We start from the raw sequence: 56,649 nt of genomic DNA, 5'->3' as shown, positions 1-56,649 counted from the left end.
GGCAATGACAATAATGGACCCCACCGCATCAAAGGCCGCAACCGCCGCAACGGCTGCGGTGATCACCAGGCCCAGGCCCAGCAGATTGGTGCGAATGCCCATGGTACGGGCAAAGCCCTCATCAAAGGTGGAAATCTTCAGCGCCCGCCAGAACAGTGCGATGAACAGGCAGACACCCGCCAGCGTCAGGGCCATGCGGGGCAGCTCTACCGGCAGATAGCGCAGCGCCTGCGGATCCAGCAGCGACCTCCAGCCCGTGGCATCCAGCCAAATCAGGCTTTCCAGATTGCCATAAAGCGCATGTTCCACATCCAGATGCACCGCCGAGGTATCGCTCTGTTCCAGCAACAAGACCCCAAAGGCAAACATGGTGGTAAAGACAACCCCCATGGCAGCGCCCGGTTCAATCCGGCCCAGACGGCGAATGGCTTCGATCAGCACCACCGCAACCAACGCCGCACCCGCCGCGCCCAGCATCATCGGCCAGGCAGCGATCATGCCCGTCAGCAGAAAGGCCACCACGATGCCAGGCAGCACCACATGGCTGATGGCATCGCCGATCAGGGCCTGACGGCGCAGCAACAGGAAATTCCCCGGCAACGCGCAGGCCACAGCGGCAAACACGCCAATCAGCATCGGTGTCAGGGACAGGGGGACAAATTCTTCGCCGCTCATGACAGCACCTCACGCGGACCGTCAATTCTACGGTCGATTTCTTGGATTTGATCCACGGTCAGCACCGTTTCAATATCGCGCAGCCCATCATAGAGCGCCGCTGCGGCCTCTTGCGTGACGTCACCGCGCACCACTTCCCAACGCCTTTCGTCGCGCAGCGCCTTGGCGGCGCGGGCCCGGCCCTTGGCGGTGGCAACCCCATCCGCCCGCAGCAGGCCAGCCCGGCGCAGCAACCGCAGGGTCAGGCTCTCATAAATGGCCTGTCCCTGGGCCAGCGCCAGCAGGCCCTGACGCAGGTGCACGCGCCGCTGGAACCGCATATGGCGCAGCATCGCCGCCAGTACGCCGCGGTTAGGCGCCAACAACAGCGAGAGCGCAAAGAGTGCAAAGCTTACCAAAACGATGATCGGGCCAGTTGGCAAATTCGGGGCCGAGGCAGAAAGCGCCGCGCCGATATAGGCCGCAATACCGCCAAACAGCCCAGCCAGCAGCACCACGCGATCGGATCGCTCGGACCAGAACCGCGCGGTGACGGCAGGGATGATCAACAGCGCCACGATCAGGATCAGCCCGACAATCTTTAGCCCGACAACGGTCACCGCCATGACCAGCCCCATCATCAGCAGGTCGATCCGGTCTACCGGCAGGCCACGTGCCGCGGCATATTCCGGGTCAAAAGCCACCAATGTCATAGGCCGACGGGTCAGCAGCACCAAGAGCAGCGTCACCGCCCCACCCGCAGCGATCACCAGCGCGTCGCTGTAAAGCATCCCGGCGGTAGAGCCGAGCAGGAACCCTTCAAGCCCGGCCTGTCGGCCCACCCCCAGCGTCTGGATCACGGTCAGCAGAACAATGCCAAAACCAAAAAACACCGACAGCACGGCGCCAATGGCCGCATCTTCCGCCAGGCGGGTATTGCGGGTCAGCCAGTTCATGCACCAAAGGCCGATACCGGCAGAAACGGCGGACCCCAACAACAGCCCCGCCAGATTGCGTCCATCGCCGCCTGCCAGGGCCATCAGCAAAAAGGCTATGCAGACCCCAGGCAGGGTGGCATGGCTCACCGCGTCGGAAACCAGCGCCCTTTTGCGCAGAAACAAGAAGGTGCCGGTGATCCCGGCTGCCGTCCCCAAGAGGGCCGCCCCGATGGCCACCAACGTGGCATTATAGCCAAGCTGCAGGGTAAGTGCGTCCAGTAGCATGATCTGTTCCTCTAGCCCCGCGCCAGCTGGTCAATCTGCGTCGCTGCCAGACGGCCGCCATAGGCCACCTGCAAGCTTTCTTCGCTGAAGGCCTCAGCAACCGGGCCTTCGGCGACGCGGCGGGTATTGATCAAGAAGACATTGTCAAAATATTCCGCCACCGTGGCCAGGTCGTGATGTACCACAACCACGGTCTTGCCAGCCGCCCGCAGGGATTTCAGCACAGAAATAATGGCCTTTTCCGTTGCTGCATCGACCCCAGCAAAGGGTTCATCCAACAGGTAAAGATCAGCGCCCTGCGCCAGGGCACGGGCCAGAAACACCCGCTGTTGCTGGCCGCCGGACAGCTGGCCAATCTGGCGGGTCGCAAAATCCGCCATGCCAACACGGGACAGACAGTCCAGCGCCCTGGCCCGGTGATTGCCCTTGATCCGGCCCAACAGGCCCAGCTCACGATAGAGCCCCATCAGAACCACATCAATCACCCGTGTCGGGAAATCCCAGTCCACGCTGGCGCGCTGCGGTACATAGGCGATACGGGCACGCTGTTCGGCCAACGGTCGGCCAAAGATCGTCACTCGGCCCGAAATCGGCGCAACAATGCCAAGTGCGGCTTTCAGCAGGGTGGATTTCCCCGCCCCATTGGGGCCAATGATGGCGGTCATCTGCCCTGGCTCTACCGTCATATCAACGGAAAACACCGCTGGCTTTTCACCATAGCTGACGGTGAGACCACGCACGGCCAGTGGGCTTTGGGCGATTTTGGCATCCTGGTCCAGCCCGGCAACCACGCGGTTTTCAATTAGGCTATTTGCTGCATCCAATGACATATTACAGCCCCGCCGACAGTTTGCTATCCATACCGCGCGCCGGGATTTCGGCCCCCAAGGCAGTGGCGATGGTGGTGATATTGTGATCGAGCATTCCCAGATAGGTGCCTTCATAGCTGCCATCTGCCCCCATCGCATCCGAGAACAGCTCGCCTCCGATGCTCACCGTATGACCCTGGGCCGCCGCGCCTTCGATCAGCGCACGCATAGAGCGGTCCGAAACCGAGCTTTCGACAAAGACCGCCTTGATATCGCGGGCAACCAGCAGATCGACCAGTTCGCCAATACGGTTCAGCCCGGCCTCTGACTGGGTCGAAATGCCCTGAATGCCCAGAACCTCATACCCGTAGTCACGGCCAAAATAGCCAAAGGCGTCATGGGCCGTCAGCAAGACACGATTGTTTTCCGGCACCTTGGCCAGTGCTTCGGTGCCATAGGCGATCAGGCGATCCAGTTCAGCCAGATGCGCCTGGGCATTGGCGGCAAACAGCTCGGCCGATTGTGGACGGGCTGTTGTCAAGACCGCGCGCACCTCTTCCACCACCAGCTTCCACAGGGCCGGAGACATCCAGACATGCGGGTCATATTTGTCAGCATAGTCGTCGTGGCTGCGCAGCAGATCCTTGGGCAGCCCCTCGGCCACTGCCACCACCGGGCGCTTGCGGGTCAGATCGTGAAAGAATTCCTGCATCTGGGCCTCCAGATACAGCCCATGCCAAAGCACCAGATCGGCGCGGGTCATGGCCACGATATCGCTACGGGTCTGGCGATAGGCATGGGGATCAACCCCCGGCCCCATCAGCGCTTTGACCTCCACCTCGGCACCGCCAATCTGGCGCGCTGCATCGGCAATCATACCGGTCGTCGCCACAACTTTCAGTGGCGCGTCCGCCTGGGCCCGGCCCGCCACCAATGGCAGAGCAAGAAGCATCATCAGGCCCAACAGGGCAACATTTCTCAAACGCACAGGCTCACGCCTCCTCTAGATAGATTTGAAGTGAATATGCGAATGATTCTCAACTTAGTCAACGCAATTGCGACTTATTCGCAAAAAAACATGTCGATCTTGTCCAATGGAGTAAAATACCAACAGCCCAGCCCCGGCTTGCTTGCCAAGATGCCGCACCCGTGCGACTTTTGCGCGGAACTCTGTTGAGGATCCCCGGAATGGAAAGCCAAACCTTGGAACACACGACCCCGCTGGCCCTGGCCCAGGAACCGCGCAACCCCGGTATGGCGCTTGACCTTGATTGGGTCGCCAGCGTGCAGGCCAATACATCTGCAATTGAACGCCGCTGCGCCACGTTGCCCGCACGGCGCAGCGTGAAAAAGGACTATCAGGCTGCCTGGTTGCTGAAAGCGATCACCTGCATCGACCTGACCACCCTGTCCGGGGATGACACCGACGACCGGGTGCGCCGTCTTTGTGCCAAGGCCCGTCAACCGCTGCGTCCCGATCTGTTGCAGGCCCTGAACATGGGGCCGATCACCACCGGCGCGATCTGTGTCTACCATGACATGATCCCGGCCGCAGTGACCGCGCTGGAGGGCACCAACATTCCCGTCGCCGCAGTGTCCACCGGGTTTCCCGCCGGGCTGTCGCCCTTTCACCTGCGCCTTGCCGAGATCACCGAAAGCGTCAAGGCAGGTGCCCGTGAAATCGACATCGTGATTTCGCGCCGTCACGTGCTGTCGGGTAACTGGCAGGCGCTTTATGATGAAATGCAGGCCTTTCGCATGGCCTGCGGTGAGGCCCATGTAAAGGCGATCCTGGCCACCGGAGAGCTGGGATCGCTGCGCAACGTGGCGCGGGCCTCATTGATCTGCATGATGGCGGGGGCCGATTTCATCAAGACCTCAACCGGCAAGGAAAGCGTCAACGCCACCCTACCCGTCAGCCTGGTGATGATCCGCGCCATCCGCGACTATTACCACCGCACCGGTTTCCGGGTTGGCTACAAGCCGGCCGGCGGTATCTCCAAGGCAAAAGACGCGCTGGTCTATCTGTCCCTGATCAAGGAAGAACTTGGAAATCACTGGCTTCAGCCGGATCTGTTCCGCTTTGGCGCGTCATCGCTGTTGAATGACATCGAGCGCCAATTGGAACATCATGTCACCGGGGCCTATTCGGCCAGCTACCGCCATGCGCTGGCCTGATCAGATGCTGCAGTTGAGACCAAATTGTGAATGTTGCGATCGCGATCTGCCACCGCGCAGCCCAGAGGCCCGGATCTGCACCTTTGAATGCACCTTCTGCGCCGATTGCGCCGACAACATCCTCAAAGGGACCTGCCCCAACTGCGGCGGCAATCTGGTGCCGCGCCCCCTTCGTCCCGCAGCTGCACTGCTGCGCCATCCTGCCTCCACCCAACGGGTGCTGAACCCCCAGGGCTGCACGGCAAAGGAACCGATACAATGAGCATCAAAGAGATTTTTGAGACCATGGATTATGGCCCTGCCCCCGAAAGCGCCGCCGAGGCTCTGGCCTGGCTGGTTGACCAAGGCGACCGCTTTGGCCATTTCATCAATGGCAGCTTTACCGCGCCCGGCGATGGCTTCAACAGCCGCAACCCCGCAACGGGCGAGGTTCTGGCGACCCTCAGCCAGGCGAGCCAGGCGGATGTCGATGCCGCCACCGCTGCGGCGCGCAATGCCCAGCCCGGTTGGGAAAAACTTGGCGGGCCGGGACGGGCGCGGTTTCTCTATGCCATTGCCCGGCTTTTGCAGAAACACGCGCGCCTGTTTGCGGTGCTGGAAACCATGGACAACGGCAAGCCGATCCGCGAAAGCCGCGATATCGACATTCCCCTGGCGCAGCGCCATTTCTACTATCACGCGGGCATGGCCCAACTGATGGAGGCTGAGCTGCCGGGAGCCCAGGCACTTGGGGTCTGTGGCCAGATCATCCCCTGGAATTTCCCGCTGTTGATGCTGGCCTGGAAGGTCGCGCCGGCGCTGGCCATGGGGAATACCGTGGTGCTGAAACCGGCGGAATATACCTCGCTTACCGCGCTGCTGTTTGCCGATATCTGCCAGCAAGCCGGGCTGCCCAAAGGCGTGGTCAACATTGTCACCGGCGATGGCGCCGTGGGCGAAATGATCGTGGCTGCTGATGTGGACAAGATCGCCTTTACCGGGTCGACTTCGGTTGGGCGGCGCATCCGCGAAGCCACTGCCGGCTCTGGCAAGGCACTGACGCTCGAACTGGGCGGCAAATCCCCCTATATCGTGTTTGACGATGCTGATCTGGACTCTGCGGTCGAAGGGTTGGTGGATGCCATCTGGTTCAATCAGGGCCAGGTCTGCTGTGCCGGATCGCGCCTCTTGGTGCAGGAAGGCATTGCCGATCAGTTCTACACCCGGCTCAAGGCGCGCATGGACAAGCTGCGCCTGGGCAGCCCGCTGGATAAATCCATCGACATCGGCGCCGTGGTTGACCCGGTGCAACTGCAAACCATCAGCGCACTGGTCACGGCCAATCAGGCCGGCGAAACCTATCAACCCGCCCTGCCCCTGCCAAGCGAGGGCTGCTTTTTCCCACCAACGCTGATCCAGGGACTCGCGCCATCGGATCCGCTGATGCAGGAAGAAATCTTTGGCCCGGTCCTGGTTTCTTGCACCTTTCGCACCCCAGCCGAGGCCGTAGAACTGGCCAATAACAGCCGCTATGGGCTTGCCGCCACCGTCTGGAGCGAAAACATAAACCTGGCGCTGGATCTTGCCCCCAAGCTGGTCGCCGGGGTGGTCTGGATCAATGGCACCAATATGTTTGACGCCGCTGCCGGCTTTGGCGGGGTCCGCGAAAGCGGCTTTGGCCGGGAAGGCGGCTGGGAAGGCCTGAGCGCCTATACCCGCCCCAGGGACAAACCCAAGGCGCGCAAATCCCTTGCCGCCTTTGCAGGCAAACAGCCAGGCGGCAGCACCGATCCGGTGGACCGCACCGCCAAGATGTATATCGGCGGCAAACAGGCCCGTCCCGACAGCGGTTATTCCAAAGCCATCTACGCCCCCAATGGCAAGCTGATCGGCCATGTGGGACAGGCCGGGCGCAAAGACATCCGCAACGCCGTGGAGGCCGCAGCCTCTGCCAAGGCCTGGTCCAGGACCACTGGCCATCTTCGGGCGCAGATCCTGTACTATGTCGGCGAAAACCTGTCCGCCCGCGCCGCCGAATTTGCCCATCGCATTGATGCAATGACAGGCAAGAAAACCGGCGCGAAAGAGGTCGAAACCGCGGTTGATCGCCTGTTCACCGCCGCCGCCTGGGCTGACAAGTATGATGGTCAGGTGCATGGCGTGCCAATGCGCGCCGTGGCCCTGGCGATGAAAGAACCGGTTGGCGTGATCGGCGCGCTCTGCCCGGATGAGGCACCGCTGCTGGGGCTGGTGTCGCTGATGGCGCCGGCGCTGGCCATGGGCAACCGGGTGGTGCTGGCCGCTTCAACCCCGTTCCCGCTGGCTGCAACCGATTTCTTTCAGGTGCTGGAAACATCCGATGTCCCGGCAGGGGTGGTCAATATCCTGACCGGCGATGCCGAAGCGCTGGCCGAACCACTGGCTGCGCATATGAATGTCGATGCGGTCTGGAGCTTTGCCTCGGCAGATCTGGACAGCACGATTGAGCAGGCCTCGGCGCTGAACCTGAAACGAACCTGGGTCCCCCAGGGGGCCATTGACTGGAGTCAGGACCACAGCCGCACCGTGCTGCAGCAATCCACCGAGGTGAAAAACATCTGGGTGCCCTACGGCGAGTAAGGCCAGACCAGGCAGAACACAGAAAAGGCCGGGGAATTTCCCCGGCCTTTCTTGTTGCATGCGTCCGCTAAAGATCTGCGCCAGATGGGATCAGTTGATTGTCTCGGCCAAACCAACGGGGCGGCCCACAACGATAAATTGCAGCTCCTGCGGGCGCAGAACCTCTGCGGCAACGCGGTTGAGCTCCTCTAGTGTCACCGCGTTGATCTTGTCATTGCGGGTCCGCACATAGTCGATCGGCAGGTCATCCATCTGCATCCCCACCAGGATCGATGCAATCTGGCCATTGCCATCAAAGCGCAGCGGATAGGCCCCGGTCAGATAGGTCTTGGCATCTTGCAGCTCTTTCTCGGTGACGCCATCGCTGGCAAGGCGCTGCCATTCAGCCTGAATCACCTCGACCGCTTCGGCCATCTTGCTGTTGGCCGATCCCAGCTGCCCCATGTAGGTCGCCGCAAGATCCTGCGGCACCAGATAGGAATAGACACCATAGGTCAGCCCGCGTTTTGCCCGTACCTCTTTCATCAGGCGGCTGTCAAACGACCCGCCGCCCAGAATTTGGTTCATGATATAGGCGGCAAAGAACCTGGGATCATCGCGTTCAATCCCCTGATGGCCAAACAGCGCCACCGATTGCGGTGTGTCATAGTCAACGATGCTGACCCCCCCGGGAATGGTCACCTCGGCTGGCCCCGGCAGCGCCGCCCCGGCGGCGGGCAGATCGCCCAACAGCCGATCCAGCAGCAGCCCCAGATCTTCGGGGGTGATGTCCCCCACCGCACTGACATAGAGCCGGTCTTTGGCAAAGATGGCATCATGCGCAGCAAAGATATCCTGCCGCGTCAGCTCCGAAACGCTCTCGATGCTGCCCTTTCCGGAACTGCCATAGGGGTGGTCGCCATAGGCCATGGCGGCAAAGGCCTGGCTGGCGATCTTGTTGGGGTCCTTCAGATCAGACCGCAGCCCGGCAAGCACCTGTGCTCGAACCCGGTCCAATGCATCCTGATCAAAGCGTGGCTGCTGCAGGGTTTGCTGCAGCAGGGCAATTGCCGCATCGCGATTTTCGCTCAGAAAGCGGGCCGAGATCGACAGGCTGTCACGGTCGGCATCATAGCCAAAACTGGCTGCCAGATTTTCAACCGCGCGGGTATAGTCCTGCGCCCGCATGTCACCGGATCCTTCCTCCAGAAGGCCAGCCATCAGATAGGTCGCCCCCCGTTTGCCCGGCGCATCCAGCGAGGTGCCGCCGCGAAAGCGCAGCTCTAGCGCGGTAAAGGGGATCGAATGGTCCTCGACCAGCCAGGCAGTGATGCCACCGGGTGAAGTGACTTCTTCTATCTTGATTTCCGCCTGCGCCGGCAGCGCCAGCGCTGCGATCCCGGCCCAGAAAAACAGAGCCGTCTTTATCACTGTAAGGCGCATCACTTGCCCTCCTCCTGCCGCATCATCCACCCCGTCACCGAGGCCTCAGGACGAAGCAAATCCTGCGCCGCAGCGATGATTTCATCCGCGGTAATCGATTGCAAAACCTTTGGCCAATCCTGCACATCCGCAATCGTCAGCCCCGAGGTCAGCGCCCGGCCATAACGATTGGCGATGCCATCGACATTATCGCGCGCATAGATTTCCGAAGCCCGCAATTGCAGTTTGATCCGCTCTAGCTGCTCCATATCCACGCCTTTGGCCATGAATTCGGCCAGGGTGGCATCCAATGCATCCTCGGCCTCTTGCAGGGTGACCCCTTCGGCTGGAACCACCAGAAAATCAAAGCTGGTCGCATCCAGCGAAACGCCTGAATAAAACGCACCCGTGTAGACCGCGACCTGCTGATCAAACTGCAGCGCGTTGGCCAGATATGATGTCGTCCCCCCGCCCAGCAGTTCGGCCAGAAGATACAGCGCCGCGGCCTTTTCCTGTGCGCCCGCATCGCGTTCCGGCGCCAGATAAGAGCGCTGGACATAGGGCTGGGCGACGCGAGGGTCACGGTAGATCAGGCGACGCTCTGCGTTTTGCGGCGGCTCTTTGCTGCGCGCCCGAACCTGCGGCAGATCTGGATTTGCAGGGATCGCGCCATAATAGGTCTCGGCCAAGGATTTCACCTCTTCCGGATCCACATCACCCGACACCACCAGAATGGCATTATTTGGCGCGTAATAGGTGCCGTAAAAGGACAGCGCATCGGCCATGTCCAGCTCTTCCATCTCGTGACGCCAGCCGATCACCGGCTGCCCGTAGCGATGGTTCAGATATTGCGCAGCGTTCAGCTGTTCAGAAAACAAAGCGCGAGGGCTGTTATCCGTGCGCTGGTTGCGCTCTTCCAGGATCACTTCGCGTTCGGTAACAATATCCTCTTCGGCAAGGCGCAGATTGACCATCCGGTCGCTTTCCATCTGCATCATCAGTTCCAGCCGATCCGAAGCAACCCGCTGAAAATAGGCTGTGTAATCATAACTGGTGAAGGCATTGTCGCGCCCACCATTGGCCGCCACGGTCGCCGAAAGTTCGCCGGGGGCAAGGGTATCTGTGCCCTTGAACAGCAAATGTTCCAGAAAATGCGCAACCCCGGACTGACCAATAGGTTCATCAGCAGAACCCGCCCGGTACCAGACCATATGCTGCACCACGGGCACCCGGTGATCTTCGACCACGACAACCTGCATGCCATTGTCCAACGAAAAACTTGTGACCGGGTCTTCGGCCTTTGTGACCGTCGCGGGCGTTTCAGCCAGAGCGCCGCTGCCGACTCCGATCATGCTGCCTGTCAGGCTGATGCTCAGCATGGTCGCCGCCAAGGTAATCCTTGGGATCATTTGGCATTCTCCTCATTATCGAGACCAGGGCTGCAGACCGCAGCGCGGGCCTATATCGGGCGTTGATGTATCAGTGGGGCAAGTGGGTCGCTTCAAACCATGGTGCCAGTCAGATGAACCGGGCAGGCTGCCTGCGGCCCCGGATCAGTTTCGATCTAGCCGCGCTGGATCTGGCCTGCCATCCGACGGGTATCATGGTTGGAATAGCGCAACCCGCTCATCCGCGCTTAACCTACCCCCTTGAGGCGCAAGCGCAAGTATCACTATCGCAAAGGTGATCGCTGGCCGCACAGCCACCGCAGCCGCAGCCGGTCGCACCTGCCCAAAGCGGCGGCAGGCAACAAGACAAGGTGATCAGGCTGTGGCCGCTATTCTTCACTCACAGGTGGCGCAGAGGGTGTGCCAGCCCCAGCCCGGCGAAAGGCCTCATTGGCGGCAAAGGGGTCAAGCGTCTCTTTGGCGTAGATCTGTTCGTAGCGGTCAACCGGCGCGATCTTGATACGTCCGCCGCGCCGTCTGCGTTTGAGGAAAGCGGCATCTTCTGCAGCCAGGGCCTGGCGCACATTCGGCGACACGCCATACCGGCTAGACGCGGTGACAAGGCCGACATCGCTGGCTGGAACACCTGATCCCGGCACCAGCGCCGAGGGCTTGCCGCCCAGGGCCGCCACGGCATCGGCCTGCGGATTGGTATCCGTGCGATTGGTGCCACCCGGCGTTGGCTGCGGCAACGCGGCATAGTCAGCCGGCGCGCTCAGCGGTTTTGGCGGCAGCACCAGAAATTCATCTGGTCCGGGGCCGGTGCTGCGAATGTCGCGCAACGATTTTTGTCCGCAGCCTGTTACAGCCACGGCACAGATCAGACCGATAATTGCCAGAGGAATTCGCATTTCCCCAATACTCCCGCCAGTTTCAACGCGGTTTTAGCCTATTTCCCGGGGGAGGTCACGCAGGCTTTTTGCTGCGTCCCTCAAACAGGATCAAACCAGCCGCCCCAGCAAAAATGAACACGTCTGCCAGATTGAACACATAGGGGTTGTTGACCCCGCAGCAGGACATATTGAGAAAATCGAGCACATAACCATAGAGCAGGCGATCCGCGACATTGCCAAGGGCCCCGCCGATCACCAGCCCGGCGGAAACATGCATCAGCGCGCCCTTGTCGCGGCCTCGCCCAACCCAAAGCACAAGCGCCAGACAAATCGCCAGCGACAGGCCAATCAACACCCAGCGCGCCGTATCGACATCGCTGTCAAACAGGCCAAAATTGATGCCAGTGTTTTCCCCATAGCGAAAATTCAGCAGGGGCGGCAGCACATCTATGCTCAGACGCCGGGACAGGCCCATCCAGTGGATGACCAGATATTTACTAGCCTGGTCCACCAGAAAGGCCCAGAAGGCGCCCCAAAAAATCAAACGTGCTGCTGCCATTTTTTTCTCGTGTCTTGTTTAGTGGCGGAAGTGGCGCATGCCGGTAAAGACCATGGCAATGCCCTGCGCGTTGGCAGCGGCGATCACCTCGTCGTCACGCATGGAACCGCCCGGCTGGATCACGCAGGTTGCGCCTGCTGCTGCTGCTTCCAGCAGACCATCAGCAAAGGGAAAGAACGCATCAGATGCCACAGCCGATCCCTTGGCCAGGCTTTCGTCCAGACCCAGTTCATCCGCCATGCGCTGCGCCTTGGACGCCGCAACATTGGCGCTATCCAGGCGGCTCATCTGGCCGGCCCCAACGCCAACGGTGGCATTGCCTTTGACATAGACGATGGCGTTGGATTTCACGTGTTTGGCGACTTTCCAGGCGAACAGAAGGTCCTGCATTTGCTCTTCGGTGGGGGCTTTTTCCGTCACCACTTTCAGGTCATCCATGCCAACGTAGCCCACGTCTTTGTCCTGCACCAGAACACCGCCGCCCACCTGTTTATAAGCGGTGATGGCAGCGCGTGTATCCGGCAGACCATCAGTCAACAGCAGGCGCAGGTTTTTCTTGGCGGCAAAGATCGCCTTGGCCTCGTCCGAAGCGCCGGGGGCAATCACCACCTCAGTGAAGATCTCGACAATCTTGGTGGCTGTTTCCGCATCCAGCGGCTGGTTCAGCGCCACGATGCCACCAAAGGCAGAGGTGCGGTCACAATCAAAGGCCTTTTGATAGGCTTCAACCAGGCTCGCCCCCTTGGCAACGCCGCAAGGGTTGGCGTGCTTGATGATCGCCACCGCAGCTGTTTCAGCCGGATCAAATTCCGCCACCAGTTCATAGGCGGCATCCGTGTCGTTGATATTGTTGTAGGACAGCTCCTTGCCCTGCAGCTGCAGCGCCGTGGCGACACCGGGGCGATCGGTGCCATCGGTGTAGAAGGCTGCTTTCTGGTGGCTGTTCTCACCATAGCGCAGGGTCTGCTTCAGCTCACCGGCAAAGGCACGGCGGCGCGGGGCTTCCAGCTCTAGCGCGGCGGCCAGCCAGGTGGATACGGCGGCATCATAGGCAGCGGTGCGGGCATAGGCGATCTGGGCCAGCTTGCGGCGGAAATCAGGTGCGGTGGTGCCACCGTTCTGATCCATGTCGGCCAGCAGCGCCTCATAATCGGCGACATCCACAACCACGGTGACATCACCGTGATTCTTGGCGGCGGCGCGAATCATTGCCGGGCCGCCAATATCGATGTTTTCGATGCAGGTGTCATAATCGGCACCCTTGGCCACGGTTTCTTCAAACGGGTAAAGGTTCACCACCAAAAGATCGATCGGGCCGATACCATGCTCTTCCATCGCCTTGATGTGATCGGCATTGTCGCGCAGCGCCAGCAGCCCGCCGTGTACCATCGGATGAAGAGTTTTCACCCGCCCATCCATCATTTCAGGAAAGCCTGTGATTTCAGCCACATCCTTGACCTCTAGCCCGGCCTCACGCAGGGTCTTGGCGGAACCGCCGGTGGACAAAAGCTCAACGCCGCGTGCGCTTAGCGCCTTGCCCAGGTCGATAAGACCCGTCTTGTCGGATACGGAAAGCAGGGCGCGGCGAATGGGGGTCTGGTCGGTCATGGCAGGGCGGTCCTTTTCAGGCTCAAGTCTAGGCTCAATCAAAAATCTCGGGCTCATCCCGATTCAGGTCACGCACGGCAATGGCGGTCTCTTGCGCCTTGCTCAGCGTCCACCGGACGCGTGTCGCATACTCGATTGCGCGGCCAGATAAAACGATCTGCTTGGCTGCTCGCGGCTTTAATCGCGTTTTTTCCAGATAAACACTGGGTTCCAGCGTCAATTCACAGTTTCCATCATGGCGGAAGACCCAGATCTCACCGCTTTTCAGCGCCATCGAAACTGCAGCGCCCCCCAGATCCAGCGTCGAATCCACCTCTGGGTGCAGGTGTAGTCGCAACTCAAAGCCAATACCCTGGGTGCCAGAGCGATCCAGCATTTTGGAGAAAACCCGCTTGGCAGGCTCTTCGATGGCCACCAGAAGATCTTCGCCCGACAGGCTGCGGCCATCATCTGACAATTCCAGGGTACGCGCATGGGTCAGACCAAAGTCACGCAGATAACCGTCATGACCGCCCTGAAAGCGGTTGGCTGTGGTCTCTTCCTCCAGCGCGATCTGCACCTCGGCTGGCCCCTCGACCAGTAGCTCTTGCCCGGTGGTGCGGTCCGCCGGTGCCAGACGCGCGCTGGAATGCCCCGCCAGGCAAAGGGTGGAATGCGACGGGGTGGCCCGCCCTGCACGACGCCATTCCAGGCCAAAGGTCTCTCCCGATCCGCAGTTCACCACCAGGGGACGCCGCCCCGAGGTCAGCTCAAACGCCAGGGTCGAGGCATGGCCATTGCTCGAGGCCGCCCCCTGGGGCGGAACAGCCGCATCGATCACCACCGATGTGCGCCGGGCCGCAAGCCGGGCATAGCCCATCGCCAGACCATCAAGATGCTTGCCGGAAACATGGGCGGCGGCCAGCGCGTGATCCAGCCAACCTTCCAGTCCACGACCGCCACCGTGAAACCGCGCCAGCCCGCCGTCCGCATGGCGCAACGTCCGCAGTGCCGGGGCAATCCGTTCTATCGCCTTGATCTGCGCTGCAGGCACCGTGCGCCCCGCCTCATGCAGGGCGGCGGCAGCCCAGGTCAGCAGGGTGAAGACCTCCAGAAGTTCTTCGGGGTTGCGGGTTGGCACACCGCCTTCAGCGTCGATCTGGCTTTCACATTCCTGCGCCAGGGCGCGGATGGCCGGATCGGCCAGCTCTTCGCGCCCCTGTAGCGCCAGCCCGGCATAGATCAGCCCTGTAAGCGCCTCAAACCGGGGCAACCCCGGAGAGGCCCCCTGCCAGCGCCGCGACAGGAACCAGGTCTGCTGCGACAGAGACTGATAAAAGGCCTCGCTCTCAGCCCGGTCCTTGCCGCTGAGCAAAAACAATGCGTGGTTGATCCAGCGGATAACCCGCCGCCCGGTCAGATCCGGCGACCATGACAGGGCCGCGCCAAACCCGGCCGCAGCGCCATGGGTTTCGATCCAGCCCCAGACCCATTTCTGGGCCTTCTGCCGCGCCCGGATATCGCCCACCGCTGCGAGATCATCCAGCCAGGCAAACCCCTGACGCTCTGCCTCGAAAGCCGCATCGGGGGCCGTCACATCCCAGAGCCCGGTGGTGTCCGATTCGACCAAAAACCCAGCAAAGAGCAGATTGCCTGCCACCAGCTGCCGCCCACGGGCAAAACTGCCGATGGTGCGCGGCTCGGGGCGTGACACAAACCCGCTGGCGGCTGGCTGCTTGCGGGCGCGCCAGGCATATAACCTATTCATGATCCGGGTCCCACGACCCGCCACTCTATCGTATCTGGACATGCTCTCTGCCTCACGCCTTTTGCTTTGAAGTTCTGGCGTTTTGGCAAAAGACTAGCGGTGTTGCTGCCTCAAGTCACCGAAGAATGCGCAGGCGGGGTATCGATCAGGCAGATTTGCGCAGAAGCGCCATGTAAAACCCATCCATGCCACCCTGATCCCGCCAGTAATCCGGGCGCAGACGCAGGCCGCCTTCTTCAGTGATCCAGGCCGGATCAATTCCCAGCGACGCCAGCACGCTGCTGTCGGCGGACATATCCGGAAAGATCTCCAGCGCCTCTTCGATCTGGCATTCGCCTTCGTCCGGCAGCAGCGAGCAGGTGCAAAAGACCAGACGCCCACCGGGTTTGACCAGGCTCCAGGCATGGGCAAGCATCTGCGCCTGCAGCTCTATCAGGGCACCAAAGGCCGCGCCGTCCTTGGCATGTGGCAGATCGGGGTGGCGGCGAATGGTACCGGTGGCAGAACAGGGTGCATCCAGCAATACCGCATCAAACTGCCCCGCCTGTTCCAAGGCATCGCCAACCACCAGATCGGCAGCCAGCCCGGTGCGGGCAAGGTTTTCGCGCAGGCGATCCATCCGCGCAGCAGAGCTATCCACCGCCGTCACCAAGGCACCGCTGGCGGCCATCTGCATGGTCTTGCCACCCGGCGCTGCACAAAGATCAAGCACCCGCTCGCCCTTTTGCGCCTGCAGGATCTGGGCGGGCAGTGCAGCAGCGGCATCCTGCACCCACCAATCCCCGGCCTCATACCCCGGCAGCACCGAAACCTGCCCGGCCTCGGCCAGACGCTGCGACCCCGTCGCCATGCGCTGTCCGCCCAGCGGCGACAGATCCGCACCCGGTTTTCCGGTGATATCCAACGGCGCGCCGGCATAGTGGGCCGCTTCAATCTCAAGCATGGCGGCACTGCCCCAGGCCTGCGCCAGCGGGCTGCGCAGCCATTTCGGCAGGCGCGGCACCCGCAGTTTGGCCCATTCTGCCGGACCCTGATCTGCCACTTTGCGCAGCACCGCATTGACCAGCCCTTTCAGTTGGCCATGGCGGCGGTGCTTGGAGATGATCGCCACCATGTCATTGACCACCCCATGCGCGGCAGCCCCGTGGCACAGTTCAACCGTTCCCAGCCGCAGCGCATTATGCACGGTCAACGGCGTCGATTTCTTCAGATGCTTTTGCAGCACGCGATCGGCGCGTTCCAGGCTGCGCAGGGTCTGCAGGGTCAGGCGCTGGGTACGGGCACGATCTTCCGGCGTCAGCCGCTCCAGCGCGCCAGCGGCATAACATTCTGCCAACAACCGGCCCTCGCCCAGAACCTGATCCAGAAGGTAGATCACCGTACGGCGGGCCTGGGTTCCATCGGACATTGCTGCTCTCCTTCGCATGGGGGCGCGCCTTGCTGGCCATAGCATCAGCGCGTCGGGTGGCTTGTCCCCACCAAGGAGGGGCGTATACCATGGCCGCAGCATAAAGGAACCCGCGATGAGCGACGAGACCCAGACCCCGCAACAAAGCGCAGCCCCACAGGATGCAGAGAGCACACAGCCAACCCTGCCCCCTGCCGCCCAGCGCGCCCTGGCCGAAGCCGCACAGCGCCGCAAAGAGGCCGAGGCCAAGGCAAAACCACCCGTGGAACTCGGCGGACGTGACGGGCTGGACCCGGCCCGTTATGGCGACTGGGAGAAAAAGGGCATCGCCATCGACTTTTAGCGCATGCAACGCCAATGTAGGAACCGGCTTTGCGCGCCTGGAACTGGCGAATAACTCAGTGAGAGCCAGTCGCGTCAATGCCAATGATCGCAACTGGCCCTTGGATGGCCGACTGATGCGGCTTACAGCCCAAGCACGTCCAGCATGTCGTATTCCCCCGGCGCCTGCCCCTGCCCCCAAAGCGCCGCCTTCAGCGCGCCACGGGCGAAAATCGCCCGATCCGTCGCCATATGGCGCAGCACGATACGTTCCCCGGCGGCAGCAAAAAGCACGTCATGCTCCCCCACGATATCGCCGCCGCGAATGGCGCTAAAGCCGATGTCACCACGTTTGCGTGCCCCGGTGATGCCATCACGCCCCGAATCAGACACATCCGCTAAGGCAACCCCGCGCCCCTCGGCGGCAGCTTCGCCCAGCATCAGCGCGGTGCCTGAGGGGGCATCCACCTTGTGATGATGATGCGCCTCGATCACCTCGATGTCAAAATCCTCATCTAGCGCGGCGGCGACCTTTTTGGTCAGCTGCACCAGCAGGTTGACACCCAGGCTCATATTACCGGCCCGTACCAGAACCGTCTTGGCGGCGGCAGGTTTCAGCGCCGCAATCTGCGCCTCGGACATGCCCGTGGTGCCAATCACATGCACCGCGCCCGCCTCGGCCGCCATCTTGGAAAAGGCCAATGTGGCCTCCGGAGAAGTGAAATCAATCACTGCCTGCGCCTGCGCAAACACTGCCTGCGGATCATCGCTGACCATCACGCCGATTTCACTGCCACCCATCGCCAGGCCAAGATCCTGACCGACCCAGGGATGACCGCTGCGTTCCACCACGCCGACCAACCGCGCCTTGTCGCTGTCCAGCACCGTCTTGATCAACATCTGCCCCATGCGGCCAGAGGCCCCCGTGATCACGATCCCCGGTGTTTTGGTCATTGCTGTGGTCCTCATTGCTGAATGGGTCGATGTTTTTGCTGGTTTTCTCCTACCTGCTTGGCGATGACTTGGCAAAGGGCAGGTTTCGGCTTAGATCGAAGTTATGGCAAAGAACAAATCTTCTGAGGGGCGCGCCCCCTCCCAACGGCAGCTGCGCGTCGGCGAGCTGATCCGCCGGACCCTGTCCGAAGTGCTGATGCGTGGGGAACTGCACGACCCCGAGCTGAACCGCATGTCCGTGACCGTCGGTGAGGTCCGCGTCACCCCTGATCTGCGCATCGCGACGGCCTATGTGTTGCCGCTGGGCGGCAAGGGGCAAGAGGACCTGCTCAAACTGCTGGCCCGCAACAAGTGGGAGCTACGCACCCTGGCAGGCAAGAAGCTTGGGATGAAATACACCCCAGACCTGCGCTTCCAGCTGGATCTGACCTATGATCAGATGGATGCCACCCGCAAGATGCTGGAACAGGACGCGGTGCGCCGCGATCTCGACGAGTGATCCGCCCGGCCCTGGCAGTGCTAGCCACCCTTTGGGCGGCACCGACACTGGGGGCCGACAGCGGGTCAGACGTGGTAGCGACCGCACAGATCACTGAAGAACAGGCAGCCGCCGAGACAGCTCCGCTGCAGTGCGAAGATATCGCCTATGATGGCAATCGCTATACGCTATGCGAAGTGGATGCCAGCCGGGCGCAGCTCCGGCTGTTTCTGCACGATGAACAAGGTCAGGTTTATGGCCATTTTTCCCGCATCGAAGAGGCGCTCGCTGCAGAAGGCAAGGCCCTCGCCTTTGCGACCAATGCCGGCATGTATCACGCCGATCGCGCGCCGGTCGGGCTCTATGTTGAAGATGGCAAGCAAGAGATGCGCCTGGTGACCAATGCCGGACCGGGCAATTTTGGCCTGCTTCCCAATGGCGTCTTGTGCCTGCGCGAAGGCCGCGCCGATGTGTTTGAATCCCTCGCCTTTCGCGATGCGGCCCCCCGCTGCACCTCGGCGACTCAGTCGGGGCCGATGCTGGTGATTGATGGCGCGCTGCATCCGCGGTTTCTGCCCGACTCTACCTCGTATTATATTCGCAACGGGGTTGGCACCTCGGCGGATGGCCGCCGCGCGGTCTTTGCCATTTCGCGGAATGCGGTGACCTTCCACCAGTTTGGCAGCCTGTTCCGCGACTATTTGAAACTGCCCAATGCGCTGTATTTCGACGGCAATATATCACGCCTGCATGCGCCACAGATCGGCCGCTCTGATGCGGGTTTCATGATGGGGCCGGTGATCGGCGTGGTGGAATAACCCGCCGCCAGACGCCACACCGGTCACCGTCCAGGCTGATCACACCGCCCCAGGACTTTGGACTGTCGAATTGACAGGACAGCATCCCTGGGCTAGGCCGCGTGCCTCACTTGCATTCGGGGAACGACATGGCACGCAAACGCAAAGGGCGCGATATTTCAGGTTGGCTGGTAGTGGATAAACCTGCCGGGCTGACCTCGACCGCTGTCGTCAACAAGGTCCGCTGGGCGCTGGAGGCCAAGAAGGCCGGCCATGCAGGGACGCTCGACCCCGAGGCAACCGGCGTGCTGGCCATTGCCCTGGGCGAGGCCACCAAGACCGTTCCCTATATTACCGACGCGTTGAAGGCCTATACCTTTACCGTGCGGCTGGGCCAGGCCACCAACACCGATGATGCCGAAGGCGAAACCATTGCCAGTAGCGATGCGCGCCCCACGGATGAAGAGATCAAGCAGGCGCTGGGTGCCTTTATCGGCGATATCCAGCAGGTGCCGCCCAAGTTTTCTGCCGTCAAGATCGACGGGCAGCGCGCCTATAAACTGGCCCGCGACGGCGATGATGACTTTGAAATCGCTGCCCGACCGCTTTGGGTGGAAGAACTGGTGCTGGTGGATCGTCCCGATCCCGACCACGTGGTCCTGGAAATGACCTGCGGCAAGGGCGGCTATGTGCGCTCTATCGCGCGGGATCTGGGCGCGGCACTGGGCTGTCATGGCCACGTGAAGGAGCTGCGCCGCATCTGGTCCGGCCCATTTGATGCCGCCGACGGGCTGAAGCTGGACGACATCCTGCGGATGGAACGCACACCAGAGCTGGACAGCTATCTGCGCCCGCTGGAACAGGGGCTGGCCGATCTGCCCGAGCTGAAATGCACCCCGGAAGGTGCGGTGCGCCTGCGCAATGGCAATCCCGGCATGGTGCTGGCGGCAACCGTCGAATACGGCGATGAAGCCTGGGCCTCGTTTGAAGGCAAGGCTGTTGCCGTGGGCATCTACAAGGCAGGCGAATTGCACCCCTCGCGCGTGTTTGTGCAGCCAGAGTGATACATAGCGCCGGACAGATCTGTGCTGCGATGGGCTTGCCTCATCGCTGGCAGGCTGGCAGGACAGCGCCATGATCAGCCGCAGCCATACCAAGGGCGATGCGCCCTCCACCGCTGTCTATTCCGACTGCGAAACCTATCGCTACAGCCTGACCCGCGTTTGGGAACCCACAGGCCAGCGGGTGATGTTTGTGATGCTGAACCCCTCCAAGGCCACTGAGGTACAGAACGACCCCACGATTGAGCGCTGCGAACGTCGCGCCCGCGCCCTGGGGTTTGGCGGCTTTCAAGCCACCAATATCTTTGCCCTGCGCGCCACCGATCCAAAGGTGATGCGCGCCGCCGCTGACCCGGAAGGCCCCGACAATCGAACGGCGATCCTTGCGGGCATGCACTGGGCCGATATGGTAATCTGCGCCTGGGGCACCCATGGGGCGCATCGCGGCCAGGGCGCGATCATCGCCAACCTGCTGCGCGCCAGCGGCAAACCGCTGCATCACCTGGGGCTGAGCAAGCACGGCCACCCCAAGCATCCGCTCTATATTGCCTATTCTCAGGCCCCGCAGCTTTGGAATTGACGTATTTTTAACGGCAGGAATTCGCTGAATTCTCTCCAAGCCGTTGAACTTGCCAGCAAAGCACCCAGGCGCCATGTTCCGCATTTGTTTGGAGACAATTAAGCCGGATATGGCAGACTGACCACGGATCGTCACCCTAGTCTGCGCGACGGTCGCTTTGGTTTTGGAGTGATGCCATGTTGTGGTTTGCGGGTCTTTTAGGGCTTATGGGGATTGGCGGTGCCGCCCTGTTGGATTTTAGCGACGATCAGACCTCAGAGGATCAGGCCGGGGACGATGCTTCGCCGGTTGCCCCTGTGGTTCCTGCCGATGAATTCCTTGATGGCGCAACAGAGGGCGACACCGACAGCGGCACCGACAGCGGGCTGGAACTCTGCGATTTTATTGACAGCAGCAGTGACACAGACAGCGAGAGCAACGGCAGTGGAGATCTGCCATTGTTGGACGGGCCGCAGCTGACAGGGTCTGACCTGGCTGACACCATTGTCGGCAGCGACCTAAACGACCACATCACCGGCCTGGCCGGCAACGACCAGCTGAACGGCTATGCGGGCGACGATTCCATCGAGGGCGGCGCAGGCAATGACAGCCTGCATGGGGCAACAGGGGACGACACGCTGGCGGGGGGCAGCGGCGGTGACACCCTGCACGGAGAATACGGCGATGACGCGCTGCGGGGCGATGCGGGCGACGACGCGCTGTTTGGCCATTTTGGTGCGGACACCCTGACAGGCGACGACGGCAACGATACCGCCCATGGCGGTGCGGACAACGACAGCCTGGACGGCGGGGCCGGCAATGACGCGCTGCATGGCAATGACGGCAATGACACGCTGGCAGGCGGCGACGGTCAGGACAGCTTGTTTGGCGGCAGCGGCGATGATTTTGTCTGGGGTGCCGATGATGGCGATGAGACGGATTACCTCAACGGCGGCGCGGGCGATGACACCCTGGTGGCCGGAGCCGGCGATATCGTAACCGCAGGCGACGGCGCGGATCACATCTGGGCCGAAGATCTGGCAGGCAGCGGCGAGGCTGTTGAATTGATTGATTTTGACAGGTCCGAAGATCAGCTGGTGGTCTTCTGGACCCCGGATAGCGAAGCGGAGCCGCAGATCACAATCGAACCCGATGAAGAGACCCCCGGCCAGCAGATCATCCGGGTCAATGGCACCGAGGTTCTGCGCCTTTCGGGCGGCGAAGGGCTGAGCGTCGCTGACATCGCGCTGATCGACAGCCAATCTGCGATCTCTGCCGGGTTCTTGCCTGGTTAATCTCAGCAGAATGATCGGGGCAAAACATCTTTGCCTTTTCCCGCAATACCGCCTATACGCCCGCATCTGCTCTGCATCTGTCATAGATTCGGGACAGCTCTACTCCATGGGCCTGCGCTGGACGACATCCCGGCCTGTGCCATCCCTCTAACCTTTTTAAGGAGACCCCGATGTCGATTACAGCTGAAGAAAAAGCACGCTTGATGAAAGAATTCGCAACCAAAGAAGGCGACACCGGTTCGCCCGAAGTACAGGTTGCCCTCCTTACCTCGCGCATCAACACCCTGACCGAGCACTTCAAAACCCACAAAAAAGACAACCACGGTCGTCGTGGCCTTTTGAAAATGGTTGCTCTGCGTCGTAAGCTGCTGGACTACACCAAAGGCAAAGATGTGGCCCGTTACCAGGACCTGATCAAACGCCTTGGCATCCGCCGCTAAGAACACCAATCCATTAGGATTATCAACGCCCGCTCTGATTAGAGCGGGCGTTTTTTGTTTGTCGCGGGGTGGCTCGCTTGCATCAAATGGATTCGATCAGTAGAAGGTGTCGATATATTATAACATAATATAATCGATGCCCTCTTCTTCAGCCACCCGCCCATCAAAACGCAACCTTGGTGAAACCAGCGTAAAGCGCCGCAAACGCAGCGAAGACCCCATGCGAGCCTATGACCAATTGCCGCGCGACCTGCGGCTTTGGATTCAGGGCGCCAAGCTGCCCTGGTCGCCTGCCTCTTGCCGCAAAGTCTGGCTAAAGACCAAAGCCAGAGGCGACACTCTGGAACAGGCCCTGGCCAGCCTGGACCGGGCAGAAGCGGCAACTCTGGCACGCAGCGATCGGCCTACACGGATCCCTGGAACAGGGGTGGCTTGATGCCTTTGATCGTTAGTCACGGCGCACCCATTCAAGACACCCGCACCAGACCCTTGCCTCTTCAGCCTTGTGGTCAATGCGGGACAGCAAGTCGATCAAATGATCTACTTGCCGATTCCCGGTGCAAAAAGACAACAGGCTAGTCAGATCAGAAGGGACTGATCCCCCCGAAGACGATTAAGAACAGGGTCTTTTACAGGGCAAACCCCGCGACCCTGCAACCGCTCGCAAGCAGTTTCACCATGGAAAGCGAAGCGCCTTAGTCAAGGCTGGCCTGCGCCGGAATCGGAAACACCAGGTCATAGGCCCAGTTGTAAACAAAAGCATAGACAAGATAAAATCCGGCGAACCCAAGGTCCATCACCAGCGCGGCCCAGATCCCGATTTGCAGGTGCCAGGCGATGAAGGGCAACAGCATCGCCAACAGACCAGCCTCAAACAGCAGCGCATGAAGAACCCGCAGGGTCGGCCATTTCTGACTGTGACCAACCCAGTGGATCATGGCGCGGTCAAAGCCAAGATTGAACAGATAGTTCCAGAGTGTGGCCAGGGTCGCCCCGACCAAGGCAATCACGCCAATCGCGTGCATCTCCAGCCCAAAGGCCCAGGCTCCCAGCGGGATGGCCACCAGTAGTCCGATTACTTCAAAACTGATGGCGTGACGAATTCGATCTGCTGTACTGCGCATCTGCGACCCCATATATCTGTGGCCCCAAAGGGCCCAAAACCGGGCCGTCCCGTGTGCTAACCCGCCGCATGCGGGGGAGGTCGTCCTCATCTTTTCAGTAATATATCGCCGCTCTTGCGCGTAGCAAGGCCCGCCCCCTGTGCTTTTCCTTTCTTTTGGCGACATTCTGCTGTAAGGGCGGTTTATCTGAGACACGTGCTTGGCTTCGACACGCGAAATAAAGATGGAAGAAGCCGGCGGCAATGCGGCCGCTACATGCAACGGGAGACCCGGGATCCGCCTGGGAGTGCTCCCATATAGGATGCTGACATGTTCAACGTTACGAAAAAATCGATGCAGTGGGGCGAAGAAACGCTGACACTGGAAACGGGCAAGGTTGCCCGTCAGGCTGATGGCTCGGTCATCGCCACCCTGGGTGAAACAAGCGTTATGGCCAACGTGACTTTTGCCCGCCAGCAAAAGCCTGGCCAGGACTTCTTTCCCCTGACCGTCCACTATCAGGAAAAATACTATGCCGCGGGTAAAGTGCCCGGCGGTTTCTTCAAGCGCGAAGCGCGCCCCACCGAAAAAGAAACACTGACTGCGCGCCTGATCGACCGTCCGATCCGCCCGCTGTTTGTGCCTGGCTTCAAAAACGAAGTCCTGGTGATGTGCACCGTGCTGAGCCACGATCTGGTCAATGACCCGGACATGGTTGCGATGATCGCGGCCTCTGCCGCGTTGACCCTGTCTGGCGCGCCCTTCATGGGTCCAATCGCAGCGGCCCGCGTTGGTTTTGAAGGCGGCGAATACGTCCTCAACCCAACCGTCGACGACATGCAGGACCTGCGCCTGAACCCTGATCAGCGCCTGGATCTGGTTGTTGCCGGCACCAAAGACGCGGTGATGATGGTCGAATCCGAAGCCTATGAGCTGTCGGAAGCTGAAATGCTCGGCGCGGTCAAATTTGCCCATGACGCCATCCAGCCTGTGATCGACCTGATCATCTCGCTGGCGGAAGAAGCAGCAAAAGAGCCCTTCGATTTTGCTGCGCCTGACTATGCCGATCTGTTTGAAGCGGTGAAAGCTGCGGGTGAAACAGAAATGCGCGCCGCCTTTGCGATCAGCGACAAGCAAGAGCGCACCGCCGCTGTTGCCGCCGCACGCGCCACCATCAAAGAATCCCTGACCGAAGAGCAGCTGGACGACGCCAACCTTGGTTCCGCCCTGAAAAAGCTGGAAGCGGGCATTCTGCGTGGCGATGTTGTCAAAACCGGCAAGCGTATCGATGGCCGTGCCACCGATGAGATCCGCGATATCGTTTCCGAAACCGGCCTGCTGCCGCGTACACACGGTTCTGCCCTGTTCACCCGTGGTGAAACCCAGGGTCTGGTTGTGACCACGCTGGGCACCGGCGACGATGAGCAGTTCATCGACGCGCTGCATGGCAACTTCAAATCCAACTTCCTGCTGCACTATAACTTCCCTCCCTATTCGGTTGGTGAAGTTGGTCGTGTGGGCGGCCCCGGCCGTCGTGAAATTGGTCACGGTAAGCTGGCATGGCGCGCGCTTCAGGCGGTTCTGCCTGCGGCAACCGACTTCCCCTACACCATCCGCGTGGTCTCCGAGATCACCGAATCCAACGGCTCCTCCTCGATGGCTTCGGTCTGCGGTGGCTCCTTGTCGATGATGGATGCAGGCGTGCCGCTGAAAGCACCGGTTGCTGGTGTTGCCATGGGTCTGATCCTGGAAGACGACGGTTCCTACGCGATCCTGTCCGACATCCTGGGTGACGAAGATCACCTTGGCGACATGGACTTCAAAGTGGCCGGTACCGAAGCAGGTATCACCTCTTTGCAGATGGACATCAAGATCGCAGGCATCACGCCCGAGATCATGGAAAAAGCCCTGGAGCAGGCCAAAGCAGGCCGTATCCACATCCTGGGCGAGATGAACAAAGCACTGTCCGGTGCTGCGGAATTCTCGGTCCACGCGCCACGCATCGAAACCATGCAGGTGCCCACCGACAAGATCCGTGAAGTCATCGGTTCCGGCGGTAAAGTCATCCGCGAGATCGTCGAAGTTTCCGGCGCCAAGGTGGATATCAATGACGAAGGCATCATCAAGATCGCATCGCCCAACGGCGACTCGATCAAGAAAGCCTACGACATGATCTATTCCATCGTGGCCGAGCCCGAAGAAGGCAAAGTCTACACCGGGAAAGTTGTCAAAATCGTCGACTTCGGCGCCTTTGTGAACTTCTTTGGCAAGCGCGACGGCCTGGTGCACGTCAGCCAGATCGAAAACCGCCGCCTGAACCACCCTTCGGATGTTCTGAAGGAAGGCCAGGAAGTGAAAGTGAAGCTCTTGGGCTTTGACGATCGCGGCAAGGTCCGCCTGTCGATGAAGATGATCGACCAGGAAACCGGCGAAGAGATGGCTCCTGAGAAAAAAGAAGACTGATCCAGCCTTCTGATCTGACCAAACGAAAGGCCCCGGCGTGTTGCGCTGGGGCCTTTTTCATGCCCGTTGCGGCACCAGATCATCCCATGTTTCAAACGGGTACAGATCATCAATGGCAAGCAGGCACCGGGTCTTTGGCAGGAAGCTTTCCCTGGCGCCGGATCTGCGCTAGGTGAAGACATGCATTCGCTGATCATCCATATGCCCGGCAGCAGCAACCGCGCCGCCAATGTCGAACACCTGCTGTTCTCGCTGCCCAACGCCGAGGTGATCGAGGCGGTGAACGGGCGCAAGGTGGCTGCGGACCATGCAGAGATGCTGCGCCCCGGCGATCTGCATCAGCCGCCCTACCCCTTTCCCCTCGGTCCCGGCGAAATTGGCTGCTTCCTGTCGCACCGACGCTGCTGGCAGCGCATTGTCGATACCGGCTGGGATTACGCGCTGATTGTCGAGGATGACCTGGCCCTTGATGCAATCGGCTGGGGCCAGGCCTGCGCCCTCATTAACCGCTTTGCGACCCCGGATCGCTTTATCCGCCTGCCCGCCAAACGCCGCGAGGCCCCCGCCACCCAGATCGGCCAGGAAGGCGACAGCAAACTGTTCCTACCCAAGGTGATCGGGCTGCAGACCGTGGCGCAGGTGGTTGGTCGCAGCGCCGCCCAGCGCCTGCTGGCCGCAACCGAGGTGCTGGACCGTCCGGTGGATACCTTTCTGCAGATGCACTGGATCCACCAGCAGCCGATTCACACCATCCTGCCCAACGGCGTTTCCGAACAAACCGAGGCGCTGGGGGGATCCACCATCCAGAAACGAAAATCTGGCAGCAAGCTCAGCCGCGAATTCAAACGCACTCTCTATCGCGCCCAGATTTCATCACGACCACAGAAGAGATAACCTGCCGATTTCGCACAGTCCGCTTCGATACGCCTAAGCGGCCTTGCAGCATCCGTCATCATGGGCCCGAGCTGACAAAACACACCGCATGAAACGGAAAAAAGGGGCCAATGGCCCCTTTTCACGTCTTGGGAAATGTCATCAGCCTTAGCTGGGCGCTTTGGTTTTGCGCAGGTAGGGGAAGACGGTCTCGAATTCGCCAAACTTGGCTTTGGCATCCTCATTCGACACGGTGGGCGGGATGATCACATCTTCACCCGGAACCCAGTTTGCCGGGGTGGCGACACCGTTGCCGATGGACATTTGCAGCCCATCCAAGGCGCGCAGGATCTCGGCAAAGTTGCGGCCAACGGTCATCGGGTAGGTCATCGACAGCTTCAGCTGCTTGTCCGGCCCAATGATAAAGACAGACCGCACCGTGGCGCTATCAGCAGGGGTGCGGCCATCGGGCAGGTAGGCCTCGGCGGGCAGCATGTCAAAAGCCTTGGAAACGGCCAGACCTTCATCGGCGATGATCGGGAAACCAGCGGCGGCATTGCCGTATTTCTCGATATCACCTTTCCATTTCTTGTGATCCTCAACACCATCAACAGAGACGCCGATGACCTTGGTGCCGCGCTTTGCCCATTCATCGCTCAGCTGCGCCACTGCCGAAAACTCGGTGGTGCAGACCGGGGTGAAATCCTTGGGGTGAGAAAACAAAATGGCCCAGCTGTCGCCGATCCAATCGTGGAAGCTGATTTCCCCCTGGTCGGTTTCGGCGGTGAAGTTTGGAACGACATCATTAATACGCAAACCCATAACGGTCTCCTCTTTGGTCATCATCGGGCCAGTCTTCAGCCCGGTTTCATGATGCCGCAACGTTACAGTCCAACAGAAGATTCACCACCCCAAAACACCAAAGCCAAGACTGATTGGGCCAATCCCTGCCAAACTTTGCCGTCAATCCGACTGGCACGAATAATTTGATCAAATTATTCCGCATGAGAGCTTGCCCCTCGGTAACCGGGATGACAGAGTACCGCTTGACCTCTGGCCCGCCAGCCAGAACCTGCATCGAAATGGGAGACCCGGACATGATTGAGAAACGCGACTTTTACATCAACGGTGCGTGGGTGGCCCCCGCACAGGCACATGATTTCGAAGTGATCGACCCCTCTACCGAAGAGGCCTGCGCGGTAATCTCGCTAGGCGATCAGGCCGATACCGACGCCGCCGTCGCCGCTGCCAAGGCCGCGCTGCCCGGTTGGATGGCTACCCCGGTGGCAGAGCGGATTGCCCTGGTGGAAAAACTGCTCGAGATTTATGCCAAACGCGGCGATGAAATGGCGGAAGCGATGTCTCTGGAAATGGGCGCCCCCATTTCAATGGCACGTAGCCAGCAGGTTGGCGCCGGCAGCTACCACCTGGACAACTTCATCAAAGAGGCCAAGGCCTTTGCCTTTGAAGAACCGCTTGGCGACCACGCCCCCAATGACCGCATCATCCATGAAGCGGTCGGCGTTGCAGCGCTGATCACCCCCTGGAACTGGCCAATGAATCAGGTCACCCTGAAGGTGGGTGCGGCGGCGGTTGCCGGCTGTACCATGGTGCTGAAGCCGTCTGAGCAAAGCCCGCTGAATGCAATGCTGTTTGCCGAAATGATGGACGAGGCCGGTTTCCCCAAAGGCGTCTTCAATCTGGTCAATGGTGATGGCGTTGGCGTTGGCTCACAGCTGAGCGCCCACCCCGACGTGGATATGGTGTCTTTCACCGGCTCTACCCGCGCAGGCACCGCGATTTCCAAAGCCGCCGCAGATACCCTGAAAAAGGTGCATCTGGAGCTGGGCGGCAAAGGCGCCAACCTGGTGTTTGACGATGCCGATGAAAAGGCCGTGAAACGCGGCGTGCTGAGCATGATGAACAACACCGGCCAAAGCTGCAACGCACCAAGCCGGATGTTGGTGCAAAAGGGCGTCTATGATCAGGCCGTCGCCACCGCCGCCGAAGTAGCGGCCAAGGTTTCCGTTGGCCCGTCCTCAAACGAAGGCCGCCACATCGGCCCAGTGGTCAACGAGGTGCAGTGGAACAAGATTCAAGACCTGATCCAAAAGGGCATTGATGAAGGTGCCAAGCTGGTCGCCGGCGGCACCGGACGCCCCGAAGGCCTGAACAAGGGCTTTTACGTCAAGCCCACCGTCTTTGCCGATGTGAACAACCAGATGATTGTCGCGCGCGAAGAAATCTTTGGCCCAGTGCTCAGCATCATCCCCTTTGAAACCGAAGAGGAAGCCATCGAGATCGCCAATGATACGCCCTATGGGCTGACCAACTACGTACAGACTCAGGACAGCGCCCGCGCCAACCGTTTGGCCCGTGTGCTGCGCTCTGGCATGGTTGAAATCAACGGCAAGTCCCGCAGCGCCGGCGCGCCCTTTGGTGGCATGAAACAGTCCGGCAATGGCCGCGAAGGTGGTCGCTGGGGTATCGAAGACTTTCTTGAGGTCAAATCAGTGGGCGGCTGGACGCCAGAATAAGGCCAGCGCAGCCCTGAAAACCACGCAAAGGCCGCCCAAGGGCGGCCTTTGCTGTGTTCGCACCAGCGACAATCCTGCCTGCGCCCCCCGATACCGTCAGACCTTGGCGGCCCCTTCGACCACCAGCTGCGGCACCCCATCAGAGGTCTTGAGCGTCGAACAGCCATCCCAGCCGATCACCCCCCGAACCCGTTGCCGCAATGAGGAAAAGCTCTCAAAGCGCACCACATCCACGGGGGTATCGAGATGCAGGACAACTTGGCGGCTTTCTCCGTCTCCCATCAGGGTCAGGCTGCGCACCTCGGCGGTGAAGGCCTGCCCCAGATAGCGCCCGCGCACATGATCACCGACGCGCAGCTGCAACCGGTTCCCGGCCCGCGCCTGCAGAGTATTCCAATCGCGGGCGCCGTATTGCTGCGCCACCAGTTCCAGCGATTGCGAATGGCCCAGGGCAACGCCGCTGGACTTGAGCTGCTGTCGCAGCCGCTTTGCCTGGAGCTTTAACGCATCCACAGGCGGTATATTTGAAAAATCAGTCATCTGTATCTCGTCCCATAAAGGCACGCAGGTCATGATGGGGGCCGCATTGCCATCCAGCGCGCCAGAGATATGAGCGATAGATGTGATCTTGGTCTTTAGGGTTTCACCATGGCCCCGACAGGGCTGCGGCAGGCAGGGAACCCAAACCTTGCGCCCCCTTACGGCACTCGCCCGCTTTGCGTCAAGCCCCATGCCGCCGCCCGTGCGCAGGCCAGAACTGGTCAAACCGGAAAATTCGCTCTATTCACAAGGGCGCAAAGCCAGGAAGGACCCTGTCATGATCACCGCTCGCCTACATGGCCGTCTTGGCAACCAGATGTTTCAATACGCAGCCGCCCGCGCGCTGGCGCACCGCCTGCACTGCCCCGTGGCGCTGGACAGTCGCGGTGCAGAACAGCGCGGAGAGGGGGTGCTGACACGGGTCTTTGATCTGCCCCTCACCCCGCCTAGCCCGCTGCCGCCACTGAAAGACAAGGCGCCGCTGCGCTATGCCCTGTGGCGCGGGTTGGGGCTGGCGCCAAAGTTTCGCCGCGAGCGCGGGCTGGGCTATAACCCCGCGTTTGAAAGCTGGAGCGATGACAGCTACCTGCATGGCTATTGGCAGAGCGAGCGCTACTTTGCCGGTATCGCGAACCAGATTCGCGCCGATTTCACCTTCCCCGAGGTCTCAAATACCCAGAACGCCGAGATGGCAGCACAGATCACCGACGATAACGCCATCTCACTGCATGTGCGGCGCGGCGATTATGTGGCCCTCTCGGCCCATGTGCTCTGCGATCAGGCCTATTACGAAGCGGCGCTGGCGCGCCTTCTGGACGGGCTGGCCGGTGACGATCCCACGGTCTATGTGTTTTCTGATGATCCCGACTGGGCCAAGGAAAACCTTCCGTTGCCCTGTCGCAAGGTCGTTGTCGATTTCAACGGGCCGGAGACCGATTTCGAAGACATGCGCCTGATGAGCCTGTGCAAGCACAATATCATCGGCAACAGCTCTTTTTCCTGGTGGGCCGCCTGGTTGAACCAGAACGCGCAGAAACGGGTGGCGGGGCCGGCCAACTGGTTTGGCGACCCCAAATTGCACAACCCGGATATTTTGCCGCCAGACTGGCTGAAGATCAGTACCTGACGCCCCAGCGCTGATCCGGCTAGAAATCCGCCTTGGCGCGAAACTTCATCGACAGGCTGCTATCCGGGTGCTTGATCCGTAGCTCTTCGGAATGCAGCATCATGCGATCATAGTCCAATCCCGCGCCACTGGCATAGAGCGGATCGCCCAAGATCGCATGGCCCAGCGCCAGCATATGCACCCGCAGCTGATGGGTCCGCCCGGTCTTGGGCGTCAGACGCACGCGGGTTTCGTCCTCGCCAAATTTCACCACCCGGTATTCGGTCAGGGCGGGTTTTCCGGTGTCATGGCAGACCATCTGGCGCGGCCGATTCGGCCAATCCACGATCAGCGGCAGATCCACCTCTCCGGCCCTTGGCTCTAGCCGCCCGGCAAGACGCGCCACATAGACCTTGCGCGCAGTGCGTTTTTCAAATTGCATCGACAGATGTCGCTGCGCATGCGGCGTAACGCCAAAAACCAGCACCCCCGAGGTATCGCGGTCCAGCCGATGCACCAGCAGGGCCTCGGGGAAAACCGCTTGCACCCGTGTGAGCAGGCAATCGGCCAGGTGTTCGCCACGTCCGGGAACGCTGAGCAAACCGGCGGGCTTGTTGACCACCAGAATCTGGGCGTCATGATGCAGGATCTCCAGCGGGTCCTGCGGCGGGGTATAATCACTTGAAACTGCCATGAGCGCCTGCCTACTGCGCCTTGCTGTCCGGGGCAAGTTCCCGCAACGTCGCGCTTGCCCCACAGGCCGCCAAAGGCAAGCATCGCCGCAAGCAATCCAAGGGAGAGAAGACCATGCACCCAACCATCACCCGCATGCAGGAGGTCGTCGCCAAGGGCGAGGAAGAGGCCATCGCCGAGCTGCTGGCCGAAGACGTGCGGTTTCTGCCACCAACCTATTGGAAAACCTGGACTGGACGCGCACCTGTTGCCGCGGTTCTGGGCCATGTAGGGCAGATCTTCTTGGATTTCCGCTATCGCCGCATCATGGGCGACGGTGCCGATTGGGCCCTGGAGTTCCAGTGCAAGGTCGGTGATCTGGACTGCGTCGGCGTTGACCTGATCACGCTGAATGATGCCGGGCTGATCCAGACCTTCGAGGTGGTAATGCGCCCGCATAAAACGATTGGGGCGCTCCGCGACGCGATCAATGCACGGGTCCAGACAGATGCCCGCTTTCTAGAATTCCGCAAGGCGCTCAGCTAGAACGCCCCCCCCCCCCCCTGCGGCCTGGCCCAAAGCGGGCTTGGCCAGGGTGGCCTCAGGCGAGGGTCTTTGCCGGGCTGCGCCAGTTGCGGATCAATGGGATCGAATAGATCACCAAGGCTGCCCAGATCATCGGGAAGGCAATCATCCGGGCGCGGCCGAATTCCTCTCCGAACACAAAAACCGCGATCAAGAAGATCATGGTTGGCGCGATATATTGTAAAATCCCAATGGTCGAAAGCCGCAGCAATTTCGCGCCATTGGCATAGACGATCAGCGGCACCGCCGTCACCAAGCCACAGCCCATCAGCAGCCAGACATCAACGCCCTGAAAATGCGTTGTCCCAGTGACAGAAGCATAGACCAGATAGCCCAGCGCAGGCGGTGTCAGGATCAGCACCTCCAGCATAAAGCCCTGATTGGGGCCAACCGGCAGCCGCTTTTTGAAAAAGGCATAAAACCCCCAGCTGAGCGTCAGCCCAATGGCCGCCAGCGGCACGCGCCCGGCCTCAAGCGTCAACACCAGAACCCCGGCCGCCGCCAGGGCAATAGCCGCCAGCTGGGTGCGGCTCAGCTTCTCGCGCAGCAAGACCGCGCCCAGGGCAATACTGAACAGCGGGTTGATGTAATAGCCCAATGCGGCATCCAGCGCCTGCCCAGCCGAAATGGACCAGACATAGATCCCCCAGTTGATGGAAATCAGCGCCGCCGTCACGCAGGCCATCCCAAGGGTATGCGGACTGGTCAGCGCCGTGCGCAGATCACGGGTACGCCCCAGAAAGACCAGCAGGACCCCGGCCACCGGCACCGACCAAAGCACCCGATGCGCCACCACCTCGGCCGCAGGCACATGATCCAACAGCTTCATATACAGCGGCAAAAAACCCCACAGCAAATAGGCCGTAATGGCAAAGGCCAACCCCTGAGGGGTATCAACATTCTCGCGCGCATTCTGGGTCATCTGTGCCTCCTGTGACACGCCTTTATCGCAGCTCATTCAGAAAGAAGAAGCACAGATTATGTGATCCCGCCATCACAGATCGTGATGTGCGATCATTCGGGGTTTGCCGCAAGGATGGCATCGAAACGATCTTGCGCCCGGCGCGGAAGATCGGCGGGAAATGTTGTTTCTGGGCTGTTGCCAACTTCGATCAGCATCACCATGCCCATGGCGAAATGCGGCGAGCATTTGATCCCGTAGCGCCCCGGCACCGTCAGTGTCACCGTGTAATCTTCGTTGATCTGGCTCTTGAACGGTGCGGCACCTTCGGGCGTCATGCCGTCGATGGTCGCAGCATTGTGGCCCGGTTGCACCGGGATGAAACGCACTTCGTCGCCGGGGGCAATCCGCAGAAATTCCGGTTCATAGATCATCGGGCCGCTTGCGTTGCGCGTATACATCTGCACCTCATGCGTCTCGGCCCAGGCAGGCCGGGCGGTCAGGGCCGTCAGGACACTCAGCAGCAGTACAATGGGTTTCATCTGTTCACTCCTCAAGACATTGAAAACGAAAGACCGTTGCGCCGTCGGCGGGGTCGCGCAGCCGGGTGGCCCGCACGCGAAAGATTGATGCAAGCCGCGCAGGGGTCAGCACATCCTCGGGCAGGCCGCAGGCGACCATCCGCCCCGCTTCCATCACGCCAAGGCGATCGCATCTCATTGCCTGATTAAGATCATGCAGCGCCATGACAACCGTCACCGGCAAATCGCCCACCAACCGCAACAGCGACAGCTGGTGGTGGATATCCAGGTGGTTGGTCGGCTCGTCCAGCATCAAGAGACGCGGCCGCTGCGCCAATGCCCGCGCGATCTGGACGCGCTGGCGCTCACCGCCCGAAAGCGTTGCCCAGCTGTGCCCCGCCATATCGGCCATGTCCACGGCCGCCAGAGATTCTGCAACAATGACCCGATCCTGCGCACTAAAAGGCGCCAGCGCCGAGAGCCAGGGCGTGCGGCCAAGCTCGACCACATCGAGCACCGAAAGCGCCTCGGAGGTTTCGGCAATCTGTTCCACAACTGCAATCTGCTGGGCAATGTCGCGCCTGCCAAGGCTGGTCAGGAGATCGCCGTCCAGCAAAACAACACCAGAGGGCCGCGCCAGAAGCCCCGCCAAAAGACGTAAGAGCGTAGACTTGCCAGAGCCGTTTGGGCCGATCAGGCCGAATGTCTCGCCCGGGGCAATCTCAAGCGAGACCTCTTGAACAATGCGCCGCGATCCTGCCGCCCAGCCGACGGATTTTGCTGCCAGTCTCACAGCCGCCTCCGGCTGTGTACAAGAATCAGCGCAAAGCCCGGCGCGCCGACCAGCGCTGTGACCACGCCGATCGGGACAACCTGACCGGGGATCAGCATCCGCGAGGCGATATCCGCCGCAATCAGAAAGACAGCCCCCGCAAGCGCCGAGGCGGGCACCAGCCGCGCGTGTCTCGGACCGACGACAAACCGCATGGCATGCGGGATGACAAGGCCGACGAATCCGATGGATCCAACCAGGCTGACCATGGTCGCAGTCATCAGCGTCACCACACCGATCAGCACAATCTGAACCCGGCGAACCGGCACGCCCAGCGATGCCGCTGAAGAAACACCGAAGGAAAACGCATCCATCGCGCGTGCGAACCACAGGCAGATCAGAAAGCCGATCATCGCGACGGGCGCCGCCAGCATGACATCCGGCCATCGTACGCCGGACAGATTGCCCAGCAGCCAGAACATGATGCCGCGCGCCTGTTCCGCATTCGCCGACTTGGCGATAAGAAAGGAGGTCAACGCGTTGAAAAGCTGCGAACCGGCGATGCCCGCAAGCACAAGCTGCGCCGAGCCGCCACCCGCGGCCCGCGCCAGCGCCGCCACCACGGCAAATGACAGGGTCGCACCGATAAAGGCCCCGCCCGAAATCCCGAGCAACCCGCCACCGACGCCAAGGATCGTCACGGCCACGGCGCCCGCTCCGGCCCCCGCAGAGACGCCCAAAAGATAGGGATCCGCCAAGGCATTGCGCACCAAAGCCTGTAGAACAACGCCCGATAGGGCAAGACCCGCGCCACAGCCCGCAGCGACCAGGGTGCGCGGCAGCCGGTAGCTCCAGATTATGCCAGCGTCGATCGGGTCAAGGATCAAACCCGCATCCCAAAGACGGTTTGCAAAGACCGCCGCCACCGTCGAAAGCGGCAGCGGCGTTTCACCAATGACAACCCCAGCCAGGATTGCCAGGATCAATACGGCTGGCCCCTGTGCAATCCACAGCCCAAACGAGCGCCGAAAAACGCCTGGAGCAGCCGCATCCGTCATTGCAGATCGAACTTCGGCAGGGCCTCGGCCAGCGTTTCAAGCGCCGTGATATTGCGGATTGATGGATCCATAGAATGCGCATTCAGGATCACGATGCGGTCATTCTTTACCGCATCCATCTGGCTGGTCACCGGGTCTGTTCTAAGGAATTCCAGCTTTTTCTCGACATCATCCGCCGCAAAGCGGCGCCTGTCCATCTCGGCCACCACGATGACTGACGGATTCGCGCGGGCGATGGTTTCCCAGCCAACAACCGGCCATTCCTCGTCGCTTTCCACGACATTACGCAGCCCGAGCTTGTCCATCATGTAACCCGGAGGCCCCTTGCGCCCGGCAACGTAGGGGTCAATGTCCATCTCGGCCGACGAGAACCAGAAAACAGCCGAGGCATCTTGCAGATCCAACTCAGCCGCCTTTGCAATGGCCGCAGCTTCGCGGGCCTTCAGATCCGCCAGCAAGGCGTCGCCTTTGTCAGACACATCGAAGATCTGCGCAAGCTGGGTGACGCCTGCATAAATGCTGGCCATCTCAAACATGGCAGAGCGGGTTCCGTCCGATCCGGTGCTGTTGTCCTTGGCCCAGCAATCGGCGGGCAGAACAAAGGTCGGGATGCCAAGATCCGAGAATTGTTCGCGGGTGGCAACGATGCCCTGCGGGCCGATATGCCATTCATATTGCACCGCAACGATATCCGGGCGCTTGTCGACCACGGATTCGAAGCTGGGATCATTGTCCGCCAGCCGTTCGACACCCGCATTCAATTCAGAAAATTCAGGCAACACCTCGGTAAACCAGACCGATGTTCCCGCGACCTTGTCGCCAAGTCCAAGCGAATACAAAAGCTCGGTTCCGGCCTGACCGACCGTGACCGCAGTCTTGGGGGCTGCATCGAAGGTGACCTCGACACCGCAATTTTCAATCGTCAAAGGATAGGTCGTCTGAGCCTGCGCCATCGGCACAAAACTGGCCACGCCCAGCAGAGCCGCCGTCAGAAATCGGGAATACATTGATTGTCTCCAGGGGATGATGCGACCAGAAACAAAGAGGGAATAGCGAACCCGTGGCTGACGAATACGGCACCCGAAAGGGGCGACGCATAGGTACTGGCGATGGCAGGTGCCTTTGGGCACCGCAGGATTAATCTCATTCGACACCTCCCCGGACTCCCCGCCCGGGCCGCGTTGCATTCAGCGTCGGCAGGTCTCCTGACTTGCGAGTCATCACAGCAGCGGCCTTCCCATGGCACGGTGGCCACAGTGGCATGATCGCTGCACGCTCATCGCCTACAGTTGCGGGGGCAGTTCCGGTTCACCGGCAAGCCGGTGGCGGATTCCCTTTTGATTCCTCATGGAAACCGACAGGTTGTGTTCTAGTAAGCAATTTCCCCTGTTGCAACGACTATTCTGTTGCGGAACCCTGCCGCCTTTGCCCGCCGTGCTACGGCTGTAAAATGTGCAACCCGGCACTGCCCCCCTATTCCGCTGCGACCACCGAAATGCCGGTTGGGGTGTAGTTCAGCACCGGGGCCAACCAGCGTTCGGCCTCTTCCAGCGTCATACCTTTGCGGGTCGCATAATCCTGCACCTGATCCCGCTCAACCTTGGCGACGCCAAAGTAATAGCTGTCGGGGTGGGCGATATAGAGGCCAGACACCGATGATCCGGGCCACATCGCCATGCTTTCGGTCAGCTCCACCCCGGTGGCGGCTTCGGCGTCCAGCAGGCTGAAAAGCGTCCGCTTTTCGGTATGGTCGGGCTGGGCCGGATAGCCGGGGGCAGGGCGAATGCCGCGATAGGGTTCGCCCACCAGGTCAGCAGGGGCAAAGGTTTCATCGGGGGCATAAGGCCAGAGCTCGCGGCGCACACGCTGGTGCAACATCTCGGCCATTGCCTCGGCGTAGCGGTCGGCCAGCGCCTTGACCAGGATCGAGGAGTAGTTGTCATTTGCCTTGTCGAACCGCTCGGCAATCGCCTTTTCCTCTGGTCCGGCGGTAACAACAAAGCCACCGATATAATCGTCAACGCCCTTGGGCGCGACAAAATCGGCCAGCGCCACGTTGGGCCGCCCCGGCCGCTTGGCATGTTGCTGGCGCAAGGTGTGTAGCGTGGCAAGCGGCACCTGCCGACCGCCATCCTTGAACAGGTGGATGTCATCGCCTTCAGCATTTGCGGGCCAGAAACCGACAACAGCGCGCGGGCCAAACCAGCGTTCGTCAATGATCCGTTTCAGCATCGCCTGCGCATCCGCGAACAACGCACGGGCGGCTGCGCCCTGTTTGTCGTCCTGCAGTATCTTGGGGTAAACACCCTTCAGCTCCCATGTGCGAAAGAATGGCGTCCAGTCGATATACTCGGCGATTTCCGCCAGATCCCAATCATCGATCACCCGCGTGCCCAGACATTCGGGGCGGGCAACACTGTAGCCCTGCCAGTCAATTGTCATCGCATTGGCCCGCGCCTCGGGCAGCGGCACCCGTTTCTTGGCGCGCTCGGCGCGTTCGTGGCGCTCGGTCACTTCGATATATTCAGCTTTGATCCCATTGACATAGGCCGATTTGCGATCATCGCTCAGCAATTGGCTGACCACCCCCACCGCGCGGCTGGCATCCAGTACATAGATCGCCTGGCTGCCTGTGTAGCGCGGCGCAATCTTGACGGCGGTATGCACCTTGGAGGTGGTCGCGCCACCAATCAGCAGCGGGATATCGAAGCCCTCGCGCTCCATCTCAGCGGCCAGATGGGTCATTTCATCAAGGCTGGGGGTGATCAGACCCGACAGGCCGATCACATCAACGTTTTCCGCACGTGCAGTTTCAAGAATTTTCTGCGGCGGTACCATCACGCCCAGATCGATGATCTCGTAATTGTTGCAGGCCAGAACCACGCCGACGATATTCTTGCCGATGTCATGCACATCGCCCTTTACGGTTGCCATCAGAATCTTGCCGGCACTTTCGCGCCCTTCGCCGCCTGACAGGCGCTTTTCTTCTTCCATGTAGGGCAACAGGATCGCCACCGCCTGTTTCATCACACGCGCCGATTTCACCACCTGCGGCAGGAACATCTTGCCGGCGCCAAAAAGATCGCCCACCACATTCATCCCCGCCATTAGCGGGCCTTCGATCACGTGAAGTGGGCGTTCGGCGGATTGGCGCGCCTCTTCGGTATCGGCCTCGATGAATTCAGTGATGCCGTTGACCAGCGCATGCTCCATGCGCTTTTCCACGCTCCAGTCACGCCAAGCCAGATCGCGGGTCTTTTCCTCGCGCAGGCCGCCGCGAAACCGCTCGGCAATGTCCAGCATCCGCTCGGTTGCGCTGCCCCCGGCTTTTGGACGGCGGTTCAAAACCACATCCTCGCAGGCCTCGCGCAGTTCCGGATCGATCTGGTCATAGACCGCCAATTGCCCGGCGTTGACGATGCCCATATCCATCCCCGCCTGAATGGCGTGATAGAGAAACACGGCATGCATCGCTTCCCGCACCGGTTCGTTCCCGCGAAAACTGAATGACAGGTTCGACACCCCACCCGAAACATGGGCATGCGGAAGGTTTGCCCGGATCCAGCGGGTCGCCTCGATGAAATCGACGCCGTAGTTGTCATGCTCTTCAATCCCCGTCGCCACCGCGAATACGTTGGGATCAAAGATAATGTCTTCGGGCGGAAAGCCGACCTCATCCACGAGGATACGATAGGCACGCGCGCAAATCTCGGTCTTGCGGGCACAGGTATCGGCCTGCCCCTCTTCGTCAAAGGCCATGACCACAACTGCCGCGCCATAGGCAAGGCAGAGCTGCGCCTGATGGCGGAACTGGTCTTCGCCCTCTTTCATGGAGATAGAATTGACGATGGATTTGCCCTGTACGCATTGCAGCCCCGCCTCGATCACCTCCCATTTAGAGCTGTCGATCATCACCGGCACGCGGGCGATATCGGGCTCGGACGCGACGAGGTTCAGAAAGTCCACCATCGCCTGCTTGCTGTCGATCAGCCCCTCATCCATGTTGATGTCGATGATCTGCGCGCCGTTTTCCACCTGATCGCGTGCCACGTCCAATGCGGCGGCATAGTCATGGTTGGTGATCAGCTTGCGAAAACGGGCGGAGCCGGTGACATTGGTGCGCTCGCCCACGTTGACGAAGGGGATATCGGGCGTCAGAACAAATGGTTCCAGCCCGGAAAGGCGCAAATACCGGCTCATGCTGCGACCTCGCTTGGCAAGCGGCGCGGCGCAAAAGGCGCCACCGCCTCGGCAATGGCCGCGATATGGTCGGGCGTGGTGCCGCAGCAGCCGCCAACCACGTTCACCAGCGCTTCGGCCGCAAACTGCGCCACTTGGCGCGCGGTATCGTCGGGGCCTTCGTCGTATTGGCCAAAGGCATTGGGCAGGCCGGCATTGGGGTAGGCGCAGATCAGCGTGTCGGCGACGCCCGCAAGCTCGGCCAGATGCGGACGCATCGCGGCGGCCCCAAGGGCGCAGTTCAACCCCACGCTAAAGGGGCGCGCATGGGCCACCGAATGCCAAAAGGCCGTCGGAGTCTGCCCAGACAGCGTGCGCCCCGAGGCATCGGTGATCGTGCCCGAAATCATCAGAGGCAATTGTGCGCCATGTTTTTCAAACGCCTCATAACATGCAAAAATCGCAGCCTTGGCGTTCAGCGTGTCAAAGATCGTCTCGATCAGAATAAGGTCAGCGCCGCCAGCGATCAGCCCGTTCACCTGCTGGCCATAGGCAATGCGCAGGTCATCAAAGGTCACAGCGCGATAGCCGGGATCGTTCACATCAGGGCTAAGCGAAGCGGTACGGTTCGTCGGCCCAACTGCCCCGGCAACAAACCGCGGCTTGCCGTCGATCGCCGTGGCGCGGTCCATCGCGCGGCGGGCGATGCGCGCGCCTTCGGCGTTCAGATCATGCACCGCGTCCTCCATCCCGTAATCAGCCTGCGCGATCGTCGTGGCAGAAAAGGTGTTGGTCTCGACAATATCGGCACCTGCCATGGCAAAGTCGAAATGGATCTCCTCGACCGCCTTGGGCTGGGTCAGGATCAACAGATCGTTGTTGCCCTTTTGCGGATGATCCGAATGGTGGCGGCAGGCATGGCCAGACCCGTGGCCGGCGTAGTCTTCCTCGCTCAGGCCAAGTGTCTGGATTTGGGTACCCATGGCCCCGTCAAGAATTAGGATTCTCTCGCGGGTTAAGGCCGCAAGCTGGTGAAATGTGTCGGTTTTGTTCTGTACTGGCATTCCGCACTTATGGCGCATCGCTCCACTAGATAAAAATTCATAATATGACGGAAGATTATGAGCTTTACACATGTTCACCAGGTGCAGCGTCGATGCAAACTCCCTGCATCTGCCTGCCCGTAAACCAGCACCATAGGGGGGAAGGGGCCGCCACTTTTGAATGACACCTATGGCCCAGACGCGGGCGGGGCCAGGGACAGCCCCGTCCCCAGCCCCTGGCAGGTTTTGCGATAGCGCCCCTGCCCGCCTCAGTTTTCGATAAGGCCGGGCAACCAGGTCCCGATGCCGGGTTGCCAGACAATCAACGCCAGCACGGCCAGCTTGATCACCAGAAATGGCGTCACGGCCGCATAGATATGCTTCATCCCGATGCCCTCTGGCGCGACCCCCCGCATGACAAACAACAACAGGCCAAAAGGCGGAGTCAGCAGTCCGATTTCCATGGTCAACAGATAGACCACGCCCAGAACCAGCTCGTTTATGCCCAGATGCGCCGCCAGCGGTACAAACACCGGCACGGTGACCATCAGCATCGACACCTGATCCACAAAGCATCCCAAGAACAACAGGATCAGGATCATCCCCACCAGAACCATTGTTGGGGTCGGGTCCACCGCATTGATTGCTGCAATCAACCCATTGGTTGCGCCGCTGAAAGACAAGACCTGGGCAAAGGTCTGGCTGGCCGCCATGATGAACAGGATCATCACCGACAGCTTGACCGTCTCCATCAGTGCCTTGGCAATCTTGGTCAGCGACAGCGCTCGGTAGGCGGCCCCGATAACAAGCGCGGCAAGACAGCCAAGAGCGGCGGATTCGGTCGGTGTGGAAAACCCCATCAGCAGGCTTCCGATCACCACCGCAAACAGCACCGACAACGGCGCGACATAGATCATGAAGGGGCGCCAGCGCTCTGCCAATGTCATCTCAGGCAGATCATCAGGCGGGGCGACGCTGGGGTCCAGAATGCTGCGCCCGATGATGTAGACGACAAAGGCACCCGCCAGCATCAGTGCAGGGATCACGCCCGCGATCAGCAGGCCCGAGATGGAGATGCCCGCAAGGCTGCCGACCAGAACCGCCAGCGCCGACGGCGGGATCAGCATTGCGATCGCGCCCGAGGCCATGATCGGCCCCATGGCCATGGTCGGGTGATATCCGCGCTGCAACATGCCCGGCATCAGTGTGGAGCCCAGCATAGCGGTATTGGCAATGGTGGAGCCGGACAGGGCGGCAAAGATCGTGCCGCCAAAGACGGTGACCACCGACAGACGGCCGGGCACCCGCGTCACCACGCGTTCGATCGCGTCAATGGCCCGATGGGCAATACCTGTCTGAAACAGAATTTCCCCCATCAATATGAACAGGGGTATCGGTGCCATTTGGAAATTGGCCACCGATTGGGTGGCATTTCGCGCCAATTGCAGCAGGCCGCGATCCCCGCCCAGAATCTCGAAAGCGCCGATCATGGTGACGGTGATAAAGGCAAAGGCGACCGGAAGGCCGATCAGCAAAAGCATCGCCAGACCGCCCAGCATCAGCGTGAGCGTGAGAATCCAATCCATGGAAATTCCTTTCAGAGGCCAGTCAGCGGCGCGGATTGCGGCGAGGGGCGGAAAATCTTGCGCAGGAACTCGATCATGCACAGAAGCATCGACAGTGGCAGGACGGTCAGCGCCCACCATTCGGGAAAGGTGAAGGCAGTGCGCACCATCGATCCGCGCGCATAGGACTGGATCAAGGCTTGCAACCCGGCCCATCCCAGCACCGCACAGGTGACGGCACCCAACAGGCAGGTCAGCACGGCGGCAACACGTGCGCCGCGCGGTGGCAATCCACGGGTCACCAGATCCACCTGCACATGGGCATCCAGATGTAACACCCAGGGCGCGCCAAGAAAGGCAACCACCATCAGACCGTATTCGATCACATCAAGCGCCCCGTAGATGACGGGCAGACCAAGGTTGCGCAAAAAGACATTGAGCGGAATCACCAGCGTGATCGCCGCAAGGATGGCGGCGGCAAACACGGCAAGGCCAGTGGTCAGCGCGCCGAAATAACGATTGAAGTTCAACATGGGAACAACGGTGGAGCGGCACCAGGCCGCCCCAGCCACCTTACTTTGTCAGACAGGATTGCAGTTTCGCGCCAAGGTCGGCGTCGATTTCCATCACTTCGCCCCAGCCTTCGGATTGCGCGGTTGTGGCCCACAAATCCTTATCAGCACCCGCAAAGGAAATGGTTTCGATCCCCGCCTCGGCCTGGGCCTGGGCTTCGGCCTGATTGCGCGCGATATTCTCGGCGTTCTGCGCCTCGATCCAGGCGGCACCCTTTTGCAGCAGCGCCTGCTGATCTGCGCTCAGGTCGTTCCAGCTGTCCATGTTGACCAGGAAATTCACATCCACCTGGTAGAAGCCGGGGTCGACCCGATAGGCGGTCTGCTCATGCCAGCCCAGATCCAGAACCCCCTGGCTGGGCCAGCCATAGCCATCAATCGCCCCACGTTCGAGCGCGGTATAAACCTCGCCCGGAGCGGTCCGCACAAGCGTTGCCCCCAGCTTTTCGAACATGGCGCGATAGACTGGCGTGGTGCGAATAGTCAGACCGGTCAGGTCCGGGCCCTCCAGTGGTTTTGCCAGATACAGATGGTAGTTCATGTTATCACCCACGCGGGCGAGGTATTTCACGTTCATCTGTTGCTGGTGAATACCATCGATCAGCTCATAACAACCATTGGCGCGTTGCTCCTGAATGGTGTTCTGCGCCAGATGCAGCGCGTCACCGGTTGGCAGCAGGTTTGGATAATAGGCCGTAGTGTTATTTGCGATATCCACGATGCCAGCCTGAACTGCGTTGCCCAGTTCAAACGGCGGAACGGCCTCGGGACCACCCAGAAGATCAATCTGAACCAGGCCCTCTCCGTTTTCATTGACCCAGCCAACGAAGGCTTCGAAGTCACGGGAAAACGTTGTGCCAGTGGCAAAGGCCGTGACGGCCTTTAACGTGACTTCCTCAGCCTGAACCGAGACGGCGGTGAGGGCTGAAGCGCCAAAAATTGCGGCTGTGGCGAATGATCTGATGGTCATATATCGGTCTCCCTGGGTGTGTGTTCTGGGGCGGATGGGGGCGGTTTTCTGCCTCTTGTTGATCCGTTTCCATTGTGAAAGCCTAGAGGCAGGACTGGTAATCTTCAAGCATGAAGTTTTATACATGAAGCAAAAAATTTCCTCGTATTTGCAATAGGATAGATATCCAAATCTCCAGGTCTCCATGATCTCGTGCATGCAGGCATCCAGCCCGCGCAGAGGTACTGCCGAGGTGTTGTTTCAGTCTGGCAATCTGGCCCAACCTAACGGCCGGACCGAATCTATTTTCAGGTCTTGGGCCGGCCAGGCTGGCCGATCCAGACGCCGTCGCGGAAAGGCCCGTCAGTCGTGATACAAATGGTGCCCGTCATGCGGTCTCTCCGGCGAAACTGCGAACCGTGGCCAGCGCTCCGTCCAGTTGCGCACCGGACTCATCCGCCAAAGCGGCAGTACGCAGGCGTCGCATCCAGTCGGCCGCATCGGGGCGCCCCTGCAGAATGGGCAGTGCCTGCATGATTCGGGCGAATTTTGAATGCCCGCGCACATGGGTGTCGGAATAGCCCTTGATCAGTCGATAGTTGGCCAGCAGTTCGGCAGCCAGCGCACGATCCTTGCGCGCCACATCTGTCACCGTGGCAAACCATCCGTCGACATGCGCCATCTCCGTGTCATGCCGCAGCAATGCCCGGCGCCAAGGGCGCAGGGCCGAGACAGCCCAGAGCATCAGGAACCCGCGCAACCGGTCGGTTCTGATCCGGCGCCCCTTGTCCAGGTGCCGGGTGTAGAAGGCATCGAGACGTTGCGATTTTTGCAGGCGTTTGCCCAGCCACCTGGGCAATGTGGTGGTGAATTCTTCAAACCGCGGATGGAAATACTCGGTCACCATCAGCACCTGATCGTCACCAACAACAACCTCGTCGCGCACACGGCTCATGCGGCTGGCGCGGGTCTTGATGTCGGCGACCCGCAGAATGTCGTCATAGCACAGCGCCCGCGCGCAGTACTTGGCAGCCGCAACCGTCATTGCAAACGGTGCGCTATCCATCGTGGCCAGGCTTTCGACCATGTCCAGATACTGCGTCCCATAGGCGAGATCCTGATAGTCCACCACCTTTGTCAGGCCCAGCGCAGCCATGTCCTGTACCGGCGCGGGCAAGGCAGCAAGACGCGCTTGCAACTGCCCCCACTGCGCCTGATGGCGGGCTGGCACATGCAGCGTTTCAATCTGCTTTGTCACGACTTCCGGCTGCGGTGGTTGCCGTTTGCCGGTGGCACAATCAAAGGCATCGTTAAAGGCCCGCAGCGAGGCCTCGACACCGCGACCAGAAGCCCGGATCACGTCTTCATAGCTTTGCTTGGGAAAGGGCAGCGCGCCAGACCCGGCGAGCCCACCCAGCAGAGAGGAAGAGATCATCGACCCGGCGGATTTTGCAAGCGCCTCCATGTCGAAGGCCACGGTATGATCGGCGGCGATGCCCATGGCTTCGATCACCTTGTGACCATCGGCACGCCCGTCTCCGGGAACCGTTTTTTCCGCAACCGCAGGAATGCGATGGGTCGAAGCGATCAGGGTGGTGCGCCCCGGCGTCACAAAACCACGCATGATGGCGCGACCGCCTTCCATCAGTTCGGATGCGATCAGGATATCTACGTCACCTTCAGCGGGCGATAGCGCAAAGACCGGCATACGGCCGGTGTCGCGACACATTTCAACGTAATAGATCGTGGCCCCCGTCCGCTGCGCCACCCCCGCAACCGAGGTGGACTGCGCACGATAACCGTTGGCCTCTGCCACGGCGGTGATCCAGTTCGTCAGGACGCCACCGCCCTGGCCGCCCACGGCAAGCGCGGCCAGCGTGATGATCTTTTCACCATCCGAACTGGGCGAACGGCGGGCGGCAATCGAGGTGTCTTGAATGTTCATCTCGTCAATTCCTTCAGGCAAAGACCACGCGTTTCGCGTCACGCCTGTGTTGCAGCCAATCAATGATCTTCTGGGTCCTGCGCGCCTTGCGGCCTTCGCGCGGGGTCGGGTTGGATACGATTTCGGCCTGGTAGAAACTCGGGCAGAGCACGGCTGCATCGGCGACTTCGCCGCAATTGCCGCATCCGACACAGGTCTGGTCGATCGCCGCGACCGGATCATCGCGCAGCGGATCGCCGGTATCCTTGACCGACAGGGACGGGCAGCCCGAAAGCCGCATGCAGGCGTGATCACCGGTGCAGATGTCCTCATCCACGCCAAAGCGTGGCCGCACGGTACGCTTGCCTTCCTTGGTGGCCTTGGCCAGCAGCGGTTTCTCCCGACGCTGCCTGTTCAGCATGCATTCAGAGGAGGCAACGATGACCTTTGGGCCTGCAACCTGTGTTGTCAGCGCCTCTTTCAGCGTGTCGCGGACCTTGGTGACGTCATAGGTTCTGTCGATCTGGCGGATCCATTTGACGCCCATGCCCTGGCAGGCCTCGACAATGGAGTTCTGGGTCTGCTTGGTCTTGTTGTCTGCACGAGAGGACAGAATGTCCTGTCCGCCGGTCGCCGCAGCATAAAAATTGTCGACGATCACGATCACGTTGTCGGACTTGTTGAAGACCGCGTTGCCCACAGACGACGTCAGACCATTGTGCCAGAACCCGCCATCCCCGACAAAGGAGATGGAGCGCCGCCCATGCGGGTCTTCATTGTGAAACGCCGAAGCCGAGGCCGGGCCGAGACCATATCCCATGGTCGTCGCGCCAAGGTCGAAGGGCGGCATGATCGAAAACAGATGGCAGCCGATATCTGATGAAATGTGGTGCTCTCCCAGCTCCTGCTCGACCAGTTTGGTGGCGGCAAAGATCGGCCGCTCCGGGCAGCCGGTGCAGAACCCCGGCGGGCGGGCCGGCAGAACCTCTGAAAGATCCGGAATCACGACAGGTTCTTCATTCTTGGCCACGGCGGCCACAGGCATCAGTTCTGGCGCATGGGCCGTGAGAAAGGCCCCAAGACCCTGCAGCATCACCTGCCCGGTGTATTCACCGCCCATCGGCAGCATGCCCTTGCCCTCAAGCGTGACACGCTTGCCGGCCTTGTAGAGCATATGCCCGATCTGCTGTTCGATGTAGTTGGGATGGCCTTCCTCGACAATCAGCACCGCGTCCTTGCCTTCGCAGAAGTCAAGGATCTGGCTGTCGACCAGCGGGTAGACACAGTTAAGGCAGAGAATATCCAGATCGGTATCGCCATACAGATCGGCAAGGCCAAGACGGTTCAGCGCGCGGATTACCGTGTTGTAGGTCCCGCCCTGAATGATCAGACCAACCTTTCCAGATGGCTGCCCGAACCGCTCGTTCAGGCCGCGTTCCAGAATGAAGCGTTCAGCCGCGGGTTTGCGCTTGGTCAGCTTCTCCGCCTCATGAAGATAGGTGGCGGGGGGCAGGACGATCCGCTCAAGATCCCGGCGGGGGCTTTCCAGCGCCTGGCTCACCGTCATGTCGGGGCGGCGATTGTCGGAGGCGGCGAAAGAGCCGTGCACATGGCACGAACGGATGCCCATCTGCAGCATCACCGGCGTGTTGCTGGCCTCCGACAGCTCAAAACCATCCCCAACTGCGGCGACGATCGAGGGCAGGTTGGGGCGCGGGTCAAGCATCCAGACCTGGCTTTTCATGGCAAAGGCGTAGGTGCGCTCCTGCATGATCGAAGAGCCTTCGCCGTAGTCTTCGCCGACGATGATGAGGGCACCGCCGGTTACACCGCCCGAGGCCAGATTGGACAGCGCATCAGAGGCGACATTGGTCCCGACGACCGATTTGTAGGTGACCGCGCCGCGAATGGGATAATGCACCGATGCCGCCAGCATCGCCGTAGCCGTGGCCTCGCTTGCAGAGGCTTCAAAACGCACGCCCAGTTCCCCCAGGATATCCTGAGCATCTGCCAGAACATCCATCAGGTGAGAAATCGGCGAGCCCTGATAGCCCCCGACATAGCCGACGCCATTTTCCAGCAGCGCCTTGGTGATGGCGAGGATCCCTTCGCCAGAGAAGGTATCTCCATCTCCCTGTTTCAGTTTTTGGACTTCCTTGGCAAAGGAACGTTCAGCCATGGGTGGTCTCCTTGGGTCGTACCGACCGACATCTGAAGCGGGGCGACGCTATGTCGTCAGGCCTCCATGCCGGAAAACTTGGCCATGCGCGCGCTGCGGATGGCATTAATTTGCCCCTGGTTGGGACTAGGCCGTTGGGGCCTTTCAAAAATCGTGCTGCCGGATGCTGTAGAAAACGCGCAACAGCAGATCGTTCATCATCTTTCTGTCGTCAGCAGAGAGCACCGAAAACATGACGTCCTGCATCCGAAGCATGGCCGGCCAGGCTGTTTCGTGAACCCGCTTGCCGGTTTCGGTCAGTTGGATGTGGCGGATGCGGCTGTCCTTGGCGTCGGCTTCGCGACGGATCAGTCCGGCCGCTTCCATTGTGTCCAGTGTGCGCGATAGCGTCGGTTGTTTAATCACCGTCAACACCGACAGGGTGTTGATGGTGCAGGGGCCATTTTCGGTCAGGACGGCCAGCGCGCGCATCTGCGCCACCGTGATGCCCACATCTTTCAACGCCTCTTCAACGCCCTTGTTGTAGCGCGCCATGATGCGGTTCATCACATAGGGGGTGAAGCCTTCCAACTGATCGGGCCCGGCGGTCATGCGCCCAGCCCTGCGGCCCTGTGCCCTTTGCGTGGCGCAACGGGGCCGATGATGGCGAGGTCAGTGTAAACGGCAGGCGACATGTCTTCAGGCCCCCGGAACCAGCGCCAGAACCCGAACGGGCGAACCGGTTCCCTTGACGATCTTGAGCGGCGCGGCAACCAGCACCGCCCCCTTGGCCGGTAGCTCTTTGAGATTCGTCAGCGATGCCAGGCCATAGCGGTTTGCCTTGTGCAGCAGGTTGTGGGCCGGGAAGGGCAGATCAAAACCTGCCGCCAGCCCAGCGTCGGTCCCGATGCACTGTGTGCCCCAACCCAGCGCCTTCTTCGCCATCAGGTATTCTATGCAGTCTGCCGACGGACCAGGCGTATGCGGGCCGGTTTCGTCGGTATTGAGAAACCTGTCCTCGTCGTGATTGTACTGATCCCAATCGGTGCGCATCAGCACCCATTCGCCAGCCTTGATCTCGCCATGCTCGGCTTCCCAGTCCTGCACGCCCTGCTTTGTCAGCAGGAAATCATTGTCTTCGGCGGCCTGCGCCGAACAGTCGATGACATTTGCAGGGGCCATGAATTTTTGCGGATCAATCGTGTCGACCGACCCATCCGGGTAATCCTTGCCGGTGACCCAATGGTGGGGCGCGTCGTAATGCGTTCCCGAATGTTCACCAAGCTTGAGCCAGTTCCAGGCCCAGAATGGCCCGCGATCACCGTATCGCGAAATCTGGTGGATTTCGATCTTGGGCGTATCATCGGCAAGCTCGGGTGGCAGTTTCAACAGCGGTGTATCAGGCCCCAGCGGTGCCGAACAATCGACAACCCTGATTTCCCCATCCAAAAGTCCGCTGGCAAGCGCGGCAAGCGTGTCCGTCTGGTTCATAGTGAAGTCATCCCTGTTGGTGTTGTTGATTGATATATATGCAGATGCATATTTCAATTTGTTTCAAGCATAAAATTTATTTTCAGGTCGAATTTTTTGCTGGACGCTGGTTTTGGGACGAATTTTCACCGCTTTGGGCCACGGAAGGGCTGCTTTCTCTGCGCTGCAGCATCATTTACGGCCACCGCGCCCCTGCGAATCCGGTTGTTTCCGTTTCAGCCTGACCGGCAATTGCCTGGGCCGTGGGCATGCAGCAGCCGCCCCTTTCACACTGTCATATGATCAGTTTAATCACCGCCAGCGCGGTCCAACAGTTGAGTTCGCGCGCCATACCACCTATTTCAAGCAGGCGTGCAGACACGCAGGATGCCTGTCGCACCCTTCAGACCCACACCAGGACCCCAGCCCAGGTCCAGCGCAGCCCTTACCGGCAAAGGATTTCCTTCGTGACCAACCATCTTTACCAAAACGATTTGCCTGATGATCTGAAACTTGGCCCGGTGGTGGCGATCGACTGCGAGACCATGGGGCTGAACCCGCACCGCGACCGGCTCTGCGTCATTCAGCTGTCGGATGGTGATGGCAATGCCCATATCGTGCAGGTGGCCAAGGGCCAGACCGAGGCACCCAATCTCTGCGCCATGCTGCAAGACCCTAATACGCTGAAGCTGTTTCACTTTGGCCGCTTTGATATTGCCGCCATGTACCACGCCTTTGGCGCGCTGACGGCACCGGTCTATTGCACCAAGATCGCCAGCCGACTGGTGCGCACCTATACGGATCGCCACGGGCTCAAGAACCTGACGCAAGAGCTGATCGGAGTAGACATCTCCAAGCAGCAACAGATGAGCGACTGGGGCGCCAAGACCCTGACTGATGCGCAACTGGACTATGCTGCATCGGATGTTTTGTACCTGCATCGCCTGCGCGAGGCGCTGAACAAGCGGCTGACGCGCGAAGACCGCATGGAAATGGCCCAGGCTTGTTTTGATTTTCTGCCAATGCGTGCCAAACTGGATCTCGCTGGATGGCCCGAAACGGATATTTTTGCACACTCATGACCTCATCAGACAAATTCCTCGCCACGGCCCGTCAGGTTGCCACCGACGAAGCCCGCGCGCTCGACGCTCTGGCCGAGAGCTTTGACCACCGCTTTGTTGCAGCGGCCGAGCTGATACTGGCGGCAACTGGCCGGGTGATCATCAGCGGCATCGGCAAATCCGGTCATATCGGCCATAAGATCGCCGCCACCCTGGCCAGCACGGGCACGCCGGCCTATTTCGTCCACCCCGCCGAGGCCAGCCATGGCGATCTGGGCATGCTGTCCAAGGGCGATGTGGTGCTGGCGATTTCCAACTCTGGCGAAGCGCCGGAACTGGCCAATCTTCTGGCCTTTACCCGCCGTTTCAACATTCCGCTGATTGGCCTGTCCAGCAAACCCGAAAGCACCCTGATGACCCAGGCGGATGTGCAGCTGCAAATCCCCGCCATGGGCGAGGCCTGCGGCTATGGTATCGTGCCGTCCAATTCCACCACGCTGACCCTGGCCATGGGCGATGCGCTGGCCATTGCCATCATGAAACACCGCGATTTCAGGCCCGAAAATTTCCGCGACTTTCATCCCGGCGGCAAGTTGGGTGCCCAGCTCAGCAAAGTACGCGATCTGATGCATGGCGGCGATGCCCTGCCATTGGTGCGCCAGGATACCCCGATGTCCGAAGCCCTGATCGAGATCAGCCAAAAGGGATTTGGCGTTGTCGGCGTCACCGATGACACGGGTCAGATTTTGGGCATCATCACCGATGGCGACCTGCGCCGTCACATGGATGGGCTGCTGCAAAAACAGGCCGTCGAGGTCATGACCAAGCAGCCAACCACCATCGCCCCCGACGCCCTGGCCGAAGAAGCCGTGGCCATCATGAACCTGCACAAGATCACCTGTCTATTTGCCATTGATCCCAGCAATGGCCAGCGCGCCGAGGGGCTTTTGCATATCCACGACTGCCTGCGCGCAGGCCTTGGGTAGGCACAGGGAAACCCGATCATGGATCCGTATTCGCGCACCGTAAGCTATCTCAAAGTGCTGCTGCCCCTGGCAGCGCTGGCACTGTTGTCGACGCTGTTCATGATCTCGCGCGGCGTCGAAACCGAAGCGGTCATTCCCTTTGCCGACCGCGAAATTGAGGAACGCCTGCGCGGCCAGCAGGTAACGGCACCGTTCTTTTCCGGATCTACCGCGCAGGGCGATGAAATCCAGGTCACCGCAACCGTGGCACGCGCCAAGGCGGACGAACCGGTGATCGCCAGCGGCCTTGAGGCCGAGATCCGCATGGTGGCCGGAGGTCGGCTGACGCTGAGTTCCGATCGCGGCACCGTGCATCCGGATCAGGATCTGGCCCGCTTTATCGGCAATGTCGAACTGACCACCGCCGATGGCATGGTTGTCACCACAGAGGCGCTCAAGACACAGCTCAGCCGTGTGCAGGCTGAAAGCCCCGGCGCCATTCGGGCCACCAGCGCGCTTGGCGATCTGACGGCCGGCCATATGGAAATCACCTCAGAAACTGTTGGTGGTCCCGTGCATCTTCTCTTCACCAAAGGCGTCAAGCTGGTATACGCTCCTTAAAAATTGGAAAGATAGATCCTTGACCCATTTGTGCCGCTTATTGATTGCCCTGATGACCAGCCTGTTTCTTTCGCTGCCGGTGTCGGCGCAAACCGCCTCTGTCGCCTTTGGCTCGGCCAAGGCAGATCCGACGCAGCCGGTTGAAGTCACTTCGGATAAGCTGGCGGTCAACCAGGTGGATGGATCGGCGGAATTTACTGGCAATGTACTGATCATACAGGGCGTTATGCGGCTTTCGGCTGCTCGGGTTCTGGTGATCTACAAAACCGACGACACCGGCAAGCGCGGCATCGAACGACTGGAAGCCACGGGCGATGTGCTGCTGGTCAGCGGCCCGGATGCGGCTGAGGCCCAGAAAGCGGAATATAGCATCGACCAGGGCACCATCGTGATGACGGGCAATGTTCTGTTGAACCAGGGGACAGGCTCGCTTACCTCGCAGCGGATGGTGGTCAACCTGACCACCGGCACCGCTAGCATGGCCGGGCGCGTCAAAACCATTTTGAACCCCAGCTCCGAAACGGACGACAGTAACTGATGCCCCGCACCCCTGATCTGCACCTGACCGAAGGCTCCTCTGGCCTGCGTATCGAAAAGCTCCGCAAAAGCTATCGCAAAAAAGTGGTGATCCGAGATGTGTCAATCTCGCTGAATCGCGGCGAGGTCGTGGCGCTGCTGGGGCCAAATGGATCAGGCAAAACCACCAGTTTTTACGCCATCGCCGGGCTGGTCTTTCCCGAGGCTGGCACCGTGACGATTGATGGTCAGAACGTCACCAGCCTGCCGATGTATCGTCGTGCACGACTGGGGATTGGCTATCTGCCGCAGGAAATGTCGATTTTTCGCGGCCTCTCGGTCGAGGACAATATCATGGCGGTGCTGGATATTGCCGTCAAACACGACCACAAACGCCGCGAACGTCTAGAAGAGCTGCTGTCTGATTTTTCGATCGAGCATCTGCGCCGGGCTCCGGCGCTGGCGCTTTCGGGGGGGGAACGTCGCCGGGTGGAAATTGCCCGCTGCCTGGCCGCCGATCCAAAATACCTGCTGCTGGATGAACCCTTTGCCGGGGTCGATCCGATTTCGGTAGGCGATATCCGCCATCTGGTAGCCGATCTCAAGAAGCGCGGGATCGGGGTCTTGATCACCGACCACAACGTACGCGAAACTCTTGAGATCGTAGATCGCGCCTATATCCTGCATGACGGTCAGGTGCTAATGTCCGGCAGCCCTGCCGAGGTGGTTGAAAATGAAAACGTCCGCCGGGTCTATCTGGGCGACAATTTCCGCATCTCTTAGGCCGTAGGATCCGGGGCGGAAATCAGACAAGCGCCGGAAAAGAGAGACCTTTTTTGCTGCACTCAGCAATAGCGGGTTTCCGCCAATCAGACACAACTGGCGGGATCAAATTAGCGGAATGCCATTGACTCTGATGCTGGTTTGTCATCGAATTGAAACATGGCAAACGTGCACTCTCAGGCAGACCTAAACGTGGTCTTGGCAACAAGACCTGAAGGCCTGTCCCGCACTTCCCTGCCAAATCCCCTGACCCAAAACTGACGACACCCCTTCGGGCCCGGCCCGGATGGTGTTTTGGGTGGCAATTTGTGAAGGAGATCACATGCATTACAAAATCACCGGTAAACAGATCGACATTGGCGAAGCATTGCAGACCCATGTTCAAGCCGAGCTAGGGGCCGTCGTCTCGAAATATGCTGAGCGTCCAACTGACGCAAATATTGTATTTTCCAAGTCCGCGCATGAATTTGTCTGCGAAGCCACCGTGCATCTTTCCACTGGGCTAACTGCGCAGGCCAAGGCGCATGCCACTGAAATCTATGCCGCTTTTGAAGCCTGCTGTGAAAAAATGGAAAAGCAGCTGCGCCGCTACAAACGCCGGTTGAAAGATCACCATCGTGATCGCAGCGAACCGGTTGAAATTCTCGGCGCAAACTCCTATATCCTCGCCTCTGACGACGCGGATTCCAGTGCCGAACCCGACACACTGCAGCCGATCATTGTTGCCGAAATGGAGACCAGGATTCAGTCCCTCTCTGTTGGTGAAGCCGTGATGCAAATGGAGCTTGCAGGTGCGCCGGTATTGGTGTTCCGCAATGAGAGCAAAAACGGTGTGAACGTGGTATACCGCCGGGAAGATGGCAACATTGGTTGGATCGACCCGCAACAGGTATAGGCCAGACATAGGGCTGGGCCACAGCATCTGAACAGAGCAGGTGACCTATGCAGATTTCTAGTATTCTGAAACCCGGCGCCGTCCGGGTAATTGGGGCCGCATCCAGCAAAAAGCGCCTGTTTCAGGAAATTTCTGAAGTCGCACATATCTGTTATGGCCTTGATGCCCAGTCCACTGTTGAGGCTCTGCTTGATCGCGAGAGCCTTGGTCCTACCGGCGTGGGGCACGGCGTTGCCCTGCCCCATGCCCGCCTTGATGGTCTGAACGAGGTACGCGGCGTCTTTGTGATTCTGGAAAAACCGCTGGATTTTGACTCGGTTGATCGCCAGCCGGTGGATATCGCCTTTTCGCTTTTTGCGCCGGAAGATGCCGGGGTGGAACACCTGAAGGCGCTGGCTCTGGTGTCACGCACCCTGCGCGAACAGAGCTTTTGCACCAAACTGCGTGCCAACCACGACCCGGCGACGCTGTTCGCCATCCTGACAGAGAATCAGCCCGTCCAGGCCGCCTGAATACGCAAGAACGCGACAGGTTCTAGCCCTCGGGCCCTGCTGCCCAGGGGGCAAAGCCAAACATCATGTAATCGCGCTGATAGAGCGATGAAACCTGCTTTTCCAGCGCCGCATCCCAGATCGCAGCCAAGGGATAGGGCTGATCCGCCGCCGCCTGCTGCAGTTGTCCTGGGCTATCACAGCCCAACCGCTGCGCTAGAGCAGGCAGCGCCTCGCCCAGTTCGTCTTCGCGCAGAATCAGATCCGGTGCCCCCACCTCAGCCAGCCCCGACAGGGCCTGCGACTGGCTGGCCCAGTCCGCATCCACTCGGATCGAGGTCTGCCCGGCTAGATTGGCCTGCAAAAAGGTCAGAAACTGCGAAAAGGCCGCCCGGTGATCGGCAAGGCTATAGCTGGCATCGGGGCCGTCTTTGGGGATCGGGAGTTTGAACTGGCGCCGCAGCGTCTCGCGGATATTGCCATAGCTCTCGCCACCCTTGGCAAGTACACGGCGGCAAAAGACGGCATGCACCCGCGCAGCCGGATGGCGCAACACCGTAAAGCTGCGAAACCCCGGATGATGGCGCTTCCAATGGCGCAACTGCTTTTGATTCATCCGGCTTTGCAGCTCTTCCCCAGCCCCCTGATCCAACTGGGCCATCCAGGCGGTTACCTCGGCCTCGGGTCCGCCCCTGATCGGCAGGTAGAGCAACGGCGTCACCGCGCCAGCGACATAACTGGGGACTGCAGGCCCGCGGCGGGGTTCAAAATTGGGGCTGCGGCCCAGGTTGAAGTGATCCATTTCCGCCAGGGCTGCCGCCATCTCGGCGGGGTTCTCGACCTTGGACCTTAGCGGTGCCGGATTTTGCGGCTTCAGGCTCGCGTCCAGCGCCGCTAGCCGCCCGGACACCCCCAGCCACTGCGCAAGGCCATTCATTACCTCCAGGCTCTGCAGGTCTTCATAGGCAAGGTAAAAGGCGCTTTGGCCGCTTTTTTGCAACCTGTTCAACAGGGTAACCTGAAACGCCTGCAAATCGGCCACATGTTGGGAAAACTCGGCACTGTCAAAGCGGGCCTGCGCCTCTTTGCGGCGCTTTACATTGGTCAGTTTCCACTGCCCGGTGGCCTGCGCGATCTTCCAGGAAACATAGCTCTCCAACGGGTTTCTGGTCAGGATGATCTTGGCGCAGCGCGGATCCTCTAGCGCCAGATCCAGAATGCGCGGATCATGGTCATGGAAATAGCGAAACCCGGCAAGCCCGCCAGCCGCCGCAGATCCCTTGATACGCGCAAGCAGCCCGCCCGGATCCTGTTCGCGCATCTCCTGGGTCATCCCCAGAAGATCATCACGGTTGGGATAACCAATGAAGTGCGGGTTGAAGGCCTCACCATGGCAGGTAACACCCGAGATCGCATTGAGGTTGGTTTCCAGAAAATTGGACCCCGTCCGCATTTCGGCAAAAACAATGAAGTAGTCAAACGAATCTGTCATTGGTTACCTTTGCACCAGATAGGGTTTCCGAGGGGGTTTGGCACGATCCATCCGCCCCTGCTCGACTGGGAAATCCCCCATCAGATGGGGGTGCATGCCCTGGTTCTTCAGGTTTTGCAGAAACTGGCCAAACCCATCAAGATTTACCAATGCAGGCGGCGCGCTCAGCGGGTGCAGATGTCCCAGTTCGTCCAGAATGGCCTGCAGCGGCTCCATCGGTGCCTCGACAAACTCTGCCATGCTCCAGATGCGCACCCGCGCCGTGGTCTCGCGGTGGCGCAGGGTATGCAGATAGCTGGCCTCTATCTGTTGCAGCCGTGCAGCCTCGCGGCGCACCTCGCCAAAATCCCGTTCAGATCGAAACAGTGGCACCGCCCAGGCACCGCTGATCACCGAGATTTGCGCATTGGGATCACGGGCCAGCTCTTCTCGGATCTCTTGCCGGTCGCCGGGGCCAAACTGAA

55 protein-coding genes and 1 riboswitch (2 of these 56 only partly in view) are annotated in these 56,649 nt (G+C 60.4%); of the genes, 23 read left to right on the top strand and 32 right to left on the bottom strand.

Translation table 11 applies throughout. The features are described from left to right. The 4 genes in view from P2081_RS07830 to P2081_RS07815 are tightly spaced (at most 11 nt apart) and all read right to left on the bottom strand, a layout consistent with a single transcriptional unit that may run on beyond the window. Positions 1-675: the 5' portion of a metal ABC transporter permease gene (locus tag P2081_RS07830; RefSeq protein WP_278922309.1), read on the bottom strand. It extends 255 nt beyond the left edge of the window; the window shows 675 of its 930 coding nt (coding positions 1-675); the start codon lies at positions 673-675; its stop codon lies beyond the left edge, outside the window. After that, the gene (locus tag P2081_RS07825) at positions 672-1,877 is read right to left on the bottom strand and encodes a metal ABC transporter permease (RefSeq protein ID WP_278922308.1); all 1,206 of its coding nucleotides are present in this window, start codon (positions 1,875-1,877) and stop codon (positions 672-674) included. Before P2081_RS07825 ends, P2081_RS07830 begins: the two co-directional genes overlap by 4 nt. A gap of 11 nt (positions 1,878-1,888) precedes the next feature. After that, positions 1,889-2,707, bottom strand: coding sequence for a metal ABC transporter ATP-binding protein (locus tag P2081_RS07820; protein WP_278922307.1), 819 nt, complete (start codon positions 2,705-2,707; stop codon positions 1,889-1,891). A 1-nt stretch (position 2,708) separates the two neighbouring features. Then, entirely contained in the window at positions 2,709-3,641 is a 933-nt protein-coding gene (locus tag P2081_RS07815) for a metal ABC transporter solute-binding protein, Zn/Mn family (RefSeq protein WP_278922359.1), read from the bottom strand. A 233-nt stretch (positions 3,642-3,874) separates the two neighbouring features. On the opposite strand from P2081_RS07815, the gene deoC reads away from it, so the two are divergent. From deoC to P2081_RS07800, 3 genes are read left to right on the top strand one after another with little or no spacing between them, the layout of a single operon-like run. Further along, positions 3,875-4,864 carry a deoxyribose-phosphate aldolase gene (gene deoC / locus P2081_RS07810; protein ID WP_278922306.1) on the top strand — a complete coding sequence of 330 codons (990 nt, stop codon included), beginning with the start codon at positions 3,875-3,877 and terminating at the stop codon, positions 4,862-4,864. A gap of 4 nt (positions 4,865-4,868) precedes the next feature. Next, the gene (locus tag P2081_RS07805; protein ID WP_278922305.1) at positions 4,869-5,126 is read left to right on the top strand and encodes a DUF1272 domain-containing protein; all 258 of its coding nucleotides are present in this window, start codon (positions 4,869-4,871) and stop codon (positions 5,124-5,126) included. Further along, positions 5,123-7,462 carry an aldehyde dehydrogenase family protein gene (locus tag P2081_RS07800; RefSeq protein WP_278922304.1) on the top strand — a complete coding sequence of 780 codons (2,340 nt, stop codon included), beginning with the start codon at positions 5,123-5,125 and terminating at the stop codon, positions 7,460-7,462. The genes P2081_RS07805 and P2081_RS07800 overlap by 4 nt, the downstream gene beginning before the upstream one ends. Before the next feature lie 90 nt (positions 7,463-7,552). Here the strand turns inward: P2081_RS07800 and P2081_RS07795 are convergent, their stop codons facing one another. The 7 genes from P2081_RS07795 to P2081_RS07765 all read right to left on the bottom strand — a co-directional run bounded on the left by P2081_RS07795 (position 7,553) and on the right by P2081_RS07765 (position 16,466). Then, positions 7,553-8,884, bottom strand: coding sequence for a M16 family metallopeptidase (locus P2081_RS07795; RefSeq protein ID WP_278922303.1), 1,332 nt, complete (start codon positions 8,882-8,884; stop codon positions 7,553-7,555). After that, a complete protein-coding gene (locus tag P2081_RS07790; protein ID WP_278922302.1) occupies positions 8,884-10,272 on the bottom strand; it encodes a M16 family metallopeptidase in 1,389 nt (462 codons plus the stop codon). The genes P2081_RS07795 and P2081_RS07790 overlap by 1 nt, the downstream gene beginning before the upstream one ends. Before the next feature lie 368 nt (positions 10,273-10,640). After that, complete coding sequence (locus P2081_RS07785; protein WP_278922301.1) at positions 10,641-11,162, bottom strand: DUF3035 domain-containing protein; 522 nt, start codon at positions 11,160-11,162, stop codon at positions 10,641-10,643. A gap of 55 nt (positions 11,163-11,217) precedes the next feature. After that, positions 11,218-11,703: a signal peptidase II gene (lspA, locus tag P2081_RS07780; protein WP_278922300.1), complete on the bottom strand. Its 486-nt coding sequence runs from the start codon at positions 11,701-11,703 to the stop codon at positions 11,218-11,220. A gap of 18 nt (positions 11,704-11,721) precedes the next feature. After that, positions 11,722-13,311 carry a bifunctional phosphoribosylaminoimidazolecarboxamide formyltransferase/IMP cyclohydrolase gene (gene purH, locus P2081_RS07775; protein ID WP_278922299.1) on the bottom strand — a complete coding sequence of 530 codons (1,590 nt, stop codon included), beginning with the start codon at positions 13,309-13,311 and terminating at the stop codon, positions 11,722-11,724. 34 nt (positions 13,312-13,345) lie between these two features. Further along, the gene (locus P2081_RS07770) at positions 13,346-15,100 is read right to left on the bottom strand and encodes a heparinase II/III family protein (protein ID WP_278922298.1); all 1,755 of its coding nucleotides are present in this window, start codon (positions 15,098-15,100) and stop codon (positions 13,346-13,348) included. 103 nt (positions 15,101-15,203) lie between these two features. Further along, positions 15,204-16,466: an RsmB/NOP family class I SAM-dependent RNA methyltransferase gene (locus P2081_RS07765; protein ID WP_278922297.1), complete on the bottom strand. Its 1,263-nt coding sequence runs from the start codon at positions 16,464-16,466 to the stop codon at positions 15,204-15,206. A 115-nt stretch (positions 16,467-16,581) separates the two neighbouring features. Here P2081_RS07765 and P2081_RS07760 point away from each other — a divergent pair, with 115 nt between their 5' ends. After that, a complete protein-coding gene (locus P2081_RS07760) occupies positions 16,582-16,809 on the top strand; it encodes a DUF1674 domain-containing protein (RefSeq protein ID WP_278922296.1) in 228 nt (75 codons plus the stop codon). A gap of 122 nt (positions 16,810-16,931) precedes the next feature. Here the strand turns inward: P2081_RS07760 and dapB are convergent, their stop codons facing one another. Further along, positions 16,932-17,741 (bottom strand): 4-hydroxy-tetrahydrodipicolinate reductase, encoded by an 810-nt coding sequence (gene dapB, locus P2081_RS07755; protein WP_278922295.1) that lies wholly within the window; start codon positions 17,739-17,741, stop codon positions 16,932-16,934. A 103-nt stretch (positions 17,742-17,844) separates the two neighbouring features. On the opposite strand from dapB, the gene rbfA reads away from it, so the two are divergent. From rbfA to P2081_RS07720, 7 genes are all read left to right on the top strand, one after another. Then, the gene (rbfA, locus tag P2081_RS07750) at positions 17,845-18,240 is read left to right on the top strand and encodes a 30S ribosome-binding factor RbfA (protein WP_278922294.1); all 396 of its coding nucleotides are present in this window, start codon (positions 17,845-17,847) and stop codon (positions 18,238-18,240) included. 89 nt (positions 18,241-18,329) lie between these two features. After that, entirely contained in the window at positions 18,330-19,037 is a 708-nt protein-coding gene (locus P2081_RS07745) for a phosphodiester glycosidase family protein (protein WP_278922358.1), read from the top strand. A gap of 128 nt (positions 19,038-19,165) precedes the next feature. Continuing rightward, positions 19,166-20,080, top strand: a complete 915-nt coding sequence (gene truB / locus P2081_RS07740) for a tRNA pseudouridine(55) synthase TruB (RefSeq protein ID WP_278922293.1) — start codon at positions 19,166-19,168, stop codon at positions 20,078-20,080. Positions 20,081-20,150: 70 nt separating this feature from the next. Beyond that, positions 20,151-20,657, top strand: coding sequence for a DUF1643 domain-containing protein (locus tag P2081_RS07735; RefSeq protein WP_278922292.1), 507 nt, complete (start codon positions 20,151-20,153; stop codon positions 20,655-20,657). Positions 20,658-20,833: 176 nt separating this feature from the next. Further along, positions 20,834-21,931 carry a calcium-binding protein gene (locus P2081_RS07730; RefSeq protein WP_278922291.1) on the top strand — a complete coding sequence of 366 codons (1,098 nt, stop codon included), beginning with the start codon at positions 20,834-20,836 and terminating at the stop codon, positions 21,929-21,931. Between the two features lie 170 nt (positions 21,932-22,101). Next, complete coding sequence (gene rpsO, locus P2081_RS07725) at positions 22,102-22,371, top strand: 30S ribosomal protein S15 (RefSeq protein WP_278922290.1); 270 nt, start codon at positions 22,102-22,104, stop codon at positions 22,369-22,371. Between the two features lie 136 nt (positions 22,372-22,507). Then, positions 22,508-22,807: a DUF6525 family protein gene (locus tag P2081_RS07720; RefSeq protein ID WP_278922289.1), complete on the top strand. Its 300-nt coding sequence runs from the start codon at positions 22,508-22,510 to the stop codon at positions 22,805-22,807. A gap of 259 nt (positions 22,808-23,066) precedes the next feature. Here the strand turns inward: P2081_RS07720 and P2081_RS07715 are convergent, their stop codons facing one another. Further along, positions 23,067-23,495, bottom strand: coding sequence for a PACE efflux transporter (locus P2081_RS07715; RefSeq protein WP_278922288.1), 429 nt, complete (start codon positions 23,493-23,495; stop codon positions 23,067-23,069). A 309-nt stretch (positions 23,496-23,804) separates the two neighbouring features. Here P2081_RS07715 and pnp point away from each other — a divergent pair, with 309 nt between their 5' ends. Both pnp and P2081_RS07705 read left to right on the top strand, forming a co-directional pair. Then, positions 23,805-25,937 (top strand): polyribonucleotide nucleotidyltransferase, encoded by a 2,133-nt coding sequence (gene pnp, locus P2081_RS07710; protein ID WP_278922287.1) that lies wholly within the window; start codon positions 23,805-23,807, stop codon positions 25,935-25,937. Positions 25,938-26,117: 180 nt separating this feature from the next. Beyond that, on the top strand, positions 26,118-26,831 hold the full coding sequence (locus tag P2081_RS07705) for a glycosyltransferase family 25 protein (protein ID WP_278922286.1): 714 nt from the start codon (positions 26,118-26,120) through the stop codon (positions 26,829-26,831). Between the two features lie 147 nt (positions 26,832-26,978). Here the strand turns inward: P2081_RS07705 and P2081_RS07700 are convergent, their stop codons facing one another. Continuing rightward, positions 26,979-27,632 carry a peroxiredoxin gene (locus tag P2081_RS07700; RefSeq protein ID WP_278922285.1) on the bottom strand — a complete coding sequence of 218 codons (654 nt, stop codon included), beginning with the start codon at positions 27,630-27,632 and terminating at the stop codon, positions 26,979-26,981. Positions 27,633-27,907: 275 nt separating this feature from the next. Between P2081_RS07700 and P2081_RS07695 the strand changes: the two genes are divergently transcribed. Continuing rightward, positions 27,908-29,347, top strand: a complete 1,440-nt coding sequence (locus P2081_RS07695; protein ID WP_278922284.1) for an aldehyde dehydrogenase family protein — start codon at positions 27,908-27,910, stop codon at positions 29,345-29,347. 96 nt (positions 29,348-29,443) lie between these two features. Here the strand turns inward: P2081_RS07695 and P2081_RS07690 are convergent, their stop codons facing one another. Then, the gene (locus tag P2081_RS07690; protein ID WP_278922283.1) at positions 29,444-29,887 is read right to left on the bottom strand and encodes a glyoxalase superfamily protein; all 444 of its coding nucleotides are present in this window, start codon (positions 29,885-29,887) and stop codon (positions 29,444-29,446) included. A gap of 277 nt (positions 29,888-30,164) precedes the next feature. Here P2081_RS07690 and P2081_RS07685 point away from each other — a divergent pair, with 277 nt between their 5' ends. Beyond that, positions 30,165-31,013, top strand: a complete 849-nt coding sequence (locus P2081_RS07685; protein WP_278922282.1) for an alpha-1,2-fucosyltransferase — start codon at positions 30,165-30,167, stop codon at positions 31,011-31,013. Positions 31,014-31,032: 19 nt separating this feature from the next. On the opposite strand, the gene P2081_RS07680 is transcribed toward P2081_RS07685, so the two are convergent. Then, the gene (locus P2081_RS07680) at positions 31,033-31,686 is read right to left on the bottom strand and encodes a pseudouridine synthase (protein WP_278922281.1); all 654 of its coding nucleotides are present in this window, start codon (positions 31,684-31,686) and stop codon (positions 31,033-31,035) included. Positions 31,687-31,799: 113 nt separating this feature from the next. On the opposite strand from P2081_RS07680, the gene P2081_RS07675 reads away from it, so the two are divergent. Next, on the top strand, positions 31,800-32,210 hold the full coding sequence (locus P2081_RS07675; RefSeq protein ID WP_278922280.1) for a nuclear transport factor 2 family protein: 411 nt from the start codon (positions 31,800-31,802) through the stop codon (positions 32,208-32,210). Positions 32,211-32,265: 55 nt separating this feature from the next. On the opposite strand, the gene rarD is transcribed toward P2081_RS07675, so the two are convergent. From rarD to P2081_RS07605, 14 genes are all read right to left on the bottom strand, one after another. Further along, a complete protein-coding gene (rarD, locus tag P2081_RS07670; protein WP_278922279.1) occupies positions 32,266-33,171 on the bottom strand; it encodes an EamA family transporter RarD in 906 nt (301 codons plus the stop codon). A gap of 92 nt (positions 33,172-33,263) precedes the next feature. Beyond that, a complete protein-coding gene (locus P2081_RS07665) occupies positions 33,264-33,692 on the bottom strand; it encodes a pseudoazurin (protein WP_278922278.1) in 429 nt (142 codons plus the stop codon). Between the two features lie 4 nt (positions 33,693-33,696). Continuing rightward, positions 33,697-34,464 (bottom strand): ABC transporter ATP-binding protein, encoded by a 768-nt coding sequence (locus P2081_RS07660; RefSeq protein ID WP_278922277.1) that lies wholly within the window; start codon positions 34,462-34,464, stop codon positions 33,697-33,699. Then, positions 34,461-35,501, bottom strand: a complete 1,041-nt coding sequence (locus P2081_RS07655; protein WP_278922276.1) for a FecCD family ABC transporter permease — start codon at positions 35,499-35,501, stop codon at positions 34,461-34,463. The genes P2081_RS07660 and P2081_RS07655 overlap by 4 nt, the downstream gene beginning before the upstream one ends. Beyond that, positions 35,498-36,508, bottom strand: a complete 1,011-nt coding sequence (locus P2081_RS07650; protein ID WP_278922275.1) for an ABC transporter substrate-binding protein — start codon at positions 36,506-36,508, stop codon at positions 35,498-35,500. The genes P2081_RS07655 and P2081_RS07650 overlap by 4 nt, the downstream gene beginning before the upstream one ends. Positions 36,509-36,679: 171 nt before the next feature. Then, positions 36,680-36,875, bottom strand: a riboswitch (cobalamin riboswitch). A 99-nt stretch (positions 36,876-36,974) separates the two neighbouring features. Next, a complete protein-coding gene (gene metH / locus P2081_RS07645; protein WP_278922274.1) occupies positions 36,975-39,701 on the bottom strand; it encodes a methionine synthase in 2,727 nt (908 codons plus the stop codon). After that, the gene (locus tag P2081_RS07640; protein WP_278922273.1) at positions 39,698-40,744 is read right to left on the bottom strand and encodes a homocysteine S-methyltransferase family protein; all 1,047 of its coding nucleotides are present in this window, start codon (positions 40,742-40,744) and stop codon (positions 39,698-39,700) included. The genes metH and P2081_RS07640 overlap by 4 nt, the downstream gene beginning before the upstream one ends. Positions 40,745-40,992: 248 nt before the next feature. Beyond that, positions 40,993-42,309: a TRAP transporter large permease gene (locus P2081_RS07635; protein ID WP_278922272.1), complete on the bottom strand. Its 1,317-nt coding sequence runs from the start codon at positions 42,307-42,309 to the stop codon at positions 40,993-40,995. A gap of 11 nt (positions 42,310-42,320) precedes the next feature. After that, positions 42,321-42,821 carry a TRAP transporter small permease gene (locus tag P2081_RS07630; RefSeq protein ID WP_278922271.1) on the bottom strand — a complete coding sequence of 167 codons (501 nt, stop codon included), beginning with the start codon at positions 42,819-42,821 and terminating at the stop codon, positions 42,321-42,323. Positions 42,822-42,861: 40 nt separating this feature from the next. Beyond that, complete coding sequence (gene dctP, locus P2081_RS07625) at positions 42,862-43,830, bottom strand: TRAP transporter substrate-binding protein DctP (protein ID WP_278922270.1); 969 nt, start codon at positions 43,828-43,830, stop codon at positions 42,862-42,864. A 367-nt stretch (positions 43,831-44,197) separates the two neighbouring features. Further along, positions 44,198-45,754, bottom strand: coding sequence for an indolepyruvate oxidoreductase subunit beta family protein (locus P2081_RS07620; RefSeq protein WP_278922269.1), 1,557 nt, complete (start codon positions 45,752-45,754; stop codon positions 44,198-44,200). A gap of 13 nt (positions 45,755-45,767) precedes the next feature. After that, on the bottom strand, positions 45,768-47,912 hold the full coding sequence (locus P2081_RS07615) for an indolepyruvate ferredoxin oxidoreductase subunit alpha (protein WP_278922268.1): 2,145 nt from the start codon (positions 47,910-47,912) through the stop codon (positions 45,768-45,770). Between the two features lie 144 nt (positions 47,913-48,056). Beyond that, positions 48,057-48,503 carry a MarR family winged helix-turn-helix transcriptional regulator gene (locus P2081_RS07610; RefSeq protein WP_278922267.1) on the bottom strand — a complete coding sequence of 149 codons (447 nt, stop codon included), beginning with the start codon at positions 48,501-48,503 and terminating at the stop codon, positions 48,057-48,059. 87 nt (positions 48,504-48,590) lie between these two features. Beyond that, complete coding sequence (locus P2081_RS07605) at positions 48,591-49,382, bottom strand: cyclase family protein (RefSeq protein ID WP_278922266.1); 792 nt, start codon at positions 49,380-49,382, stop codon at positions 48,591-48,593. A gap of 446 nt (positions 49,383-49,828) precedes the next feature. Here P2081_RS07605 and P2081_RS07600 point away from each other — a divergent pair, with 446 nt between their 5' ends. From P2081_RS07600 to P2081_RS07570, 7 genes are all read left to right on the top strand, one after another. Next, on the top strand, positions 49,829-50,443 hold the full coding sequence (locus P2081_RS07600) for a ribonuclease D (protein WP_278922265.1): 615 nt from the start codon (positions 49,829-49,831) through the stop codon (positions 50,441-50,443). Further along, positions 50,440-51,408 (top strand): KpsF/GutQ family sugar-phosphate isomerase, encoded by a 969-nt coding sequence (locus P2081_RS07595; protein ID WP_278922264.1) that lies wholly within the window; start codon positions 50,440-50,442, stop codon positions 51,406-51,408. Before P2081_RS07600 ends, P2081_RS07595 begins: the two co-directional genes overlap by 4 nt. A gap of 18 nt (positions 51,409-51,426) precedes the next feature. Next, positions 51,427-52,008 carry an LPS export ABC transporter periplasmic protein LptC gene (gene lptC, locus P2081_RS07590; RefSeq protein WP_278922263.1) on the top strand — a complete coding sequence of 194 codons (582 nt, stop codon included), beginning with the start codon at positions 51,427-51,429 and terminating at the stop codon, positions 52,006-52,008. A gap of 52 nt (positions 52,009-52,060) precedes the next feature. Further along, the gene (locus P2081_RS07585) at positions 52,061-52,546 is read left to right on the top strand and encodes an LptA/OstA family protein (RefSeq protein WP_278922262.1); all 486 of its coding nucleotides are present in this window, start codon (positions 52,061-52,063) and stop codon (positions 52,544-52,546) included. Further along, a complete protein-coding gene (lptB, locus tag P2081_RS07580) occupies positions 52,546-53,307 on the top strand; it encodes an LPS export ABC transporter ATP-binding protein (protein WP_278922261.1) in 762 nt (253 codons plus the stop codon). Before P2081_RS07585 ends, lptB begins: the two co-directional genes overlap by 1 nt. Before the next feature lie 322 nt (positions 53,308-53,629). Further along, positions 53,630-54,202: a ribosome hibernation-promoting factor, HPF/YfiA family gene (gene hpf / locus P2081_RS07575; RefSeq protein ID WP_278922260.1), complete on the top strand. Its 573-nt coding sequence runs from the start codon at positions 53,630-53,632 to the stop codon at positions 54,200-54,202. 47 nt (positions 54,203-54,249) lie between these two features. Continuing rightward, a complete protein-coding gene (locus P2081_RS07570; protein WP_278922259.1) occupies positions 54,250-54,714 on the top strand; it encodes a PTS sugar transporter subunit IIA in 465 nt (154 codons plus the stop codon). A gap of 22 nt (positions 54,715-54,736) precedes the next feature. Here P2081_RS07570 and P2081_RS07565 read toward each other — a convergent pair whose 3' ends face one another. Both P2081_RS07565 and P2081_RS07560 read right to left on the bottom strand, forming a co-directional pair. Then, a complete protein-coding gene (locus P2081_RS07565; protein ID WP_278922258.1) occupies positions 54,737-56,185 on the bottom strand; it encodes a sulfotransferase family 2 domain-containing protein in 1,449 nt (482 codons plus the stop codon). A gap of 3 nt (positions 56,186-56,188) precedes the next feature. Continuing rightward, positions 56,189-56,649 carry the 3' end of a DUF5927 domain-containing protein gene (locus tag P2081_RS07560; protein WP_278922257.1) on the bottom strand. Its footprint extends 1,243 nt past the window's final position, so the window shows 461 of its 1,704 coding nt (coding positions 1,244-1,704); the start codon falls outside the window, past its right edge — the gene reads right to left on this strand; its stop codon occupies positions 56,189-56,191.

This window comes from Pseudophaeobacter profundi, assembly GCF_029697505.1.
Lineage (GTDB): Bacteria > Pseudomonadota > Alphaproteobacteria > Rhodobacterales > Rhodobacteraceae > Pseudophaeobacter > Pseudophaeobacter profundi.
The sequence above is the reverse complement of the archived record's forward strand: the minus strand, read 5'-3'. Positions and strand labels throughout refer to the sequence as shown.

Bases quoted from the DNA above. Each gene is read 5' to 3' on its own strand.
- P2081_RS07825 (WP_278922308.1), bottom strand. From the start codon at position 1,877: ATGCTACTGGACGCACTTACCCTGCAGCTTGGCTATAATGCCACGTTG.
- P2081_RS07820 (WP_278922307.1), bottom strand. From the start codon at position 2,707: ATGTCATTGGATGCAGCAAATAGCCTAATTGAAAACCGCGTGGTTGCC.
- P2081_RS07815 (WP_278922359.1), bottom strand. From the start codon at position 3,641: ATGATGCTTCTTGCTCTGCCATTGGTGGCGGGCCGGGCCCAGGCGGAC.
- deoC (WP_278922306.1), top strand. From the start codon at position 3,875: ATGGAAAGCCAAACCTTGGAACACACGACCCCGCTGGCCCTGGCCCAG.
- P2081_RS07805 (WP_278922305.1), top strand. From the start codon at position 4,869: ATGCTGCAGTTGAGACCAAATTGTGAATGTTGCGATCGCGATCTGCCA.
- P2081_RS07800 (WP_278922304.1), top strand. From the start codon at position 5,123: ATGAGCATCAAAGAGATTTTTGAGACCATGGATTATGGCCCTGCCCCC.
- P2081_RS07795 (WP_278922303.1), bottom strand. From the start codon at position 8,884: ATGCGCCTTACAGTGATAAAGACGGCTCTGTTTTTCTGGGCCGGGATC.
- P2081_RS07790 (WP_278922302.1), bottom strand. From the start codon at position 10,272: ATGATCCCAAGGATTACCTTGGCGGCGACCATGCTGAGCATCAGCCTG.
- P2081_RS07785 (WP_278922301.1), bottom strand. From the start codon at position 11,162: ATGCGAATTCCTCTGGCAATTATCGGTCTGATCTGTGCCGTGGCTGTA.
- lspA (WP_278922300.1), bottom strand. From the start codon at position 11,703: ATGGCAGCAGCACGTTTGATTTTTTGGGGCGCCTTCTGGGCCTTTCTG.
- purH (WP_278922299.1), bottom strand. From the start codon at position 13,311: ATGACCGACCAGACCCCCATTCGCCGCGCCCTGCTTTCCGTATCCGAC.
- P2081_RS07770 (WP_278922298.1), bottom strand. From the start codon at position 15,100: ATGTCCAGATACGATAGAGTGGCGGGTCGTGGGACCCGGATCATGAAT.
- P2081_RS07765 (WP_278922297.1), bottom strand. From the start codon at position 16,466: ATGTCCGATGGAACCCAGGCCCGCCGTACGGTGATCTACCTTCTGGAT.
- P2081_RS07760 (WP_278922296.1), top strand. From the start codon at position 16,582: ATGAGCGACGAGACCCAGACCCCGCAACAAAGCGCAGCCCCACAGGAT.
- dapB (WP_278922295.1), bottom strand. From the start codon at position 17,741: ATGACCAAAACACCGGGGATCGTGATCACGGGGGCCTCTGGCCGCATG.
- rbfA (WP_278922294.1), top strand. From the start codon at position 17,845: ATGGCAAAGAACAAATCTTCTGAGGGGCGCGCCCCCTCCCAACGGCAG.
- truB (WP_278922293.1), top strand. From the start codon at position 19,166: ATGGCACGCAAACGCAAAGGGCGCGATATTTCAGGTTGGCTGGTAGTG.
- P2081_RS07735 (WP_278922292.1), top strand. From the start codon at position 20,151: ATGATCAGCCGCAGCCATACCAAGGGCGATGCGCCCTCCACCGCTGTC.
- P2081_RS07730 (WP_278922291.1), top strand. From the start codon at position 20,834: ATGTTGTGGTTTGCGGGTCTTTTAGGGCTTATGGGGATTGGCGGTGCC.
- rpsO (WP_278922290.1), top strand. From the start codon at position 22,102: ATGTCGATTACAGCTGAAGAAAAAGCACGCTTGATGAAAGAATTCGCA.
- P2081_RS07720 (WP_278922289.1), top strand. From the start codon at position 22,508: ATGCCCTCTTCTTCAGCCACCCGCCCATCAAAACGCAACCTTGGTGAA.
- P2081_RS07715 (WP_278922288.1), bottom strand. From the start codon at position 23,495: ATGCGCAGTACAGCAGATCGAATTCGTCACGCCATCAGTTTTGAAGTA.
- pnp (WP_278922287.1), top strand. From the start codon at position 23,805: ATGTTCAACGTTACGAAAAAATCGATGCAGTGGGGCGAAGAAACGCTG.
- P2081_RS07705 (WP_278922286.1), top strand. From the start codon at position 26,118: ATGCATTCGCTGATCATCCATATGCCCGGCAGCAGCAACCGCGCCGCC.
- P2081_RS07700 (WP_278922285.1), bottom strand. From the start codon at position 27,632: ATGGGTTTGCGTATTAATGATGTCGTTCCAAACTTCACCGCCGAAACC.
- P2081_RS07695 (WP_278922284.1), top strand. From the start codon at position 27,908: ATGATTGAGAAACGCGACTTTTACATCAACGGTGCGTGGGTGGCCCCC.
- P2081_RS07690 (WP_278922283.1), bottom strand. From the start codon at position 29,887: ATGACTGATTTTTCAAATATACCGCCTGTGGATGCGTTAAAGCTCCAG.
- P2081_RS07685 (WP_278922282.1), top strand. From the start codon at position 30,165: ATGATCACCGCTCGCCTACATGGCCGTCTTGGCAACCAGATGTTTCAA.
- P2081_RS07680 (WP_278922281.1), bottom strand. From the start codon at position 31,686: ATGGCAGTTTCAAGTGATTATACCCCGCCGCAGGACCCGCTGGAGATC.
- P2081_RS07675 (WP_278922280.1), top strand. From the start codon at position 31,800: ATGCACCCAACCATCACCCGCATGCAGGAGGTCGTCGCCAAGGGCGAG.
- rarD (WP_278922279.1), bottom strand. From the start codon at position 33,171: ATGACCCAGAATGCGCGCGAGAATGTTGATACCCCTCAGGGGTTGGCC.
- P2081_RS07665 (WP_278922278.1), bottom strand. From the start codon at position 33,692: ATGAAACCCATTGTACTGCTGCTGAGTGTCCTGACGGCCCTGACCGCC.
- P2081_RS07655 (WP_278922276.1), bottom strand. From the start codon at position 35,501: ATGACGGATGCGGCTGCTCCAGGCGTTTTTCGGCGCTCGTTTGGGCTG.
- P2081_RS07650 (WP_278922275.1), bottom strand. From the start codon at position 36,508: ATGTATTCCCGATTTCTGACGGCGGCTCTGCTGGGCGTGGCCAGTTTT.
- metH (WP_278922274.1), bottom strand. From the start codon at position 39,701: ATGAGCCGGTATTTGCGCCTTTCCGGGCTGGAACCATTTGTTCTGACG.
- P2081_RS07640 (WP_278922273.1), bottom strand. From the start codon at position 40,744: ATGCCAGTACAGAACAAAACCGACACATTTCACCAGCTTGCGGCCTTA.
- P2081_RS07635 (WP_278922272.1), bottom strand. From the start codon at position 42,309: ATGGATTGGATTCTCACGCTCACGCTGATGCTGGGCGGTCTGGCGATG.
- P2081_RS07630 (WP_278922271.1), bottom strand. From the start codon at position 42,821: ATGTTGAACTTCAATCGTTATTTCGGCGCGCTGACCACTGGCCTTGCC.
- dctP (WP_278922270.1), bottom strand. From the start codon at position 43,830: ATGACCATCAGATCATTCGCCACAGCCGCAATTTTTGGCGCTTCAGCC.
- P2081_RS07620 (WP_278922269.1), bottom strand. From the start codon at position 45,754: ATGAACATTCAAGACACCTCGATTGCCGCCCGCCGTTCGCCCAGTTCG.
- P2081_RS07615 (WP_278922268.1), bottom strand. From the start codon at position 47,912: ATGGCTGAACGTTCCTTTGCCAAGGAAGTCCAAAAACTGAAACAGGGA.
- P2081_RS07610 (WP_278922267.1), bottom strand. From the start codon at position 48,503: ATGACCGCCGGGCCCGATCAGTTGGAAGGCTTCACCCCCTATGTGATG.
- P2081_RS07605 (WP_278922266.1), bottom strand. From the start codon at position 49,382: ATGAACCAGACGGACACGCTTGCCGCGCTTGCCAGCGGACTTTTGGAT.
- P2081_RS07595 (WP_278922264.1), top strand. From the start codon at position 50,440: ATGACCTCATCAGACAAATTCCTCGCCACGGCCCGTCAGGTTGCCACC.
- lptC (WP_278922263.1), top strand. From the start codon at position 51,427: ATGGATCCGTATTCGCGCACCGTAAGCTATCTCAAAGTGCTGCTGCCC.
- P2081_RS07585 (WP_278922262.1), top strand. From the start codon at position 52,061: ATGACCAGCCTGTTTCTTTCGCTGCCGGTGTCGGCGCAAACCGCCTCT.
- lptB (WP_278922261.1), top strand. From the start codon at position 52,546: ATGCCCCGCACCCCTGATCTGCACCTGACCGAAGGCTCCTCTGGCCTG.
- hpf (WP_278922260.1), top strand. From the start codon at position 53,630: ATGCATTACAAAATCACCGGTAAACAGATCGACATTGGCGAAGCATTG.
- P2081_RS07570 (WP_278922259.1), top strand. From the start codon at position 54,250: ATGCAGATTTCTAGTATTCTGAAACCCGGCGCCGTCCGGGTAATTGGG.
- P2081_RS07565 (WP_278922258.1), bottom strand. From the start codon at position 56,185: ATGACAGATTCGTTTGACTACTTCATTGTTTTTGCCGAAATGCGGACG.